The sequence below is a fragment of the Pseudomonas sp. ok266 genome (assembly GCF_900110195.1).
In the GTDB taxonomy this organism is placed as follows: domain Bacteria; phylum Pseudomonadota; class Gammaproteobacteria; order Pseudomonadales; family Pseudomonadaceae; genus Aquipseudomonas; species Aquipseudomonas neuropathica.
Map to the genome: position 1 here is coordinate 288267 of NZ_FOCU01000007.1, position 57671 is coordinate 345937.

The following is a 57671-nucleotide window of genomic DNA, read 5'->3' on the forward strand; positions in this document are numbered from 1 at the left end:
GTACCGACCATGTTCATTGCCATGCTCGATCAGCCACAACGCGCAGAGTTCGACCTGTCGAGCCTGCGTACCGGGATCATGGCCGGTGCGACGTGCCCGATCGAAGTGATGCGCCGGGTCATCAGCGAAATGCACATGAGCGAAGTGCAGATCGCTTACGGCATGACCGAAACCAGCCCGGTGTCACTGCAGACCGGGCCGACCGATGAGCTGGAATTGCGCGTGACCACCGTCGGCCGCACCCAGCCACAGCTGGAAAGCAAGATCATCGACGAAGCCGGCAACCTCGTGACGCGCGGCACCATCGGCGAACTGTGCACCCGTGGCTACAGCGTGATGCTCGGTTACTGGAACAACCCGCAGGCCACCGCCGAAGCCATCGATGACGCGGGCTGGATGCACACCGGCGACCTGGCGAGCATGAACGAGGAGGGCTACGTCAACATTGCCGGGCGCAACAAGGACATGATCATTCGTGGCGGCGAGAATATTTACCCGCGTGAGCTGGAGGAGTTTTTCTTCACCCATCCGGCCGTGGCGGACGTGCAGGTGATCGGCATTCCGTGCTCGCGTTACGGTGAGGAGATTGTTGCCTGGATCAAGTTCCACCCCGGCCACAGCGCCTCGGAGCTGGAGCTGCAAACCTGGTGCAAGGAACGTATCGCGCACTTCAAGACGCCACGGCATTTCAAGTTCGTTGAAGAGTTTCCGATGACGGTGACGGGCAAGATCCAGAAATTCAGGATGCGTGAAATAAGCATTGAAGAACTGAAAACTATCGAGCGGTAACCGCAACCTCTGTGGGAGCGAGCTTGCTCGCGAAGGCGTCAGGTCAGCCAATATCTTTGTTGATGACACACCACATTCGCGAGCAAGCTCGCTCCCACAGGGGATAGGTGTTGAGGAAAAGAGGAATCACAGAAAGCACAAAGGGGAGCCGAAGCTCCCCTTTAATTTTGTCGTCGCGTGCTCTTTTTTATTATTGAGGGTCGGTCTGTTGTTGTTTTTGGCAACCGTGGCCCTTTACCGCTGTTTTTGGCGACCCCCATCCGGGGTCAAGAGCAAACGTATTTTTTTGAGCGCTGATCTACTTTCTCGCTAAGCGATCCAACCGATTCTGGAGCTACCTGAAGGTAGTTTTATTGTTCTCTGCCCGGTTGCGGGTCACTCCTGAGAGCACCCTGAAAAGCACACCTTCTCCAAAAAAATCTGTTAGCTGCGTCTCTGCCGTGTTGTTTTTGTTATGTCAGAGTCGGTACGTCTTATTTTTATTGGTTTGCTGCTTTTTATTCTTGTTATGCCATAGAGATAGCAGAAGCCGTGCCAACTTTTAAAAAGCCTTATAAATCAATGTCTTGAGAATTTCAGCAAATTTTCACTCTAGCGAAACCAGACAATTTGTTTCCGTGTTACTCGCTTGAACCCACATTCCGGACACAGCGGTAACACCTTCCCCCCTCACTGTGCGCTACGAGCCTTGGCCACGCGCGAACCGCTCGGGCGACCGAGCACCGCACTGATCTGCTGACCCGCAGCAATCAAGGCGTCCAGGTTGATACCGGTCTCGATACCCAGGCCGTTGAGCAGGTACACCACATCTTCAGTAGCAACGTTACCGCTCGCGCCTTTGGCGTACGGGCAGCCGCCGAGGCCCGCGATAGAGCTGTCGAACACCGAGATGCCCTCGAGCAGGCTGGCGTAGATATTGGCCATGGCCTGCCCATAGGTGTCGTGGAAGTGCCCGGCCAGTTTGTCCCGTGGTACCTGCGCCGACACCACTTCGAACAAGCGGCGAGTCGCGCCCGCAGTGCCAGTGCCAATGGTGTCGCCCAGCGAAACCTCGTAGCAGCCCATCGCATACAACTCGCGGGCGACCATCGCCACTTGTTCCGGCGCGACCGTGCCTTCATATGGGCAACCGAGCACGCAGGACACGTAACCGCGCACGGTAACGCCGTGCTGTTGCGCCGCCTCCATGATCGGTGCGAAGCGCGCCAGGCTTTCGCTGATCGAGCAGTTGATGTTGCGCTGCGAGAAGGCTTCGGAGGCGGCAGCGAACACGGCGACTTCCTTGACCCCAGCGGCGATGGCATCTTCGAAGCCACGCAGGTTCGGCGCCAGTGCGCCGTAGGTCACGCCGGGTTTGCGCTGGATCTGTGCAAACACTTCGGCCGAACCCGCCATCTGCGGGACCCATTTCGGTGAAACGAAACTGCCGACTTCTATATAGCCAAGACCGGCAGCGCTGAGTGCATCGACCAGTTGCACCTTGTCGGCGACGCTGATCGGTTGGGCTTCATTCTGCAGGCCATCGCGCGGGCCGACTTCGATCAGGCGTACTTGGGAGGGGAGGGACATGGCGGTTGACCTGCTCTTTTGAATTCGTGGAGAACCCTGTGGGAGCGAGCTTGCTCGCGAAAGCGGCGCATCAGTCGACAAACATTTGAATGTCAGACCGTATTCGCGAGCAAGCTCGCTCCCACAGGGAATGGGGTTATTACTGAATGGCCTGCTGGCTCTTGAGCGTCTGCTCCAGTGCCTGCACGCAACGCTCTTCGGCGGTATCGAGTTCCAGTTTCATCTGTTCGATATCCAGCAACTGCTGTTCCAACTGCTCGCGGCGCTCGGTGATTTTCGCCAGCATGCTGTTGAGCTGTTTGGTGTTACCGCTGGAAGGGTCGTAAAGCTCGATCAGTTCACGGCATTCGGCCAGCGAGAAACCGATGCGCTTGCCGCGCAGGATCAGCTTCAGACTGACCTTGTCGCGTGGCGAATAGATACGTTCCTGGCCACGGCGCTCAGGGCTGAGCAGGCCTTGCTCTTCATAAAAGCGGATCGCCCGGGTGGTGATGTCCAGCTCGCGGGCGAGGTCGGAGATGCTGTAAGTCTGGCTGCTCATGGAAGCGCTCGAAAAAAGGTCTTGGCGCTAAGCTAATGGCAGGTTGACGTTTACGTCAAGCAGGATGATTTTGTGTTGCATTTGATTGCCTCTTCGCGAGCAGGCTCGCTCCCACAGTGGATTTGTGAACACCACAGAACCTGTGGGAGCGAGCCTGTCTCCGGGCGGCGTTCCGACGAAGAACGATAATGCGGTGTAATTTCTTACACCTTATCCAGCTTCTTCTCCTGCGCCGTCACCTGCTGGCACAACTCGATCATCTGCTCGCGCATCCAGCGATTCGCCGGATCCTGGTCCGTGCTTTCATGCCAGTACAAGTGCGTCTCCACCGGCGGCACATCATTCACCGGCAGGTTAAACGCCTGCAGCTCATGCCGACGGGCGAAGCGCTCCGGCACCGTCATGACCATGTCGGTTTGCTGCATCACTTGCGACGCCATCAGATAATGCTGCGAGCGCAGGGCAATCTTGCGCTGAATGCCCATTTTGCCCAGCGCCAGATCGACATAACCCAGACCACTGCGACGGCTGGAAATATGGATATGGGTCAGCGACAAGTAATCATCCAGCGAGAGTTTTTCCTTGCCTGCCATCGGATGGCCCTTGCGCATCGCGCAGACGTAACGGTCTTCCATCAGCTTGACGTGGCGCACCTGCGGGTCGGTGTTGAGTGGCGCATCCACGGCGAAATCCAGACGTCCGGCGGCCAGCTCTTTGGTGGTCTCGCGGCGCTTGGACAGAAAGCTTTCGATAATCACGGTCGGCGCCAGACGGCGCAGGCGCTGGAACAGCGGCGGCAGAATCACCGCTTCGGTGAGGTCGGTCATGCTGATGCGGTAGGTCTTGACCGCTTGCGCCGGATTGAAGATGCGACTTTCCTGAACCGACACACGCAGCAGCGACAAAGCGTTGCGCACCGGGCCGATGATGTTCTGCGCCATCGGCGTCGGCACCATGCCCTGAGCCGTGCGCACGAACAGCGGATCGTTGAAGGTTTCGCGCAACCGCGCCAAGGCGTTGGACACCGCCGGCTGGGTGATACCGACAATCTGCCCGGCGCGGGTCAGGTTGGCTTCGGTGTAGATCGCGTCGAAGACGATGAAAAGGTTGAGGTCGACCTTACTCAGATTCATAACGCGGCTTCTCTTGTTATTTAGGGCAGTGTTTTAAGGGCTGGCAATCAGCCGATCATATATCGGTGATGAATGTTTATACACGCCGAGAATAGGCTAGGTAAATTATCAACGCTGTTCTAGCATCGATTGCATGACTTAAACAACCTCTGCCCAAGAAGGTAATTGATCATGGATTTCGCTTATTCGCCCAAGGTGCAAGAACTGCGTGAGCGCGTGACCGCGTTCATGGACACTTACGTTTACCCGGCCGAGGCGGTGTTCGAACGCCAGGTTGCCGAAGGCGATCGCTGGCAGCCGACGGCGATCATGGAGGAGCTCAAAGCCAAGGCCAAGGCCGAAGGTCTGTGGAATTTGTTTCTGCCTGAGTCGGAACTCGGTGCCGGTCTGACCAACCTCGAATACGCGCCATTGGCGGAAATCATGGGCCGCTCGCTGCTCGGGCCGGAACCGTTCAATTGCTCGGCGCCGGACACCGGCAACATGGAAGTGCTGGTGCGCTACGCTAACGAAGAACAGAAACAGCGCTGGCTCGAACCGCTGTTGCGCGGTGAAATCCGCTCGGCATTCGCCATGACCGAACCGGACGTTGCCTCTTCGGACGCGACCAACATGGCCGCCCGCGCCGTGCGTGATGGTGACGAGTGGGTGATCAACGGTAAAAAATGGTGGACCTCCGGCGCCTGCGATCCGCGCTGCAAAATCCTCATCTTCATGGGCCTGAGCAATCCTGATGCGCCGCGCCATGCGCAGCACTCGATGATCCTCGTGCCGGTCGACACCCCCGGGGTGAAAATCGTCCGTCCGCTACCGGTGTTTGGCTACGACGACGCTCCGCACGGCCACGCCGAAGTGCTGTTCGACAACGTGCGTGTGCCGTACGAAAATGTCCTGCTCGGTGAAGGTCGTGGCTTCGAGATCGCTCAAGGTCGCCTTGGCCCAGGCCGGATTCACCACTGCATGCGCTCGATCGGCATGGCTGAACGGGCCCTGGAATTGATGTGCAAACGTGCGGTAAGCCGCACTGCATTCGGCAAACCGCTGGCGCGTCTGGGCGGTAACGTCGACAAGATCGCCGACTCACGGATGGAAATCGACATGGCACGTCTGCTGACGCTGAAAGCGGCGTACATGATGGACACCGTCGGTAACAAAGTGGCGAAAAGCGAGATCGCGCAGATCAAAGTCGTTGCGCCGAACGTCGCACTGCGGGTGATCGACCGAGCGATTCAGATGCATGGTGGGGCCGGGGTGTCGAACGATTTCCCGCTGGCCTACATGTACGCCATGCAACGCACATTACGCCTGGCCGACGGCCCGGACGAAGTGCACCGCGCGGCGATCGGCAAATTCGAGATCGGCAAATATGTGCCGAAGGAAATGTTGCGTAGCGGTCATTAAGACCGCGTCGCCTGCTTCGCGAGCAAGCTCGCTCCCACATTAAACCGCATTCCAAATGGAAGAATGCGATCCCTGTGGGAGCGAGCTTGCTCGCGAAGGGGCCTGAACATTCAGTACATAACCATCAGGCTCAATATACCCAAACCTCAACCCGCCGATTCTTGATCCGCCCCTCATCGACATTGTTCGCCGCCACCGGCATCAACGCGCCAAACCCGCGAACCTCGCGCAACACCACGCCGTTCTTCACCAACTCCCGTCGTACCGCCATCGCCCGCAGCTTTGACAGCAGATCCGCGCGTGCCGGGTCGTCCTTGGCATCACCAAACCCGACCAAGGTCACCGCGCGTTCAGTCTTGTCATGACGCTTTATATAGTCGAACACTCGCGCCAGATCCTGACGCGCCTTGTTATCCAGCTTCGCACTGCCTTCTTCAAAGCGGAAATTCACCGTCAGACGCTGGGCGTGACGGCTGAGGGATTGATAGCCCTCGGGCATCAGTGCATTCGGCGCGACGCTCATCGCATGCACGGTCTGGCTGATAAAACCGTTTGCCGCGACAATCGCCTGGCCCTGACGGCTTTGCGCAAACGTCACCAAAGCTTTCGCCCAAGGATTGTTGCTGTCGGGCGGTAGATAGAAGAACAACCGCCGCGACAGTGGATAGTCTTCGGTAGCGATCAGGCTGTTGAGCGGCAGCATCGACTGCGATGCGCCATCAGCAATGGCCACGGCTTTGGCCTGACGCACGTAGGGCAAACCGATGAAACCGATGCCTTGCGGATCCGAACTCACGGCGTCGGATAATTGCTCGCTGGATTCAAAACGTTTCGCGGCGCTGTTCAGACTTTTCCCACGCCGGCTCAAGACGAGTTCCTTAAACGTGTCGTAAGTGCCGGACTGATCATCGCGCGCATATAAATGAATCGCACCGCCACGCCCGCCGAGGTCTTCCCAGGTTTTCACATCGCCAGCGAAGATCCGCGCCAGTTGCTCGGTGTCCAGTTGCTGCAGCGGATTGTCGGGATGAAGGATGATCGCCAGGCCATCAATGGCGATGACTTGTTCGGCGGCGGGACTTTTCAGATCGCCCAGTGATTGCAGGGTCTGTAACTCACTGTCCTTGATCTCGCGGGAAGACGCGGCGAGGTCGGCGCTGGCATTTTTCAACGCGGTGAAACCGGTGCTGGAACCGTGGGCGGCGACTTCAACGACCACGCGTTTACCTTCGCTGGTCTGGCCGACGATGCGCAGTTCGTTGGCGGCGTCCGGGGTTTCGCGGTGGATTTTCAGCAGGCCTTGCTCTTGCAGCAGGCCCTCAACGAGTGCTGGGCCGAGTTCGGCGCCGATGGTGTTGGAACCCTGGATGCGCAGCGCCGGGCCGTTTTCAGGGAGGGGCAGGGTGGCGGCAGAAACCGTCAGCCACGCACTCAAGAGAAACACGCACAGAACACGCAGGGTCATGCCGGCACCGAATCAAGCCAAGGGGATTGCCGGGGAGATTAAGTCAGGCGCATGACCGAAAGATGACACCGATTCAATGTAGGAGTGAGCCTGCTCGCGATAGCGGTGTACCGGTCAACATTTATGTCGTCTGATTCACCGCTATCGCGAGCAGGCTCACTCCTACAGGTATTGCGTAAGGCTAGGGATCAGCTGAGTTCCAACCAGATCGGCGCATGATCGGACGGTTTTTCCATCCCGCGCAATTCATAGTCGACACCCGCTGCCTTCACCCGCGGCAACAAACCATGCGACGCCAGAATCACATCGATGCGCAGCCCGCGCTTCGGTTCATCCTCGAAACCACGGCTGCGGTAATCGAACCAGCTGAACATGTCGGTCACATCCGGGTTCAAGTGGCGATAGCTGTCGGTCAAACCCCAGTTTTTCAGGCGCGCCATCCACTCGCGCTCTTCCGGCAGGAAGCTGCATTTGCCGGTTTTCAGCCAGCGCTTCATGTTGTCCGGGCCGATGCCGATGTCGCAGTCTTCCGGGGAAATGTTCACATCGCCCATCACCACCAGCGGCTGTTCGTTGTGGAACTGGCTTTCCAGCAGCGCTTGCAGATCGCTGTAGAAACGCTGCTTGGCGGGGAATTTGGTCGGGTGGTCGCGGCTTTCACCCTGAGGGAAATAGCCGTTCATGATGGTCACCGGTACGCCATTGGCGTCGGCGAACGTGCCCCAGATAAAGCGACGCTGAGCGTCTTCTTCGTCGGTGGCGAAACCTTTATGGATGGCGATCGGCTCCTTGCGCGAGAGCATCGCCACGCCGTAATGGCCTTTCTGGCCATGGAAATACACGTGGTAGCCGAGGGCGCGGACTTCTTCGAGCGGGAACTGGTCGTCGTGGACCTTGGTTTCCTGCAGACCGATCACGTCCGGCTGGTGTTTTTCGATCAGCGCTGCCAGCTGATGCGGACGGGCGCGCAGTCCGTTGATGTTGAAGGAAACGATCTTCATGGTCGGCAGTCCTGGCAAAAGGGCGATGCTAGCTGACATGGGGGAGATGGGCCAGTGTGGGAGAAATCATTTTGGTCTGTGGGATTTGTGTCGCTTGTAAGTGCCTCTTCGCGAGCAAGCTCGCTCCCACATTTTGATCGCGTTCCCCTGTGGGAGCGAGCCTGCTCGCGAAGGGGTCGGCAAAATCGCTGAAGATCCAAGGTTGGTCTATACCTGTGGGGAACCACGCCACCACTACAGGGTTCGTACCAACAAGAGCGCCGCCATTTGAACGCGCCCCGGGGAGAGTCACTGTCATGCCTGAAACCCAGACCGCCATCGCCGACATTCATATGCTCGACCGCGGCTATTCCCGCGAAGCCCGCTCGCTGCTCTATCAGGCTTATCGCCACGAGCCGACCTTCGGCTACCTGTTCGAAGCCGAGCGTCCCGGCTATGAGCAACGGGTGCGGGCGACGGTGCGGGAACTGGTCAAGCAACACTTTCTGCAGGATCTGCCGGCCATTGGCCTGCTGGTCAACGACCGCCTGATCGGCATCGCCCTGATCGCGCCACCGCAACGCCGTTTGGGCATCACCGAAAGCTGGGCGTGGCGCCTGCGCATGGTGCTCAGCACCGGTTTCCGCTGCACTCGGCGCTATCTGGAGTACCACGATGCCGTTGCTGCCTGTGTACCCAGCGATTCGGTGCACATGCTGCCATTGCTGGGAATTCATCCGCAGTTCCAGGGCAAACACTTCGGTGAACAATTGCTGACCGCCGTACACAACTGGTGCGCCGTTGACGAAACCTCGCAAGGCGTGGTGCTCGACACCGGCAACCCGCGTTACCTGGAATTCTATAAAAGACAGGGTTACGAAGAGATCGGCGAAGTTGCCGTCGGCCCGGTGCGCGAACACGTATTTTTCCACGCCAATCCGCAGGTGTTACAAACTGCAACAGCATGACAATCGAACTTCTTGGGAAATTTCCTGTTCTATCACGCTCCCAAGCCCGTGATAGCATCAGCGCCTATGAAGTTTCCAGGAAGATTTACCAGTGGCGTGCTCTTGCTGTTATCCAGCTGTGCGGCACTGGCGCAAAGTGAATTGGATGTGCGGATCAAACCGTCCAACGATGAACTCAAGGCCAATATAGAAGGCTATATCGGCAGTCTCGGCGACCGTGACGAAGAAGCCCTGCAGCGCTTCAGTCGCGGTGCCGAAGAGCAGGCGCGCAAAGCGGCTCAGGCGTTGGGCTACTACCAGCCGCAGATCGAAAGTGACGTCAAGGGCGGCGAAAAACCGCGCCTGGTGTTGAACATCGATCCCGGCGAGCCGATTCATCTGCGCAACGTCACCATTCGTGTCGACGGCCCGGCTGCCTCCCTCAAATCCTTTCGTGTACCGAAAAGCGACGCGCTCAAGTCCGGCGCGGTGCTCAACCATGGGCGTTATGAAGACGCCAAAAGACTTATTCAGAATCAGGCCTCGCGCTTCGGTTTTTTCAGTGGCCATTTCACCCGTCAAAAACTCATGGTCGACCCGCGTGCCGGGGTGGCTGACATCGAACTGATCTACGACAGCGGCCCGCGTTATGCGCTGGGCAAAGTCAAATTCGAAGGTGACACGCCGTTCGACGAAGACCTGCTGCAACGCATGGTGCCGTTCAAGGAAGGCGAGCCTTACGATTCCGAGCTGATCGCAGAGCTGAACCGTGATTTGCAATCGAGCGGTTATTTCGAAGGCATACGCGTCGATGCCGCACCGACCGCCGCGAAGAACGATGTGATCCCGGTCGACGTCAAACTCGACACGCGCAAGCCACGGACCATGGGCCTGGGCCTTGGTTATTCGACCGACGTCGGCCCGCGCATCAAAGCCAACTGGACGCGCCATTGGGTCAACCCGCAGGGCGACAGCTACGGCTGGGAAGCCGAACTCTCGGCACCTCGGCAAAACGTCGGGCTGTTCTACGACATCCCGCTCGACCCGCCACTGACCGACAAACTGCGTTGGGCCGGCGGCTATCAATTCGAAGACATCGACGGCTCCGACACCCTGAGCAAACTGCTGACCTTCGGCCCGGAATGGCACAGCAAATTACCGAGCGGCTGGCAGCGGGTGATCTCGCTGAAATGGCAGCGTGAAGAATATGAACTCGGCGATGACTCCGGCCTGAGTACCTTGCTGATGCCCGGCATCAGTTACTCGTACCTGAAAAGCGACAACCGCATCGACCCGCACAACGGCTATCGCCTGAGCTTCGAAAGCAAAGTGGCGAAGGAAGGCCTCGGTTCGGACAACAACCTTTTATATGGCACCGCGCTGGTCAAAGGCCTGACCACGGTGTTCGACAAACATCGCTTCCTTGGTCGCGTGCAGGTCGGTGGCAGCGCCACCAACGGCTACAACTCGGTGCCGCCGTCGCTGCGCTTCTTTGCCGGCGGCGATCAGAGTGTGCGCGGCTATGACTATCAGAGCCTGTCCCCGGAAAACTCCAAGGGTGATCGCATCGGTGGCCGCTACATGGTCGCCGGCAGCGTCGAGTATCAATACTCGATCGCCGAAAAATGGCGTGTGGCGACCTTCGTCGACCAAGGCAACTCCTTCAATAAACTCGAACTGCCGAACCTCAAGACCGGGGTCGGCATTGGTGTGCGCTGGGTCTCGCCGGTGGGGCCGATCCGCCTCGACCTGGCCCACGCACTCGACGACGATGGCGGCATCCGGCTGCACTTTTCCATGGGGCCTGAGCTGTGAAGCGTGGTTTGAAAATTACGGCGCTGGCGTTGTTGGCGCTGGTGTTGTTGATTGTATTGAGTGTCACCGCCGTACTCGGCACGGCGGCCGGCAGCCGCTGGGTGCTGGGGCTCGTGCCGGGGCTGAAGGTGGAGAATTTCCAGGGTCGCCTCGGCTGGCAATGGAGTGCCGATCATCTGCTGTGGCAGCAGGACAGCAGCCGCGTCGAGCTGAACAAGGCAATCTTCGCCTGGTCGCCGCTGTGCCTGACGCGCATGACCCTGTGCATCGAACAGCTCAAGGCTGATCAGGTCATCCTGCAATTTCCACCGAGCGAAGAAACCACCGAAAGCGGCCCGATCAAACTGCCGGATCTGCAATTGCCGGTGGCCATCGAGCTGGGCGACGTGCAGGTCGGCAGCCTGTTGTTCAACGGCAGCGAACAGCTCAAGGGTTTGCAACTGGCAGCGCACTGGACTGCCCAGGGCATGCAGATTGAAAGCGTGAAATTGCAGCGCGACGACCTCAGCCTGAACCTGGCCGGCACACTCACGCCGACCGGCAACTGGCCGTTGAACATCAGCGGTGACCTGACATTGCCGTCGCCGGGCACGGGGCCGTGGACGCTGGCGTTGAAGATCGACGGTGACCTGTTGAAAACCCTCAACCTGCATGCCGACAGCCGGGGTTACCTCGACGGCCAGTTGAGTGGTGAATTGCAACCGCTGGCGGAGAACCTGCCGGCCAAAGTGCGCATCACCGCCGAGGCGTTTAAGCCAAGCGCCGATCTGCCCGACACGCTGCAACTCAATCAACTGCTGCTGACTGGTGAAGGTGACCTGAAAAACGGTTACCAGCTCAACGGCAACGCGACGCTGCCCGCCGATAAAGGCCCGGTGGCGCTGCTGCTTCAAGGCAAAGTCGACGCCAGTGGCGCGCAGATTGCCGGCCTCGACCTGACGGCCAACGACAAGCAAAGCCTGAAACTCACCGGCAGTGTTGACTGGAGCAAAGGCCTCAGCGCCCAAGCCAACATCAACTGGCAGGACTTTCCGTGGCATCGGCTCTACAACGAAATCGACGAACCTGAGGTCGCTTTGCGCACCTTCACGGGCGAAGTCTCCTACACCGATGGTCAGTACCTCGGCAACTTCGCCGCCGCACTGGATGGCCCGGCGGGCGCGTTTACCCTGAGCAGTCCGTTCAGCGGCAGCCTTAAACAGATCGCTTTGCCGCAATTGAAAATGCAAGCCGGACAGGGCAAGGCTGAAGGGCACGTCAATGTGCAGTTCGCCGATGGCATCGCCTGGGACACCGCGCTGGAGCTGTCGGCGCTGAATCCGGCGTACTGGGTCGCCGAGTTGCCGGGCACCTTGGCCGGGCCGCTGAAAAGCCAAGGCGAAATGAAGAACGAGCGCCTGAGCCTCACCGCCGACCTCGACTTGAAAGGCAAACTGCGCGGGCAACCGGCGATCCTCCAGGCCAAGGCTGATGGCGCTGGCGAACAGTGGAACCTCAATGCCCTGCAAATTCGCCTCGGCGACAACAGCATCAGCGGCAAGGGCAGTCTGCAACAGAAACTCACCGGGCAGATCGACATCAAGCTGTCGCGTCTGGCTCAGCTTTGGCCGCAACTGCGCGGTCAGGTCAACGGTCAGGTCAATGTCGCCGGCACGCTGCAAGCGCCGCAGGGCAAACTCGATCTGCAAGGTTCGCAATTGGCCTTCCAGGACAATCGCCTGCAAAGCCTCAACCTCGACGCCACCCTCGACAGTGCGCAGCGGGCAAAGATCGATCTGAAAGGCAGCGGCATTCAGGCCGGCGACACTAACTTGGGCGTTTTGACCGCCAGCGCTCAAGGCGATATCAAAAAGCAGAAACTCGACCTCGATCTGATCGGGCCGAAGCTGAAACTGGCCCTTGGTCTGGATGGCAATCTGGACAAGGGCAACTGGCGTGGTCGTCTGGCCAGTGGCGATATTCAGGCCGGTAGCCAGGACTGGAAACTGCAAAGCCCGGCCAAGCTCGAACGTCTGGCAGACGGCAAAATCAACTTTGGCGCGCATTGCTGGATGTCCGGCGATGCCAGCCTGTGCGGTGAAGATCAACGGCTGATGCCGGAGCCGAAACTGCGCTACCACCTCAAGCAATTCCCGATCGAAAGCCTCGCGCAATGGCTGCCAAAAGATTTCGCCTGGAAGGGTAAGCTCAACGCCGATCTGCAATTGGATCTGCCAGCCAGCGGCCCGAACGGTGTGGTCAGCATTGACGCCAGCGGCGGCACCTTGCGCATGAAGGAAAAGGATCAGTGGCTGGACTTCCCGTACCAGACCCTGAAGCTCACCAGCAAACTCACGCCCAAGCGCGTCGATACCGAACTCAACTTCGTCGGCGGTAAACTCGGCGAGTTGCTGGTGCAGGCGCAGCTCAACCCGTTGCCGAAAAACAAACCGTTGAGCGGCTCGTTCCGCCTCTCCGGGCTGGATCTTTCGGTGGCGCGGCCGTTTGTGCCGATGGTTGAAAAACTCACCGGCCGCCTGAATGGCAGCGGCACGATTTCCGGTGGATTGCTCGCGCCGCTGGTCAACGGCACAGTACAACTGAGCGATGGTGAAGTGTCCGGCGCCGAGTTGCCGATGGAACTGCAGAACCTGCAACTCACCGCTGTGATTGCCGGCGAATCGGTACGCCTCGACGGCGGCTGGAAAAGCGGCAAGAGCGGGCAGGGCAGTCTGAACGGTAACGTCGCCTGGGGTCAGGCGTTGGTGGTCGATCTGGCGCTCAAAGGCACGCAATTGCCGGTTACGGTCGAGCCGTACGCCAAGCTGGAAGTCGCGCCGGATCTGAAGATTTCCATGGCCGGCGATGAGTTGGCGATTGCCGGTAAGGTGCAGGTTCCGCGAGGCGAAATCACCGTGCGCGAATTGCCGCCATCCACGGTGAAAGTCTCCGATGACACGATCATCGTCGGCGCGCAGACCGAAGAGGGCAAACCGCCGATGGCGATGAAAATGGACATTGACGTGGTGGTCGGCGAAGACAAACTGGCCTTCGCCGGTTTCGGCCTGACCGCCAACGTGAAAGGCCATGTGCACATCGGCGACAACATGGACACCCGTGGCGAACTGTGGCTCAACGACGGCCGCTACAGTGCCTACGGCCAGCGCCTGCAAGTGCGGCGGGCGCGTCTGTTGTTCGCCGGCCCCCTCGATCAACCGTATCTGGACATCGAAGCGATCCGCCAGACCGACGACGTGATCGCCGGTATTCGCCTGAGCGGCAGTGCCGAGCAGCCGACTACGCAGATCTTCTCCGAGCCGGCGATGAGCCAGGAGCAGGCGTTGTCCTATCTGGTCTTGGGTCGCCCGCTGAGCACCAACGGCGAAGACAACAACATGCTCGCGCAAGCGGCGTTGGGTCTGGGCTTGATGGGCAGCTCGGGGGTCACCAGCAGCCTGGCCAAGGATCTGGGCATTCAGGACTTTCAGCTCGACACGGCGGGCAGCGGCGATGCCACCAGTGTGGTGGCCAGCGGCAATATTACCGAGAAGCTCAGTTTGCGTTATGGCGTGGGCGTGTTTGAACCGGCCAACACCATTGCGCTGCGCTACAAGCTGAGCAAGAAGGTGTATGTCGAGGCGGCCAGTGGCGTGGCGAGTTCGCTGGATATTTTCTACAAGCGCGATTTCTAGATCGCGCTTTCTCCTGAACCGAGCCGCTTCAATCGCGAGCAGGCTCACCCCTACATTTGGAATGCGTTCCCCTGTAGGAGTGAGCCTGCTCGCGATGGCGTTTTTTCAGTCGATATCAATGGTGCGGCTGATGGCCTTATCGCGAGCAGGCTCACTCCTACACTGATCTGTGGTGGGCAAGGATTTTTTCTTACGGCAAATTAACTGGGGACGGGCGGCACACCAGCGAGGCCCGTTCATAGTTCAACGCCTTGTCACGTTCAGGTAACGCATACGGTGCCTCACAGCGCTGGCCCTGCCAGTTGATGGTCAGCGTGCCGGCGTCGTCCTCGACCAGCGCCAGCGCCTTGCCGCTCGGGTCGGAGATTGCCAGTTGCTTGCCCGCGCCATCTTCGAGCGAAGCACCGAAGGGAATCGGCTTGTGCTGCGCATCGAACAAGGCGAATTGCACCCGCCGCCCAGTCTTGCTCGCATAGCGCGCCAGCACCACCGCACCACGGCGCGGCACCACTTGCCGGGTCGCATTGTCGATCTCGATATCGGCGCCCAGATCGCGGGTGTCGAGGTTGATCCAGTTGACCCGATAGGGCTGCGCATTGGGCACCACGGCATAGCCATTACGCCCGGTTTTCGCTCCGGAAAAACTGCCGATTTTCACCCCGGAAACGCCTTCGACCTGCGCCAGCGCAAATGTCTCACCCACGGTTTGCCCGAGGTTGATCCCGCCGCCGTGGCCGACGATCGAGCCGGCCAGATTGAGATTCTGCGAATTGTATCCACGGCCCTGACTGTAACCGGCGCTGATGTCCATCACCGATGTTCGCGTGCTGATATTGGCCGAACCGCTGCTGCCACCGGTGCTGCTGTTACCGCCTTGCACCGAGTAATAAGTGTCGCTATCTTCCGTCAGGTAACCGTTGATTCCGACCTGAGCACTATCGGTGGCTTTCTGGGTGCTCGCGGAAACAAACGCTCGCGGCGCACGGGGTTTCGAGCCCAGCGGGAACGACAATGACAGATTGACCAGGGTGTCGTTGTTCGCCGGCCCATAGTTGCCGACGTCCTTGGTGTAGGTCGCGCCGAGGTTGTAGCTGACATCGCCCCAGTAATTGCTGTAACCCGCCGACAGGCTTTGCGATCCGCCGCGTCCCCAATAACGCTGGTCACTGGCGTTGAGGTAAACGCTGCCATATTGCTGGTTAGTCCCCAGGCTCTGGTTGATGGTCAGGTCGGTGCGGGTTTTCGAGTTACCCGTGCGTTTTTCGCCCTCGTGGCTCAGTTCCTCGACGTGGTCGGTGAGGGTGCGATAACCCTCGGTCGAATAGCGATAGGCGGCGAGGGTGAAGCTGGTGTCGGTGCCGGTAAATGTCTTGGCGTACAGCGCGCGCAAACTGTTGCCTTTGACCATTTGGCCAAAGGTGCGGCTGGCGGAATGCGTCACGTCGAGCGATACGGCACCAATCGGCGTATTACGCCCCGCGCCCACGGACAACGCCTGGAAATCCTCGGTCGCTTGCACGCCGACGATGCCGGACAAGTTGCTGCTGATGCCATAGGCCAGTGTGCTGCTGACGAACTGCGGCGATTGCTGATCATCGCTGTTGCTGTTGTAGCGGCCGGCCGAGACGCTGTACTTCAACTGCCCCTGGCGCACCATGATCGGCAGGCTGGAAAACGCCTGCACCGTCACCCGACGCTGACCGTCGGCTTCGATAATCGTCACCTCCAAATCGCCGTTGGAACCGCTCGGATAAATATCGCTGATCTCGAACGGGCCCGGTGGCACGTTGGCGCTGTAGAGCATGTAGTTGTTCTGACGAATTTCCACCGTGGCGCTGGACTGGGCAATCCCGCGAATCACTGGCGCATAGCCGCGCTCGCTGTCGGCGCGCATGCCGTCATCGGAGGCCAGTTTCAAGCCGCGATAGCGCACGCTGTCGAACAGGTCGGCGTCGGAGAAAATATCCCCGGCACTGAACTGGCCTTTCAACGCGGTCAGGTCATGTTGCAGATAGCTGCGGTTGCTTTTGAAGGTGCTCGGCTGGCCCGTGCTGCTGTTGAAGTTGGACTCGTTGCGCAAGCGCCAGCCACCCAGGTTGATGCCGTTGCGCAAGCCGACGTTATTGGAAAGCGTGTCGGCGGTCTGCGTGCTGTTACGGCTGCTGCTCAGCTGATAGTTGATAAACGCCGCAGGCACGCCTTCGTCCCACAGCGCCGGGTCGACATAACCCCGTCGACCGCGTTCCATGGCGCTTTGCGGTACGCTCACCAACAGGCGCAGGCGCGGCACGTCGTAACGCACGCTGGCATGCTCGATCAATGCCGGCAGGTCAAGGCAGGCGTTCGGATCGTTGGCGTCGAGCTTGCCGCTCGCTTGCAGTTTGGCGATATCGACGCCCAATTGCTGGACCATCTCCAGGGTCAGGCAGGCCTGGATCTTGCCGTTGCCGGGGTGACGGCGGAAGTCGATGTCGCGACGACCGACCAGCGTGTCGTTGCTGTAGAGGTCAACCCGGTAGTTGCCGGGCAGCACGCTGTTGCTGGCGAGCAGCGATTGCACATCGACAGTCGACGCGGCACCTTGCAGAAACGACGTATTGAACTGTTCATCGCCGTCAGCCTGGCACGCGGAGCTGATCGCCGAGGCGATCATCAACGATGCCAGGCCGTCGCGTTTGAGTAAAAACATGCAGGAACCCTATATCACCTCCGATACGAACTAACGGAGCGAAGAGAAATACAGTGAAAGTGTGCGATCAGAGCGATTCGCGAGTTATGGATATTCGTTCTTTGGGCGAGCGCGGGTTTCGGCGCTGTTGGAAAGTTGCGCTGTAAAACGATCTTGTGCGCCGTAGTCATTAATGCTGCTGAACAACAAACTTGTTGCATTAGTCGAGTGAAGTTGTTTAAGCGCGAACTCTTTGTGTTCGCCAGGCGCGATCATCAGCGAATCAAACGGATGCTCGCTCAGTGCACCGGATTGCAGGGTGATATCGGCAATCGACACGTGATACAGGCCGGGGTTGTTCACCACCAGCACGCTTTTGCCGGCGCGCTCGGCCAGGCGCCAGGTCAACTCACCGGGTGCAAGGTAGGCGTTGTTTTTCAGGCCCGCGGGGCGGAAGAACACCTTGATGCGCTGACGTACGGCGAGCTGCAAGGTGTTCTGGGTCTTCGCGGTCTGGGGGATTTCCTGCACGTTCAACCAGACCACCGATTCGCGGTCGGTCGGCATGCCGGTGCCTTCGTAGATGACCCGCAGTATTTGCTGTTCGTCGCCGCTGACGCGCACTAACGGCGGTGTGACCGCAAATGGCACGGAAGCGGATTCGCTGGCGTCGGTGTCGATCCACGACTGGACCAGGACATCTGCACCGCTGTTACGCACGGTGATGCCGGCTTCCTTGTGCTGGCCGTCGAAGACCAGGCGGGTGCTGCTCAGGGAAATGCCGGCCGTGGCCTGAGTGGCCACGAACAGGCCCAGCAGGCCTGCACAAAAGGACAGTGAGTGACGATAAAACATGATGGTTACCGCGCAAGTGATTGAAAGCGCGGGGCCGGGCGGCCCCGCACTGGGCTCGAGTATTCGCGCGGGTTATTCGTATTGCAGGGTGAACGGCAGGGTGGCGTCGCCGCGACCGGCAACGACAGTTGCGACGTCAGCAGTGGTGACGTAGGCGGCCGAGAATTTCAGCGTGGTGTTGCTGTCTTGCAGGGTGTTTTCGATCTTCGCGGTGGATGGCGAGCTCAGGTCGATCAACGCGCCATTGGAGTCGAGCAAGGCGATACCGATGTTCTTCGCAGCGCCCAGGCCGTCGATCAGCTTCAGCACTTTGGTCCCGGCAACGATGCCCGAGCCTGCGCCCTTGGTCGGTTCGAAGAGCATCGCAACCTTGGTGCCAGCGTTGCAGTTGATCTTCATGTCGAAGTTTTCGACGCTCAAGGTGCCGTTGCCTTTAGGTGCGGTGGCGGTGCCCATGTCCTTGATCGACACTTCACCCATGGCGACCGAAATGGTCTTGTCCTTGCCGGCGCTTTCAACCGAACAGGCGTCGTTGTTGATGGTGCCGGTGAAGTTGATGGTGCCGCTGCCCGCCTTGGTTGGTGTAACCGGTGGGTCGGCTGCCAGGACATTGCCGGCCGCAGCGAAGATCGAAAGGGCGAGAAGTGTTTGGGACAACTTTTTCATGTTGCTTTTTCCATTGGTGGGGTTAAAGCAACACAATAAAACTCGTTTTACCGATGGAACATCAGACGATTCCTAGATGTGCGGAAGTTGCCGCAAAGTGTCCGGTTTTATCAGCTGAACAAGTTGCGTTCTATGCAATAAGTCAATAGTTCCTGATCACTGCTGACTTCAAGTTTGCGCATTGCCGATATTTTTTGCGTACTGATGGTTTTAGCACTTCTGTTCAAGTGACGGGCAATGTCGTTGACGCCTTGGCCCTGAACGAACAAACGCAGGATTTCATGTTCCTTGGGCGACAACCGGGAAAACCGTTCATCCAGATCAGCGCCGTCGTTCACTACGGATGTCGGCGCGTGTGCCTGCCAGCGCACCGGGTTGCCTTTGGCGATGGCTTTGAGTGCGGTCTCGATTTCGTCGTGCAACTGGTTTTTCTGAATGACTGCCAGCACACCCAGTTCCTGCAGGCGCGTCAGGATCAATGGATTGGAAATCATCGTCAGTACCAGCACCCGAACCTTGGGAAAGTGCCTTATCAGGTACTCCACCAGTTTCAGGCCGTCACCATAGGTCGAATCGGCAGGCATGTTGAAGTCGGTGATCAACAGATCTACAGGCTTGGTCTCCAGCAGCTTGATCAGCTCATCGGAGCCAACGGCTTCGCCCACCACGCGAAAGCGTTGGTCACGCTCGACCAGTTCCCGCACCCCCAGCAGCACGATGGGATGATCATCGGCAATGACAACGTTGAAGGTTTCCATGAGTGATTTATCCAGAGTGAAGTTATTCGAGGGAGTCGAGCAGATCTTGCAGCCGCGTCAGATTTTGTCGCACCGCCACGGCCAGAGCGGGCGTCACGGCCATGCCGGTCAAGCGACATTCCAGCTCGACAAACGCGCTGGCCAAGGCATTGATCTGCACCGCACCCAGCGCTCCCGCCATGCTGTGCAGTTGCTGCGCCACGCTGTTAGCGTCGGCCGCATCCAGTGCTGCCAAGGTGGTCTGAATATCCTGGCGCAGGGTGGTGACAAACAACTCGCGCATTTTCGCTGAAAGCGCCGGTGGGGCACCGATAGCCGGCGCCAGGGCGATTTTGCAATGCTGTTCCAGTTGCGCGCGCAACGTCGCGAGGTTCAGCGGCTTGACCATCCATGCGTTCATGCCGACGGCGGCGCAACGTTCGCCTTCTTCGCGCAGGGCGTTGGCGGTGACGCCGATGATCGGCAGCGTCGCATCCTGTTGGCGTACGGCCTCGGCCAGCCGGTAGCCATTCATGACGGGCATATTGACGTCGGTCAGCAGCAGATCGAAACGACCGGGCGCCCACTGTGCCAAGGCCTGTTCGCCATTCGCGGCGACGACCACCGCGCAGCCCAGTGCTTCCAGTTGTTCCTTGATGATTGCCGCGTTGATCCCGTTGTCTTCGGCCACCAGCACTTGCAGATTCAACGGGCGGGTCTTTGCCTGCAACGAGGCGGGGCGCTGCGCATTGGTGCCGTGTTGTGCCAGATAAATCGCCCAGGCAATTGCGCGCACATCGTCGGCGTCGACCGCCCAGTCGGCGCCATTCAGTTGCGACGGGTTTGGCCCGCCCGCTACGGCGACGATCCGTGGCCCGTTCCAGCGCGGGGCATTGTCGAGGGGCAAGAGGTCCACCAGCAGCGCCGCCGATGGCGGCATCTCGGTTGTCACCGAGCGGCAATCCAGGCCAAAACGATTGAGCCAGGCGATGAGGTGCAGCGCCAGTTCGTTAACGGGTGCACGAACATAAACGGCGGGGCTGCCGGCCTCGAACGCGGGGCAGTCGGCCAATGCGCCCGGCACGTTCTCCAGCGCGAGTTGCAGGGTAAAACTGCTGCCCAGCCCCGGTTCGCTGACCACGCTCAACTGGCCGTGCATCAACTCGCACAGCCATTTGCAAATGGCCAGGCCCAGACCCGCACCAGCCTGGCTGTCGGCATCGTTGACCTGATAGAAGGGGTCGAACAATTGCTGTTGCTGCGCGGGGGAAATCCCCACCCCCGAATCGCTGACCTGCCACTGAACTTGGGCGTTGCCGGCGGCGTTTTGCAGCACGCGTACGCGCAGGACCACGCGGCCGTTGTCGGTGAACTTGATCGCGTTGCTCAGCAGGTTGTTGAGGATCTGGCGGATGCGCAACGGGTCACCGCGCAGTCGATCCGGCAAGGTCGAATCGATGCAGGCATACAGTTGCAGGCCTTTGGCGCGGGCGAATGCGCTGTAAGTACGCACAACCTCTTCAGTCAGCTCCAGCGCGCAGAAGTCCTGAAGCTCAAGGGTCATTTGCCCGGCCTCGATCTTCGACACATCCAGCACATCGCTGATCAGCTTGAACAGGCTGGCGGAGGAACGCTGGATGGTGTGCAGATAATCCTGCTGGCGCGGGGCGAGCGGTGTCAGACCGAGCAATTCGAGAGTGCCCAGCACGCCGTAGAGCGGGGTACGAATTTCATGGCTCATGGTGGCCAGGAAGCGGCTCTTGGCCTGGTTGGCCGAGTCGGCGGCCTGACGGGCTTCTTCCAGGGCGGCGGCGTCTTCGATATGCCGGGTCACGTCATGCAACGCACACAACCAGGCATCCTGGCCTTGATAGCGCGTCGAGACGAAAGCCAGATGCAGATGCCGCCCGTCGATCTCCAGATCGGCATGGCCGGACTCGCTGTGTGACTTGAGCAGGCTCATCAAACGGCTGCTGTCGTGCCATTGCTGGGCGCGCTGGTTTTCCAGGAGCACGTGGTGATCGCTGCGGCGAATCACACAGAGGCCGGTCGGTGCGGTGTCGATCACCGCACGGCTGAAGGCCTCGCTTTCGGCGATGCTCGCGTGCGCACTTTGCGCGGGGATGATCACGCGTGCGGTGTACCAGCGATTGATGGCCCGACCGCAACCAAGCAACGCCAGCACCACCGCCACGAGGCACAGCAATGGCCACAGCGCATAGCTGAGAAAACTGCGCAGGCTGATGACGTAGATCGCTGTCCAGTGTTGCGCGCCGGGGCTGCTCAGTTTGAACACCAGGCCGTCGCGGTCGACATTTATTCCATCATCCAGTACCTGGGTGGACCTCGGTGCGCCGGTCAAAACCACGCCGGCCGGGGTGATCAAGGTGAAGTCATCGTAAATCGACCACTCCATCAAGCGCTCGATGTTGTTCACCTGAGACAGTTTCAGCAACGTGCCGAGCACCACCCAGGAATCGGCGCCCTCAATGGCCAGCGTAGGCTGCAGCAGATTGATCCTGACGTAGGCCAGCAGCGTCGGTGTTGCCTCGCTGTCCTGAGTAGACGGGTAGGGCACCCAATGCACTTGATGATCAGCGACTGATAACGGCTGCTCGCGTGCATGCTGGTTCACCTGGCTCATCACTTGAGCAAACGCGCCGATCTGCATCGGGCCGGCACCGCGCAAGCGCCCGGCGGAGGGCACGGCCACGTCGAAGTTGTCGGGGCCATTGAGCAGGATCACTTGCGGCGACTGATAGTGCGATGCCGCCCAGAACGCGCTGTAGTAGGCGGCCAGATAACTGCCCAGTGCGAAAACCTTGGGGTATTGGTCGGCGGCGATTCTGTTCGGATCGATCTTTACACTGAACGGCAGTGAAAACGGCAAGCCGCGACCTTCATAGATATTCGGGCCTTCATCGGGCAGCAGCTTTTGCGAATAGGTGGGCAACACCACCAAAGGGAAATATTGACCCTTGGCACTGGCCTGGGAGATATCGCGCAGGAACACTTCCTGCTCATGGATATTTTCCATCAACCGGGCGAAGTGAAACTGCAGGGTATCGCGCTGCTCTTCGAGCATGCGCTGCACGCCCAGATAGCTGATGCCCAGCAGCAGCAACACCAGTGCGCCGAGTAGCAGCAGACTTTTGTTCAAGCGCAGCGAACTGCTGGCCAGTTTGTCCAGAAATGCATTGGTATGCGGCATTACAGCGCCTGACCAGCGGTGATGGGGCAGCCTTGGGACACAGTGACCTCGGTAGCGAGCGACGTTCAATAACAGCCACGTGCCGCTCAATAGGCAGTCGCCGGCCCGTCGTGGGTCAGCAAGTGCTGGAACTGATCGGCTGAAACGGCGTGGGAGATCAGGAAACCCTGAACCTGAGTGCAGTCGATTTTACGCAGCAGAGCAAGTTCTTGTGCGGTTTCTACGCCTTCGGCCACCACCGTCAGACCTAACTGGCGACCGAGGCTGACAATGCTGGTCAGTGCTTGCGCGAGTTCGGCGTTGGCATTGCAGCCTTGTACCAGAGCACGGTCGATTTTCAGTTCGGTGAACGGCGCCGATACCAGGTTCATGTATGAGCTGTAGCCCTTGCCGAAATCGTCCTGCGACAGACCAAAACCCTTGATCCGCAAGCGGCACGCGCCGGCGTAGAAATTGCTGATGTCATCGGGCACCGAGCACTCCATCAACTCGAAACAGATCCGCGCGGGCAGGCCTTGATGGGCGAGAACGAAGGCGAGAATGCGGTCGGGCAAGTCGTGGCTGTTGAGTAAGTGCGTGGGCAGATTGACTGACACCGGAATGTCATAGCCTTGTTCGCGCCAGATGGCTTGGGCGGCAATCGCTTGTTTCAGCACGCACCAGAGCAACGGCTCTTCGAGACAGAACGCAATCAACGCTGGCAAAAACACACCGGGCAGCAGCGTGCCATGTTCGGGGTGATTCCAGCGTACCAGCGCTTCGGCGGCTACGATCCGGCCATTGTTCAAAGCCTTCTTCGGTTGAAACCAGGCTTGCAGTTCACCGTTGTCGAGGGCATTGCAGATACTCTGGCGATCGATGCCGGGATGGGTCGCCGCCGGGACGTTTTGGCGCAGCGCCTGCAATTGATCGATCAGGCAGCGCAGGGCGGCGGCATTCACCGGTTTCGAAATCAGCCCGATGACTTTCACTTGCAGGTTGCTCGCCACCAGGCTCGCGCCCATCAGCATCCGTCGTGAGGCGGCGCTCATGATCGCCAGTGCCGGGCGCGAACGTTGCGCGGCAAGTCCCTGAATAAATTGCACACCGTCCATGCCCGGCATCAGCAGGTCGGTGAGCACCAGATCGAAGTCGCGTTGTTTCAGGCAGTCCAGTGCTTCTTCGCCGTCCTTGGCGCACGCCAGATCGAAGTCGCCCAACTCGCTGAACAGGTTCTGCAAGTACAGGTGCTGGAAGGGGTGGTCTTCGACAATCAGAATGCTACAGGGCTTCATGGGCGACTCGTTCGTAGGGAGCCAGGACAGCGAACAAGGCTCGTAGCGTAAAAGGTTTGACCAGGCAGTGATTCATGCCCGCAGCCAGACACAGCGCATCCTCACCACGCAGGGCGTTGGCGGTCGCGCCGATGATCGGAATGCTGCAACCGAGGCGCCGCAGGGCTTTGGCCAGTTCGTAGCCGTTGAGGCGGGGCATGTTGACGTCAGTCAGGACGATGTCGAACGCAGCGTCGGGCCAGAGCGCCAAGGCCTCTTCGCCATCGCTGGCCAGCGCCACCGTGCAGCCCAGTTCTTCGAGCTGATCGCGCAGGATCAACTGATTGATGACGTTGTCTTCGGCCACCAGAATGTGCAGGCGCAACGGACGCATCGCGTGGGGTTCACTGTCTTGCGGGCGGTGAACGATCTGGCCGCTCTGGGCCTGGCGAACGGCGCGTTGGATCGCCAGCAGATCATTCAGATTGACCTGCCAGCCGTCGCCGCTAAATTGCGGCTCATGGGCGCCGTCACCGCTGGCGAGTACGCGCGGGCCACGCCATGCCAGGTTCGGGCGCTGTCCGAAGGCTGCGGGATACAGCTCCAGCAGCAGCGCCGTCGAATCCGGCTCGATGCTATCCGGTGCGCCGATATGCGCGCGGGCGCCCCAGCGGCGCAACCAGCCACTGATGCTGTCGGCCAGTTCGCGTACGGGCGAAACGACATAAATGAGGTCCGCTGCCAAGGGCGGCACAGCAGCGGATGGCGCCTCGCAGGAACGTTGCTCCAGCGGCACGCTCAGGGAAAAACTGCTGCCCAGGCCCGGCTCGCTGACCATGCGCAGAGTGCCGTTCATCAAATGCGTCAGACGTTGGCAAATGGGCAGACCGAGGCCCGTGCCGGCGACCACATTGGTGTTGCCGGCGGTCTGGTAGAACGGCTCGAAAATGAACGCCTGATCGTCATGGGCGATGCCTTTGCCGGTGTCCGAAACCTGCCATTGCAGGCACACGCGTTCGCCTTCGCGAGCGATCAGTCTGACCCGCAACACCACGCGCCCGGAATCGGTGAACTTGACCGCGTTGCTGAGCAGATTGTTGAGGATCTGTCGCACCCGGCTGACATCGCCGATCAAGCGCTCAGGCAGTTGCGGGTCCAGGCAGGCATAGAGTTGCAGGCCTTTGCTTTGCGCGGCGGCGGCATAGCCTTGCACCACTTCGTGCACCAGTTCCGGGACGGAAAACTCGCTCAGCTCCAGCGCCAGTTGCCCGGCCTCGATCTTCGACACATCGAGCACGTCGCAAATCAACTGCAGCAACGTCGCCGATGATCCCTCGATCGCCCGCAGGTAACTTTTCTGCTGAGTGTCCAACTGTGTTCGTGCGAGCAATTCCAGGGTGCCCAGCACACCGTAGAGCGGGGTGCGGATTTCGTGGCTCATGGTCGCCAGAAACAAGGTCTTGGCTTCGTTGGCAGCATCGGCCGATTGGCGTGCCTGTTCCAGCGCTGCTTCGATCTGTCGCCGTGCGCTGATATCGCTAAATGCACAGAGCAACACGTCTTCACCCTTGTAGCGGGTCGGCGCACAGCTCAGGTATAGGTGACGACCGTCGGCGGTCTCGAAGTAATCGGTCAGGCATGGCGTGGTTTCGTCAAATGCATCACGGATCCAGCCCGCGCCCAGTTGCTCGCTGCACTGGCCCAGCCATTGCCGCGCGAGGGTGTTGTCCAGCACCACTTGGCCGTCACTGCGGCGCAGTACGCACAACGCCACCGGCGCGGTCTGAATCACGTCGCGGCTGAACAGTTCGCTTTCCACCAGCGCCTGAATGCGCTGGATCGCCGGGGTGATGAAACGATGCTCCAGACGACGGACCAACAGGCACACCAGGCTGATACTCAACACGCAGAACAGCAGCGCGCCGAGCATTTGCGGCCACAGGGCGCGCAGTACCGCCAGCAAGTCGATGGAGTAAGTCAGCTGCCAGTCCGAGGATTTCAGCTGCTTGCGCAACACCAATTGCTCGGGCAGCCAGCCATCGCCGACGAAGCCGAAGAAATCCTGTTGTCGCAGCAATGGCAGGTTCTGTTCGGGCGGTGGTTTGTGGCTGTTGCTGAACAGCGGTTTGCCTTGTGAGTTGAACATGGTGAACTCGCCGGCGCTGTGGTCGTTCAAGGCGCTGGAGACTTCACGGTCGTCCATTTCCAGGCCGAGCCAGCCGGAGTGGACGTCGCGTTCATCCAGGCGAATGAAGATGTACAGCTGCGAGTGGCCGTCTGCGGCATGGGTCAGCCACAGTTCCGATAATGTCGCCGTGAGCTTGAGCGACTCCAGTTGATCCAGCGTGGCCTGTGGCAATCCGACGACCAGCGGCGTCGCGTTGTATAGCCGCAATACATGACCGCCGTTGCTGACATACAGCAGATTGAGCTGCTTGGCTTTCAGGTAATCGCGCATGCGCTGGGTCAGCCAGATGCTCCATTGCTTGCCCGGCGTTTGCCCCAGCAGCAAACGGATTTCTTCCTCGGACACCGGCACGTTTATTTTCGCCTTGCGTGTGGCCGACAGGCTCAGGCTTTCCAGCAGCGCTTCGCGGGTGGTGAAAAACGTATGCGCCTCAGCGATGGCGCTGCTCATGTAGCTGCGCCGCTGAGAAATCTCATTGTTGAAGGTAAACAGCAGGAAGCTGTAGACGCCGCCGAGAATGCCCACCAGCAGGACCAGGGCAAAAATGCGCAGCAGACGCCGCGCCGCATCGGGCGAGGACAGGAGCGGGCTGATCTGATGGAGGTAGTTCTTCAATCTCATCCCGGCACTCTAGGCAGGGCCGGGAGCGGGGAAAATCAGACGATCCTTAGAATGCTATAGGTAGTTGACGATGAAGGTGACTTCGGTGTTGGCGCTGCCGGCCTTGAGTTCGCCCGTGGGCAGACGGTAGTACGCGGCGGTTAACGGGATCTTGAAATCGGTGCCGGTGGTGGTGAAGGCGTTGAACGGGTAGGTGGTATCGAAGGAAATCGGCTGCCCGACATCGTTCATCAATTGCAGGCCGATGCCGCTGGCGGTGGAGGTGCTGTTGAGGGCGACGATGCCCTTGGTCGCGTCGATGACGGGTGTCGTGGCCTTGAGCGAATAGGTGACTTTCTTGATGCCGGTCTGGCACTGATTCAAGGCGATGTCGAAGCGCACGGTGCGGGGTTTGGCGCCCGCGTCGCTAAAGTCCTGGAGTTGATAGTCATCGCCCATCGCGACCGGGACGGAAGGGGTCTGGCAGGAGGCGGCGTTCAGCACGATGGGGTTCATCAGGTTAAGTTTCGTCAGGATCAGATCATCGCTCTGCAGGCTGCCCAGATACCCCGCGTCGATGTTGACTTTCGACGTCAACTCGCCGGTTTTGATGATTTCCAGACGCACGGAGTTCGCGCCGAAGCCATAGGCGGAGTTGGCGGCGATGGCTTGCAAAGCTGTTTCGTAACGGCTCAGGGCTTGGAACCAGACGCGGTAGGACAGTCCGCTCTTGCCCAGCGGAAAAATACTGTCCTTACTGGTGGCAGTGCCCAGTTCCGGATTCATCTGAATGCCATACAGGGAAATCCTCGAGCAGCTCCAGACATGGCCATTTGAATGCACTGTATCCTGATAGACCACGGTGCCATTGGGTGTGTCGTCAGCAATGGTCAGAGTCGAACTGGCGAGACTGGCGCCAAAATTGAGGGTTTCAGTCTTTGAGTTGACTGCAACACAGCTGCCGGCCATCACGTTCGAGGCGCAGACAAGCAAACTGGCTGCGATACAAAACAGGAGCGGGTGCTGGAGCTTGAAACGCTTCATGAAGGGGTTTACGTAATTGGCCAAAGAGCGGCGTACGTTAAACACGCCGTTTGCCGATGGACATCAGGCGATTCTTAGAACACGCTCCCGCGCCTGCGCAAACGCGGCGATGTATTAGACTCACCGAAGCCTGAAAACCGTGCAGATTGTGCGGCCCCCGGTTCACCAGAGAGGTCATATGGTCCGCTTGAGTATGGTCTTGCTCGGTCACGACTTTGTGCGCAAGCGTTGGTCCGCGCTGGCGTTGACGGGCATTGTCTGGGGCGCGGCCGGTGTGGGCATCTTCATTGATGCGCTGGACGGCGTTCTGTATTTCCCGCTGCATCTCTTCGGTTACCTGTTGTTGCTCGAAGCCCTGATTCTGCTGCTGGTGCCGGCACCGCAAGCCGGGACCGCTGCGGCCCTGCGCAGAGCGCGCGGACTGGCTTTTCTCTTGCTGGGGCTGCTGATCGTCGACCGGCAACACGCTGCCGGGCTGATTCTGGCGGTGCTGTTTGGCGGGGCTTTTTTGCTCGATGGCGGTTTTCGGTTGGCGGCGGCGCTGGTGGTGCGCTTTGTCGGTTGGCGAGTGTCGCTGCTGGCGGGGCTGTTCGAAATCGGCTTTGGCGTGTTTATCCTCGAACCGTATCCGACGCTGTACAAGGGCACGGTGCCGTTCTGCATTGGCATGAGCCTGTTCCTGACCGGTTGCGCCTTGTTGCGGCAAGCCGTGCGCTTCAAAAATCAGTTGCCGCTGACGAATCCTGCTGCAGTGAGTACGCCGGCCAGCAGCGACGCGTTGGTGATTCACGTCTGGACCCCCAGCGGCACCGTCGACGACACCCTGGTGCGCAATCGCCTGCTCAACCGCTACATCGCGGCGGTCGACATCAACGGCGTGATCTCCGCCGGCCATGCGGCACTGGAATGTGGCCCGGACATTTACATCAGCCATTACCCGCAGGACGACATCGATCGTTCGGCGGGGGATTTTGTGCGCTTGCTGCGGGCGACGCCGAACAACGATGTTGCCGGCAGGTTTTTGCCGGACTATGCCGGCGAGGTGGCGGACTGGTGTCCATCCTCAGTGCAGGTCAGTTTTGCTCATTACGACGCCCGGCGCCTGCATGCGTTCTGGACGGAGTATCGGCAGAACAGCACATACAACCTGACCAGCCGCAACTGTTCCAGCGCCGTCGCCCATAGCCTCGAAGCGGCCTTGGAAGGGGCGATGAACCGGGGGCATTCGAGCATGCTGGATTTCGCCCGGATCATTTTCAGCCCCGAGTTCTGGGTTGCCGCGCAAGTGCGCAAACGGGCAGAGGCGATGGCGTGGACGCCCGGACTGGTGCTCGACTATGCGCGAGCGTTGCATGCTGCCATCGAGCCGGCACCGCCGGGCTGGCACAGCATTTATGCGGTGAGCAAGCGGGCCTTTGGGTATGCGGCCACTGCGTTGCGGGGGCGTGAGGTGCATCCTGTGCAGCCGCCACCTGTGCATCCTTCCGACGAATCCTGACTGGCTTCACACCGAGTCGCTCCAATCGCGAGCAGGCTCACTCCTACATTTGAAATGCGTTCCCTTGTAGGAGTGAGCCTGCTCGCGAAAGCGTCAGCGCGGGCGACACAAAACCAACTCCATTGGTCAACTAATTACCAAGCCTCCTAACTATTCCGTTGACATTCGCTGCCTAGGCAGTAACATCTCGACATACATTCACTGCCTAGGCAGTTATTAGGTGAGCAAATGAAGCATTTCACCCCGGACGAATTCAAACACTGCCATCTCGGCCTGTTGCTTGGCCGTGCCGCGCTGCTCAAGGACCGGATCATCGACACCCACATGGAACCCCACGGCATTACCGCCGCGCAGTTCAAGGTGTTGATCATCATGGCCCAGTTCGGCGTCGATACCCCGGCCGAGCTTTGCCGGCATCTGTCGCTCGACAGCGGTTCGATGACGCGCATGCTCGATCGTCTGGAGCAGAAAGACTTCCTTGCTCGCCAGCGCAGCGAAGGCGATCGCCGTCAGGTGCAATTGAAACTGACCGAGCAAGGCCAGCAACTTGCCGATCGCCTGCCGCACATCGGCGCCGACGCAATGAATGAACTGGCCGGCGCCGTCACTCCGGACGAGTTGAAGACCCTGGAATACATCCTCAAGAAAATTCTGCTGGCAGCCGGTGACCCGATCACTATCCAGCGGTTAGGTGAACACAATGAGCGGTAAAACCTTGCGCAGCAGCCTGACGCTGGTGCTGTCGGCGATGATCCTCGCCGGCTGCGCCAACTACAGCGGCCTCGACACGTCGGGCGCGAGCCTCGATGCGAAAAACCTGAAGGTCGGCCAATCCCTCAACGGCGTGACCCTGTCGCCGGCCGCGTGGCCGAAGAGCGACTGGTGGACCAGCCTCGGCGATCCGCAACTCGACGGCTTGATTCGCGAAGCCCTGCACGACAGCCCGGACATGCAGATCGCCGAAGCCCGTGCGCATCAGGCCAGCGCCGCCGCGTATGCCGCCGATGCCGAACGTTATCCGACCCTCGACGCCAGCGCCGGCATCAGCCGTTCGCGTCTGGCCAAGGATCAGGACCCGCGAGGGCAGGGCGATGCCTACGCCACCGTGCGTAACGTCAGCGCCGGGTTCAATTACAACTTCGACCTCTGGGGCGGCCAGCGTGATGCCTGGGAAGCTGCACTCGGTCAGGCCCGCGCGGCTGAAGTTGATCGTCAGGCTGCGCAGTTGACGCTTGCTGCCGATGTCGCCCGTGCCTACAGCGATCTCGGTCAGGCGCACATCGTTTATGACCTGGCGAACGAAGACCTCAAGCGCACCAAGCAGATGCTCGACCTGAGCCAGCGTCGCCTGAGTTCCGGGATCGACAGCCAGTACCAGTTCCAGCAAACACAAAGTCTGGAAGCCAGTTCCGAAGCCAGCCTGATCGATGCGGAAAAACGCCTGAACAGCGCCAAGATCGCCTTGGCCGTGCTGCTCGGCAAAGGCCCGGATCGCGGCAACGAAATCGCCCGCCCGAAAGTCTTGCAAGCCAGCGCTGTCGCCGTGCCGTCGGTGCTGCCGGCGGAACTGCTCGGTCGGCGCCCGGATCTGGTAGCTGCGCGCTGGCGCGTCGAAGCGGCAAGCAAAGACATTGACTCGGCGAAAACCCGCTTCTATCCCAACTTGAACCTGTCGGCCTCGGCCGGTGCCGAATCTTTGTTGGGTGACGCGATGTTCGGTTCGGCCAGTCGCTTCTTCAACATTGCCCCGACCATTTCGGTGCCGATCTTCGACGGCGGACGCCTGCGCGCCAACCTCGATGCGCGCGACGCCGACTACGACCTGGCGGTGGCGCAGTACAACAAAAGTCTGGTGAAAGCACTGGGCGATGTCAGCGACACGATCAACCAGTTGCGTGACATCGGCCGGCAGATCGGTGCGCAGCAACACGCCACCGACATTGCCCAGGATTCTTACAACACCGTCGTCCAGCGTTACGGTTCCGGCATCGGCAACTACCTGGACGTGCTCAGCATCGAGCAGCAACTGCTGCAGGCCCAGCGTCAACTGGCCAACCTCAATGCCGAGCAGATCGACCTGTCGATTCAACTGATGCAAGCGCTGGGCGGCGGCTTCCAGGGGCAGACCCTGACCGCAGCCAACGCCAGCCCAGCCACGCCGCACAACTAATTCAAGGTACTTGTCATGGCCACTGCCGAAAATACCCAAGCTCAAGGCAACACCCCGGACACCGGCAACCCGCGTAAGCGCAAAGTCATGCTGCTGGTACTCGCCGTTGTCGTTGCACTCGCCTGCGCCGGCGTCTGGGCGTATCACGAATTCATCGGGCGCTTTAACGAAAGCACTGACGACGCCTACGTCAACGGCAACGTCGTCGAAATCACCCCGCTGGTGACTGGCACCGTGGTCAGCATTGGTGCTGACGATGGTGATCTGGTTCACGAAGGTCAGGTGCTGATCAACTTCGACCCGAACGACGCTGAAGTCGGTCTGCAAAGTGCCCAGGCGAAACTGGCGCGCACCGTGCGTCAGGTGCGCGGCTTGTACAGCAACGTTGATGGCATGAAAGCCCAGGTCAACGCGCAGCAGGCCGAAGTGCAGAAAGCCCAGGACAACTACAACCGCCGGAAGAACCTGGCACAGGGCGGGGCGATTTCCCAGGAAGAACTGTCCCACGCTCGCGACGACCTGACCTCGGCGCAAAACGCCCTGGCCAACGCCAAGCAGCAACTGAAAACCACCAGCGCGCTGGTCGATGACACCGTGGTGTCGTCGCATCCGGACGTGATGTCGGCCGCTGCCGATCTGCGTCAGGCTTACCTGACCAATGCCCGCAGCACTTTGATCGCGCCGGTCACCGGTTATGTCGCCAAGCGCACCGTGCAACTCGGTCAGCGTGTGCAACCGGGCACGGCGTTGATGGCGGTGATTCCGCTGGATCAGCTGTGGATCGACGCCAACTTCAAGGAAACCCAACTGCGTGACATGCGCATCGGTCAGCCGGTCGATATCGAATCCGACATCTACGGCAGCGACGTGAAATACAGCGGCACCGTCGACAGCCTCGGCGCCGGCACCGGTAGCGCGTTTGCTCTGCTGCCAGCGCAGAACGCCACCGGTAACTGGATCAAGATTGTTCAGCGTGTGCCGGTGCGCATTCACATCAACGCCGAAGAACTGGCCAAGCACCCGCTGCGCGTCGGTCTGTCGACCAACGTTGAAGTGAATCTGCATGACCAGAGCGGTCCGGTATTGGCCCAGCAGCCGCCGCAGAAGGCCTCGTTCAGCACCAATGTTTACGACCGCCAACTGGCCGAAGCCGACGCGATGATTGCGCAGCTGATCCACGACAACAGCGCCGCGGTGAGCAAAACCGCGCAACGCTGAGATCACACCTGACCCTGTGGGAGCGAGCTTGCTCGCGAAAGCGGTGTGTCATTCAGCATTGTTTTGTCTGACAGGCCGCCTTCGCGAGCAAGCTCGCTCCCACAAGAGGGCGGCGTCAACCTGGTTTCATAGGATTCACAATGAGCAATAACGCCTCTTTCACGCCGCCCAGCCTGTTGCTCAGCACTATCGGCCTGTCGCTGGCGACGTTCATGCAAGTGCTCGACACCACCATTGCCAACGTGGCGCTGCCGACGATTTCCGGCAACCTCGGGGTGAGTTCGGAGCAGGGCACCTGGGTGATCACCTCGTTCGCCGTGAGTAACGCGATTGCGCTGCCGCTGACCGGTTGGCTCAGCCGCCGCTTCGGTGAGGTGAAGCTGTTTCTCTGGGCCACGATTCTGTTCGTGCTGGCCTCGTTTCTCTGCGGTATCTCGACGTCGATGCCGGAACTGATCGGCTTCCGTGTGCTGCAAGGTCTGGTCGCCGGGCCGCTGTATCCGATGACGCAAACCCTGTTGATCGCGGTCTATCCGCCCGCGAGGCGAGGCATGGCCCTGGCGTTACTGGCGATGGTCACGGTGGTTGCGCCAATTGCCGGGCCGATTCTCGGCGGCTGGATTACTGACAGCTATAGCTGGCCGTGGATCTTCTTTATCAACGTACCGATCGGCATCTTTGCGGTGATGGTGGTGCGTTCGCAACTGGCCAAACGTCCGGTGGAAACCAGCCGTCAGCCGATGGATTACGTCGGACTGATCACGCTGATCATTGGTGTCGGCGCGTTGCAGGTGATCCTCGATAAGGGCAATGACCTGGATTGGTTCGAGTCGAACTTCATCATCATCGGCGCGGCGATTTCGGTGATCGCGCTGGCGGTGTTCGTTATCTGGGAAATGACCGACCAGCATCCGGTGGTCAACCTGCGGCTGTTCGCCTACCGCAACTTCCGCATCGGCACGCTAGTGTTGGTGCTCGGTTACGCCGGGTTCTTCGGCATCAACCTGATCCTGCCGCAGTGGTTGCAGACGCAAATGGGCTACACCGCGACCTGGGCCGGTCTGGCCGTGGCGCCGATCGGCATTCTGCCGGTGCTGCTGTCGCCGTTTGTCGGCAAGTACGCGAACAAGTTCGACCTGCGTTTACTGGCCGGGCTGGCGTTTCTGGCGATTGGCTTGAGCTGCTTCATGCGGGCGGGTTTCACCAATGAGGTGGACTTCCAGCACATTGCTTTGGTGCAGTTGTTCATGGGTATTGGCGTGGCGCTGTTCTTCATGCCGACGTTGAGCATCCTCATGTCGGATTTGCCGCCGAGCCAGATTGCCGATGGTGCTGGTCTTGCGACTTTCCTGCGGACGTTGGGCGGTAGCTTTGCGGCGTCGCTGACCACGTGGATCTGGATTCGTCGGGCGGATCAGCATCATGCGTATATGAGTGAGAGCATCAGCACCTTCGAGCCGGCGACTCGCGAGACCTTGAATCATTTGGGCGGGGCGAGTCAGTCGGCTTATGCGCAGATGGATCAGATCCTCACCAGTCAGGCGTACATGCTCTCCACCGTGGATTACTTCACGTTGTTGGGCTGGGGGTTTATGGGGTTGATTCTGATTGTGTGGCTGGCGAAGCCGCCGTTTGCTGCCAAGGCAGGGCCAGCGGCTTCCGGGCACTAAGGTCAAGAGCCCCTCACCCTAACCCTCTCCCGGAGGGAGAGGGGACTGACCGTGGTGGATGTTCGGGATACATCGACCTGACAGACTTCAGTCGAACTCAGGTTTTGAACTGCATGCGGTCGGCTCCCTTTCCCCCTCGCCCCCCTGGGGGAGAGGGCTGGGGTGAGGGGGTAGCGATCTTCAGCCGTGCGGCAAAGCCAGCGGCGGGGCGAAGTCGAACGGCGCCAAGGCGTACCCGCTCTCATCCACCTGCAACGCCCACCCCTGACGATCCCAATCCCCCAACACAATCCGCTTCGCCGCTTGTTCACCAAGCTGCAACTTGTGAATCGCCGGGCGGTGGGTGTGGCCATGAATCAAGGTTTTCACGCCAAACGCCTGCATGATCCGCGGAATCTCTTCAGGCGTGACATCGACAATGTCATTGGCCTTCATCCGCGTCTGTGCCTTGCTTTCGCTGCGCAGTTTGCGCGCCAGCTTATGACGGCTGCTCAGCGGCAGATTGCGCAGGATAAACAGCGTGATCGGATTACGCAGATAACGCCGCAGCTTCATGTAGCCGACGTCGCGGGTGCAGAGGCTGTCGCCGTGCATCAACAGCACCGGCTCGCAGTAAAACTGCACGACACTCGGGTCCTTCAACAACGTACAGCCGGCCTGCTTGCAAAAGGCCTTGCCGAGCATGAAGTCGCGATTGCCGTGCATCAGAAAAATCGCCGTGCCGCTGTCGCTCAATTCGCGCAGGGCCTGGCAGATGGAACGCTGGAAGGGCGTCATGGCGTCGTCGCCAATCCACGCTTCGAAGAAGTCGCCAAGAATGTACAACGCACTCGCCGAGCGGGCGCGTCCGGCGAGCAAATCCAGAAACGCCCGGGTAATGTCCGGGCGCTCCTCTTCCAGATGCAAGTCTGAAATCAGCAATATCACGCTTCGATGATCTCGGCTTTCTCGATGATCACGTCGTCTGCTGGTACGTCCTGGTGGCCGGCCTTGGAAGTGGTCGAAACACCTTTGATCTTGTCGACAACGTCGGTGCCGGCGGTCACTTTACCGAATACCGCGTAGCCCCAGCCCTGCACGTTCTTGCCGCTGTGGTTGAGGAAAGTGTTGTCGGCAACGTTGATGAAGAACTGCGCGGAAGCCGAATGCGGCTCCATGGTACGGGCCATGGCAACGGTGTATTTGTCGTTGGAAAGACCGTTGTCAGCTTCGTTCTGGATGCTTGGACGCTTGTCTTTCTTTTCTTTCATGCCTGGTTCGAAGCCGCCGCCCTGGATCATGAAGTTACCGATTACGCGGTGGAAAACAGTGTTTTCGTAGTGACCGGCGTTAACGTATTCGATGAAGTTGGCGACGGTGATCGGCGCCTTTTCAGCGTTCAGTTCGATGACGATGTCGCCATGATTGGTGGTCAATTTAACTTGAGTCATGATCGCTACTCTTTAGAGGAATTCGTGGTTTTGGGACATCGAACCCCAAAACCGGTTCAGCCAGCGTGGGCCAAGGTGCGCAGTTTAGCGTGACAGGCGCGAATTTCGAGGCTGTTTTTCAATTCCCGGCGATTAAATGCGCTCCTTTATAGACCGTGCTCTGTCAGCCCCTTGACAGCATCGGCTATGATAGCGGCTTTGTTTTGTCTGGCCCCCTCTGCGGCCGCGCACATGTAAGTCAAGGATCCTATGAGCAAGCCCACTGTCGACCCTACCTCGAATGCCAAGTCCGGCCCTGCCGTGCCGGTCAATTTCCTGCGGCCGATCATCCAGGCAGACCTGGACTCGGGCAAGCACACCCAGATCGTCACCCGTTTCCCGCCTGAGCCCAACGGCTACCTGCACATCGGCCACGCCAAGTCGATCTGCGTGAACTTCGGCCTGGCCCAGGAGTTCGGCGGCGTCACGCACCTGCGTTTCGACGACACCAACCCGGCCAAGGAAGACCAGGAATACATCGACGCGATCGAAGCCGACGTCAAATGGCTGGGCTTCGAGTGGTCCGGTGAAGTGCGCTACGCCTCGCAGTATTTCGACCAGTTGCACGACTGGGCGGTGGAGCTGATCAAGGCTGGCAAGGCCTACGTCGACGACCTGACCCCGGAGCAGGCCAAGGAATACCGTGGCAGCCTGACCGAGCCGGGCAAGAACAGCCCGTTCCGCGACCGTTCGGTGGAAGAGAACCTCGACTGGTTCGCGCGCATGCGTGCCGGTGAGTTCCCGGACGGCGCCCGCGTGCTGCGCGCGAAGATCGACATGGCCTCGCCGAACATGAACCTGCGCGATCCGATCATGTATCGCATCCGCCACGCCCATCACCACCAGACCGGCGACAAGTGGTGCATCTACCCGAACTACGACTTCACCCACGGTCAGTCGGACGCCATCGAAGGCATCACCCACTCGATCTGCACCCTTGAGTTCGAAAGCCATCGTCCGCTGTACGAGTGGTTCCTCGACGCATTGCCAGTGCCGGCGCACCCGCGTCAGTACGAGTTCAGCCGTCTGAACCTCAACTACACCATCACCAGCAAGCGCAAGCTCAAGCAACTGGTCGATGAAAAGCACGTCAACGGCTGGGACGATCCGCGCATGTCCACGCTGTCGGGCTTCCGCCGCCGTGGCTACACGCCGAAATCGATCCGCAACTTCTGCGAAATGGTTGGCACCAACCGTTCCGACGGCGTGGTTGATTTCGGCATGCTCGAATTCAGCATCCGTGACGACCTCGACCAGACCGCGCCGCGCGCCATGTGCGTGCTGCGTCCGCTGAAAGTCGTCATCACCAACTACCCGGAAGGCCAGGTCGAAAACCTCGAACTGCCGCGCCACCCGAAAGAAGACATGGGCGTGCGCGCACTGCCATTCGCCCGGGAAATCTACATCGACCGTGACGACTTCATGGAAGAGCCGCCGAAGGGCTACAAGCGCCTGGAGCCTGCCGGTGAAGTGCGTCTGCGCGGCAGCTACGTGATCCGTGCCGACGAAGCGATCAAGGACGCCGATGGCAACATCGTCGAACTGCGTTGCTCGTACGACCCGGAAACCCTCGGCAAGAACCCGGAAGGCCGCAAGGTCAAAGGCGTGATCCACTGGGTGCCGGCTGCCGCCAGCGTCGAGTGCGAAGTGCGTCTGTACGATCGCCTGTTCCGTTCGGCCAACCCTGAGAAGGCTGAAGACAGCGCGAGTTTCCTCGACAACATCAACCCTGATTCGCTGCAGGTACTCACCGGTTGTCGTGCGGAGCCATCGCTTGGCAACGCACAGCCGGAAGACCGTTTCCAGTTCGAGCGCGAAGGCTACTTCGTTGCTGATATGAAGGACTCGAAACCAGGTCAGCCGGTATTCAACCGTACCGTGACCCTGCGTGATTCGTGGGGCCAGTGATTCAGCGTCAAGGGAAATAACGTGCTAACGATCTACAACACGCTCATCAAGAGCAAAGAAGTCTTCAAACCGCTGGATGGCAACAAGGTGCGCATGTACGTCTGCGGGATGACCGTGTACGACTACTGCCACCTTGGCCACGGCCGCAGCATGGTCGCGTTCGACCTGGTGACCCGCTGGTTGCGGTTCAGCGGTTACGACCTGACCTACGTGCGCAACATCACCGACATCGACGACAAGATCATCAACCGCGCCAACGAGAACGGTGAATCGTTCGAAGCGTTGACCAAGCGCATGATCGCCGCGATGCACGAAGACGAAGCGCGCCTGAACATCAAGAAGCCGGACATGGAACCGCGCGCCACGGATCACATTCCGGGCATGCACGCGATGATCCAGACCTTGATCGACAAGGGTTACGCCTACGCGCCGGGCAATGGCGACGTGTACTACCGCGTTGCTAAGTTCATGGGCTACGGCAAACTGTCGCGCAAGAAGATCGAAGACCTGCGCATCGGCGCCCGCATCGAAGTCGACGAGTCGAAACAGGACCCGCTGGATTTCGTGCTGTGGAAAGCCGCCAAACCGGGCGAGCCAAGCTGGGAATCGCCATGGGGCGCCGGGCGTCCGGGCTGGCACATCGAGTGCTCGGTGATGTCCACCTGCTGCCTCGGCGAGACCTTCGACATTCATGGCGGCGGCAGCGACCTCGAGTTCCCGCACCATGAAAACGAAATCGCCCAGAGCGAAGCAGCCACCGGCAAGACCTACGCCAACGCGTGGATGCATTGCGGCATGATTCGCATCAATGGCGAGAAGATGTCCAAGTCCTTGAACAACTTCTTCACCATTCGCGACGTGCTGGAAAAGTATCACCCGGAAGTCGTGCGTTACCTGCTGGTGTCGAGCCACTACCGCAGCGCGATCAACTACTCGGAAGACAACCTCAAGGACGCCAAAGGCGCCCTCGAGCGTTTCTACCACGCGTTGAAAGGTTTGCCGACTGTGGCGCCGGCCGGCGGCGAAGCGTTTGTCGAGCGTTTCACCACGGTGATGAACGACGACTTCGGTACGCCGGAAGCCTGCGCGGTGCTGTTTGAGATGGTGCGTGAGATCAACCGTCTGCGTGAGAGCGATCTCGATGCGGCGGCAGGTCTGGCGGCGCGTCTGAAAGAGCTGGCGAGCGTGTTGGGTGTGTTGCAGTTGGAGGCGGATGACTTCCTGCAGGCGGGCGCTGAAGGGCGTGTTGATGCAGCTGAGGTTGATGCACTGATTGCGGCGCGTCTGGCGGCACGGGCCGGGAAGGATTGGGCTGAGTCGGATCGGATTCGTGATCACCTGACGGCGATGGGTGTTGTGCTGGAAGACGGCAAGGGTGGGACTACCTGGCGTTTGGCTGACTGATTGCTGTGTTTGGCTTCAAAACAAAACCCGCCTAGTGCGGGTTTTTGTTTGGCGGCGAGAAAGCCCCTCACCCTAACCCTCTCCCAGAGGGAGAGGGGACCGAATGGGGGATGCTCAAGAAATACGCCGACCTGAACGTGCTGCACCGAATCCATAATCGACTGGTTCTTTCAGGTCGATGTACTCGGACCTGGCCGGCCTGCTCTGAATCCATATTCGACTCCTTTTTTCAGGTCGATGGATGACTCGAGATACCTCGGTCAGCCCCCTCTCCCTCTGGGAGAGGGCTGGGGTGAGGGTTGCTTTTGACGTTCGCGTAGGTCTTGATATCGGCAACGCGTTCAGCCGGATGCTGAGCGGTGACGATCATGTAAGGAAAACACCATGGCCAATCACTACCGCGAGCTGCTAACGACCCCCGGCGCCACCGGGCTAGTGCTCGCGAGCTCTATCGCGCGCTTGCCGCAGGCAATGATCGGCATCGGCATCATCACCATGCTGGTGCAGCAAACCGGGGTGTACTGGCTGGCCGGCGCAGTCGCCGGGACGTTCACCCTGGCCAATGCACTGCTCGGCCCGCACATCTCCAGACTGGTCGATCAACATGGCCAGAGTCGCGTACTGCCCATCGTCACCGCGTTCAGCATTGTCATGCTGCTGGCGCTGATCACCGCCGTTTACCTGAGAGCGCCCGCCGCGGTGTTCTTTGTACTGTCAGCCTTGGCGGGGACGATGCCGAGCATGCCATCGATGATCCGCGCGCGATGGTCGCAGTTGTTCCGGGGCAAGCCGCAGTTGCACACGGCGTTCTCGCTGGACACGGTCCTGACCGAACTCGCGTACATCATCGGCCCGCCACTGGCGATCGGTCTGAGCGTGAGCTTTTTCGCCGAAGCCGGGCCACTGGTTGCGGTCGGGCTGTTGGCCGTCGGGGTCACGGCGTTTCTGCTGCAACGCCAGACTGAGCCGAAGGTTGTCGTCGGTCACGCCAGCCATAGCGGCTCAACCTTGCTGATTCCCGGGGTGCGCACCATTGTTCTGGCACTGTTGGCGATGGGGGTCATTGGTGGAGCAATCGATGTTGCCGTCGTCGCCTTCGCCAATGCGCAAGGCTGGCCGGGGGCCGCGACCTTCATCCTCGCTGCCTATGCGTTCGGCTCACTGGTGGCGGGCCTGACGTTTGGTGCGATGAGGGTTTCGCTGGCGATCGAAAAACAGTTCCTGATCGGGATATTGGTCACGGCGTTCACTGGCGTGCTGCCCATTTTTGCCACGGACGTTTATGTCCTGTCAGCGACGCTGTTTATTGCCGGCATCTCGTTTGCGCCGACGATGGTCGTGGTCATGAAGCTGGGAACGATCATCATCCCGCCATCGAGGATTACTGAGGGGCTGACGTGGATGACCACCGGTATCAGCATTGGCGTTGCGCTGGGCGGCATGCTGGCGGGGCTGGTCATTGATGGCTGGGGTGCACGGGCGGGGTTTGGCGTGGCCATTGGCGCTGGGATCATGATGGTGGTTGTTGTGTTGGTCGGGTTGCGCACATTGGCGGCGGCTTCGGTTGCGCATGTTGAGCCGGAATTTTCGCCCTCACCCTAGCCCTCTCCCCCAGGAGAGGGGACTGATTGGGGGATGTTCACGAGATACACCGACGTGAACGATGTGTGCCGAATCCATAATCAACCGGATATTTCAGTTCGATGCATCCCGCCAGACACCGCGGTCAGCTCCCTCTCCTTTGGGAGAGGGCTGGGGTGAGGGAAAGGGCGGTTCACTCAACCTTCAATCTGCCGCAACCGCTTGTAAAGCGTATTCCGACTCACCCCCAACCGTCGCGCCAAATGCGAAATATTCCCCCCTGCCGCTTTCAACTCCCGGTTCAACGCCTCTACATCATTCAGATCAACCCCCAACGGCGCCGCGCTCTCCACCGGCTCCATCTCCAGATCAACAAAAAAATCATCCGGCAAATGCTCCAGCCTCACCGGCTGTTCCTCAGCCATCGCCAGCGCCACCTGCATCACGCTACTGACCTGACGCAAATTCCCCGGCCACGGATGACGGCTGAACAGTTCCAGCACCTCTTGGCTCAACCCCGCCCACTGCGTTGGCTCACGATGCTGCTCCCACAACCGTTTAAACAACGCCTCTTTATCACTGCGCTCCCGCAATGGCGGCAGCTCCAGCGTCAGCCCGCCGATTCGGTAATACAAATCCTCCCGAAACCGCCCCAACTGCACTTGTTCGCGTAAGGATCGGTTAGTCGCCGAAATAATCCGCAAATCCACCGGGAACAGCTCGCTGCTGCCTACCGGCTGCACACAGCGCTCCTGCAAAACCCGCAACAACCGCGCCTGAGTCGGCAATGGCATATCGCCGATTTCATCGAGGAATAACGTGCCTCTGTCAGCCTTGCGAATCAGGCCGATGCTGCCTTTCTGATTCGCGCCGGTGAACGCGCCTTTCTCGTAACCGAACAATTCGGATTCCACCAGTTCGGCGGGGATCGCCGCGCAGTTGACGGCGATAAACGCCTGTTTGCTGCGCGAGCTGGCCTGGTGCAGAGCTTTGACGAAGACCTCTTTGCCGACACCGGTTTCGCCATGGATCAGCAGCGGAATGTCTTTCTCCAGCAAACGCTCAGCCTGGCGCACAGCTTTCTCCACGCGACTGTCGCCGAAGTGCAGGGTGCTGAGGCTGATAGCGCCCGCGGGTGGTTTTAATGGCACTTCAACGCTTTTCGGTTCGGCAAACACCCGAGGCTGAATTGGCGCCTGTTTCGGCCGCTTCAACAAACATTGAAAACGGTTACGCCCGGACGTCTGCAAGGCAAACGGCAACCCGTCGGGCTGATTGATCAACTCCAGCAGTGACACCTTGAACAGACTTTCAACGCTCACCCGCGACAAGCGCACACCGAGCAGATTGTCGGCGCGACGATTGGCCGACAGCACTTGACCGCTCTCATCGAAGATCAACAACCCGGCCCACTGACTGTCGAGGTTGTTCAACCCGGTGTTGAAGGTCAGTTGAAAATGCTGACCATGGAACAGGTTGAGGATCAGCCGGTTTTCCACGGTCTGGCTCATCATCTTGACCATACCCAAAGTGTGCGAGGGCGGCAGGTAGCTGTCGCTGGACACATCGAGCACCGCTATGACCTTGCGCTCGGCGTCGAAAATCGGCGCAGCGGAACCGGTCATGAAGCGATTGGCCTTGAGAAAGTGTTCATCGTGTTCGATATGCACGGCCTGCTCACACGCCAGCGCCGTGCCGATCGCATTGGTACCGCTGGTGCGCTCGACCCAACTTGCACCGGCCTGAAAGCCCCGCGCCAGATTCGGTTCGATAAACCGCTGCGTGCCCCACGAGGTCAGCACCTGACCTTGATTGTCGGCGAGCATGATCAGGCAGTTGGAGTTGCTGAGGATGTTTTCGTAATAGGGCAGGACTTCCTGGTGTGTGGTCTGCACCAGTGAGTGATGGCTGTCGAGCAACTGCGCGATGCCGGCGGCAGGCAACTGATCGAAGGCCGGCGTGCTTTGGTGGTCGAGACCGAACGCGCGGCAACGTTGCCAGGAAGTCTGGACGATCGCGTCGTGGGACAGCGGCGGGGCAGGTGCGGCCATGGCAGTCAGCCTCTGATGCAGCGATTTTTATTGTTGTTATGAACCCAAATCCTGAGAACAACACAGATCAACTGTGGGAGCGAGCTTGCTCGCGAAAGCGTCGTATCAGTCACCGAATCGGTTGAATGACACACCGCATTCGCGAGCAAGCTCGCTCCCACAGGATCTCCGGAGCTCACCGAAATGAGTTCATAGAGTGTTGTTCACTATTGTTCATTGTCAATCGCCCACTTGTTCAAATGTGTTCAGCAATGAACGCTCATTCCCCGCGCTTTCAACGATTTTCACGCCAAATCAACCACTTGCCATTTCTGGCACGAAACTCGCTCCCGTGCACAGGTCGCTTGACTCCAATAATAAAAAGGCCGAGCCATGTCACTCACCCTGGAGCACGTCAGCCGTACCGTCGAGGGCCAGATCTGGATCGACGATGCGTGCCTGAAATTCGAACCTGGTTCTTTCAACGTTTTGCTCGGCCGCACGCTGTCCGGCAAAACCAGCCTCATGCGTTTAATGGCCGGTCTGGACAAACCCGACAGCGGCCGCATCCTGATGAACGGCGTCGACGTCACCCAACGTCCGGTGCGCCTGCGCAACGTGTCGATGGTCTATCAGCAGTTCATCAACTACCCGACCATGACCGTGTTCGAAAACATCGCCTCGCCGTTGCGTCAGGCCGGTGTTTCGAAAGAGATCATCCATAGCAAAGTGCAGGAAACCGCGAAGATGCTGCGCATCGAGAAGTTTCTGCAGCGCTACCCGCTGGAACTCTCTGGCGGCCAACAACAACGCACCGCCATGGCCCGTGCGCTGGTCAAGGACGCCGAGCTGATCCTCTTTGATGAGCCGCTGGTCAACCTCGACTACAAACTCCGCGAAGAGCTGCGTCAGGAAATGCGCGAGCTGTTCAAGGCGCGCCACACCATCGCCATTTACGCCACCACCGAGCCCAATGAAGCGCTGGCCCTCGGCGGCACCACGACGATTCTTCACGAAGGCCGGGTGATTCAGAGCGGCCCGTCGACCTCGGTGTACCACCAGCCGCAAACCGTGCTGGCTGCCGAATTGTTCTCCGAGCCGCCGATCAACCTGATGCCCGGGCGCATCGCCGGCAACGAAGTGAGTTTTGCCAACTTCGTACACTTCCCGTTGAACGTCGATCTGCGCCCGGTGGGCGAGGGCGAGTTCCGTTTCGGCGTGCGTCCCAGCCACATCTCGCTGGTGCCGAGCAACGATGACGATCTCGAACTGGCGGTCACCGTCGAAGTCGCCGAGATCAGCGGTTCGGAAACCTTCCTGCACGTGCGCAACGAGCATTTCCTGCTGGTGCTGCACCTGCCCGGCGTTCACGAATACGACGTCGATGCGCCGATCCGCATCTACATCCCGACCCATAAACTGTTCGTTTTCGATGCGCAGGGCCGTCTGGTGCAAGCACCGGGCCGGCGTGTCGCGAGGGTTGCCTGATGGCCGAAATCCGTTTGCAACACCTCGCCCACAGCTACAGTAAAACCCCGAGCGGCGCGGAGGATTATGCAATCCGCGAGATGGATCACGTCTGGGAGCAGGGCGGCGCCTATGCATTGCTCGGGCCGTCGGGTTGCGGCAAATCAACCTTGCTCAACATCATTTCCGGCCTGCTCAGCCCCTCGCAGGGGCACGTCTTGTTCGACGGCAAAGCGGTCAACGACCTGACGCCGGAGAAGCGCAACATCGCCCAGGTTTTCCAGTTTCCGGTGGTCTACGACACCATGACCGTGTTCGATAACCTCGCCTTCCCCCTGCGCAATCAGGGCATGGCCGAGGCGAAAGTGCACAGCAAGGTGCAGGAAATCGCCGAAGTCCTCGACCTGCAAAACCTGCTGAGCAAAAAGGCGCGCAACCTCACCGCCGACGAAAAACAGAAAGTCTCGATGGGCCGTGGTCTGGTCCGCGACGACGTTTCGGCGATCCTCTTCGACGAACCGCTGACGGTGATCGACCCGCACCTGAAGTGGAAACTGCGGCGCAAGCTCAAGCAGATCCACGAGCAGTTCAACATCACCATGGTCTACGTCACCCACGATCAACTGGAAGCATCGACCTTCGCCGATAAGATTGCGGTGATGTACGGCGGCCAGATCGTCCAGTTCGGCACGCCTCGGGAACTGTTTGAGCGGCCGAGCCATACCTTTGTCGGCTATTTCATCGGCAGCCCCGGCATGAACCTGATCGACGTGCAGCCGCAACCCGGCGGCGTCGGTTTCGCCTCGACGCATCTGCCGCTGTCTGACGCGATGCAGCGACATATCCAACACGGCCAGTGGAAAAATCTGAAGGTCGGCATCCGTCCCGAGTTTATTCACGTGTGGGACGAGCCGTTTGATGACGCGATGCAGGCAAAGGTCGTACACGTCGAAGACCTCGGCACCTACAAAATCATGACCCTCGACCTCGACGGCGCGCCGTTGAAAGTGCGTCTGGCCGAAGACAAACCGGTGCCGCAGGGCACGGCGTACATCAGTTTTCCGGCGCAGTGGCTGATGGTCTATGCCGATGAGTTTCTGCTCGAAGCCGACGATGAGGTGCAGCCATGAACAAGGTGCAGAACAACAAGGCCTGGTGGCTGGTATTGCCGGTGTTCCTGCTGGTGGCGTTCAGTGCGGTGATCCCGATGATGACCGTGGTCAACTATTCGGTGCAGGACATTTTCGATCAGTCCAGCCGCTATTTCGTCGGCGCCGACTGGTACAAGCAAGTGCTGCTCGACCCGCGTTTGCACGACTCATTGCTGCGCCAGTTCATCTATTCGGCGTGCGTGTTGCTGATTGAAATTCCGCTGGGTATTGCCGTTGCGCTGACGATGCCAACCAAGGGCCGCTGGTCGTCGGTGGTGCTGATCATTCTGGCGATTCCGTTGCTGATCCCATGGAACGTGGTTGGCACCATTTGGCAGATCTTTGGCCGCGCGGATATCGGCCTGCTCGGTTCGAGCCTCAATGCCATGGGCATCAGCTACAACTACGCCGCCAACACCATGGACGCCTGGGTGACGGTGCTGGTGATGGACGTCTGGCACTGGACTTCATTGGTGGCGCTGCTGTGTTTCTCCGGATTGCGCGCGATTCCCGACGTGTATTACCAGGCCGCGCGCATCGACCGCGCCTCGGCCTGGGCGGTGTTCCGGCATATTCAGTTGCCCAAGCTGAAGAGCGTGCTGCTGATCGCAGTGATGCTGCGCTTCATGGACAGTTTCATGATCTACACCGAGCCGTTCGTGCTCACCGGCGGCGGGCCGGGCAACGCCACGACTTTCTTGAGTCAGACGCTGACCCAGATGGCCGTAGGGCAATTCGACCTCGGTCCGGCAGCGGCGTTTTCGCTGGTGTACTTCCTGATCATCCTGTTGGTGTCCTGGCTGTTCTACACCGCCATGACGCACTCCGACGCCAACCGCTGAGGCCCGGCCATGAGCAAGAGAAAGATTATTCCGTTGCTGGTGTACATCCTGTTCCTGCTGGTGCCGATCTACTGGCTGTTGAACATGTCGTTCAAGAGCAACACCGAAATCCTCGGCGGCCTGACGCTTTTCCCACAGGCCTTTACGCTGGCGAACTACAAGGTGATCTTCACCGACCCGAGCTGGTACACCGGTTATCTCAACTCGCTGTATTACGTGAGTTTGAACACGGTGATCTCGCTGAGCGTGGCGTTGCCGGCGGCGTATGCGTTTTCGCGCTACCGTTTTCTCGGCGACAAGCACCTGTTCTTCTGGCTGCTGACCAACCGCATGGCGCCACCGGCAGTGTTCTTGCTGCCGTTCTTTCAGTTGTATTCGTCGATTGGCCTGTTCGACACACATATCGCCGTGGCCTTGGCGCACTGCCTGTTTAACGTGCCATTGGCGGTGTGGATTCTCGAAGGCTTCATGTCTGGCGTGCCCAAGGAAATCGACGAAACCGCCTACATCGACGGCTACAGTTTCCCCAAGTTCTTCGTGAAGATTTTCATCCCGCTGATCGGCTCCGGCATCGGCGTTACGGCGTTTTTCTGCTTCATGTTTTCCTGGGTCGAACTGCTGCTCGCGCGCACATTGACCTCGGTAAACGCCAAGCCGATTGCGGCGGTGATGACGCGCACGGTTTCCGCTTCGGGTATCGATTGGGGCGTGCTGGCAGCGGCGGGGGTGTTGACCATTCTGCCGGGCATGCTGGTGATCTGGTTTGTTCGCAACCACGTGGCCAAGGGCTTTGCCCTCGGTCGGGTCTGAGGAGCTGATGATGGAATGGATGAGCTGGACCACGCCTACCGCAGCATTCTTCATTGTCATCGGCCTGATTCTGGTCGGCATGACCACTTGGGAATTGCGCTCGCCGAGCATCCTGCGGCGAGGTTTTCTGCCGATTGCCACCACCCGTGGCGATCGTTTGTTTATCGGTCTTCTCGGCAGCGCCTACCTGCATTTGCTGGTGATCGGCGCCACCGACTGGAGCATCTGGGTAGCGTCCGCGTTGTCCCTGGTGTGGCTGTTGGCTGTGATGCGTTGGGGCTAGTCGAGTCGTTCGGCAACGCGGCTCCACAACTTAAACAGGAGGTCTCTATGTTCGACAAAAACAATAAGCTGCGACATAGCATTTCATTGGCAGCCATGCTGGCACTCAGCGGTTTGAGCGCCGCCGCGTGGGCGGATGCCTACGAAGACGCGGCGAAAAAATGGATCGGCAGTGAATTCAAACCGTCGACCCTGACGGCCGAGCAGCAACTTGAAGAACTGAAGTGGTTCATCAAAGCCGCCGAGCCGTTTCGCGGCATGGACATCAAGGTCGTTTCCGAGACCCTGACCACCCACGAGTACGAGTCGAAAGTGCTCGCCAAGGCGTTCAGCGAAATCACCGGAATCAAACTCACCCACGACCTGCTGCAAGAAGGCGACGTGGTCGAGAAAATGCAGACGGTGATGCAGTCGGACAAGAATATTTATGACGGCTGGGTCAACGACTCGGACCTGATCGGTACGCACTTTCGCTACGGCAAGACCGAATCGATCACTGACCTGATGGCCAACGAAGGCAAGAACTTCACCTCGCCGACCCTCGATATCAAGGATTTTATTGGCATCTCGTTCACCACCGCGCCGGACGGCAAGATCTATCAACTGCCCGACCAGCAATTCGCCAACCTGTACTGGTTCCGTGCCGACTGGTTTGAACGTGCGGATCTGAAAGCCAAGTTCAAGGAAAAGTACGGCTACGAATTGGGCGTGCCGGTGAACTGGTCGGCCTATGAAGACATCGCCAAATTCTTCAGCGAAGACGTCAAGGAAATCGACGGCAAACGCGTTTACGGGCACATGGACTACGGCAAGAAAGACCCGTCGCTGGGCTGGCGCTTCACCGATGCCTGGTTCTCCATGGCCGGTGGCGGCGACAAAGGGTTGCCCAACGGTTTGCCGGTGGACGAGTGGGGGATTCGCGTCGAGGACTGCCACCCGGTCGGCTCCAGCGTGACTCGCGGCGGCGACACCAACGGCCCGGCGGCGGTGTTCGCCACCACCAAGTATGTCGACTGGCTGAAGAAGTACGCGCCACCGGAAGCGGCGGGCATGACCTTCTCCGAATCCGGTCCGGTGCCGTCGCAGGGCAACATTGCGCAGCAGATCTTCTGGTACACCGCGTTCACCGCCGACATGACCAAGCCGGGCCTGCCGGTGGTCAACGCCGACGGCACGCCGAAATGGCGCATGGCGCCATCGCCGCGCGGGCCGTATTGGGAAGAGGGCATGAAGCTCGGTTATCAGGACGTGGGCTCGTGGACGTTCATGAAGTCCACACCTGAGAAACAGAAGCTCGCGGCGTGGTTGTACGCGCAGTTCGTGACCTCGAAAACCGTGTCGCTGAAGAAAACCATCGTTGGCCTGACGCCGATTCGCGAGTCGGACATCAACTCGCAAGCGATGACCGATCTGGCGCCGAAACTCGGTGGTCTGGTCGAGTTCTATCGCAGCCCGGCCCGCGTGCAATGGACCCCGACCGGCACCAACGTGCCGGACTACCCGCGTCTGGCGCAATTGTGGTGGAGCCACATCGCCGAAGCGGCCAGCGGCGAGAAGACCCCGCAACAGGCGCTGGATGGTTTGGCCAAGGATCAGGACGCAATCATGACGCGCCTCGAACGCTCAAAGGCTCAGGCCGTTTGTGCACCGAAGATGAATCCGGAGCGCGATGCTCAGTACTGGTTTGATCAGCCGGGCGCACCGAAACCGAAACTGGCGAACGAGAAGCCGAAGGGCGAGACCGTGAGCTACAACGAACTGCTGAAATCGTGGGCGGATGCGCGGAAGTAACAGCTGAAATGTGAAAGGCGAACGGCACTGCAAGGTGCCGTTTTTTTTTGCGCCTGATCTACCGCAATCGCGAGCAGGCTCACTCCTACAGGGGATTGAGGCGTACGCATCATCTGTGAACGACACAAAAACCTGTAGGAGTGAGCCTGCTCGCGATAGCGGTGTGTCAGATAACAAAGATATCGACTGACCCGCCGCCATCGCTTGCAGGCAAGCTCCTACAGAATGCAGTGGTGTTCACAAAACTCAAAAAAACCCTGCCCACTGCAGCATCTACTAAAGGGCATCGGTCAGTGCCAGCTTCATGCTTGAGTTTCTTCAAAGGTATCAAGCATGGCATCAGGCAATGACGAATCGAAATCATCAGGCAGCACCAACTTGCCTTTCATAGCGCCAATTCGTGGTGTGCCGGTTTTTCCTGTGTGAGCGAGAAGGCGCTGCGCCCGACCTTGGACTGCCAGAGTCTCGATTTCTGCAACCAACTCACAAAACATGTCTCTGCTCATAGTGCCCCCCATCGTTCTTCTACCTGCAAAGACCTTCACCATAGAACTACCCACTCAAGGCTGGCTGTAGGACGAAGCGGATGTTAGGGCGGGAGCTTTCGGAGTTTGTGCAGAGACGAGAGCGTATCGGTAAGAAATCGTACAAAACTCGCGATTCCCATTCTGACATTCAACATGGATATCGCCTGATCCGACGCTTTCGCGAGCAAGCTCGCTCCCACAGGTTTCGGCGGCGTCCACTTATTTTGTGAATGACTACTGTCTCTGTGGGAGCGAGCTTGCTCGCGAAGGCTGAGTATCAGGCAGTGCAGATTTTGCAGGACCCACCGCCATCGCGAACAGGCGAAGGCCTACAGGTTTTAGCGGTGTTCACAAAACCTGAGTACCCCGCAAATCACTGTGGGAGCTTGCCTGCAAGCGAAGGGGCCATTGGCGGCACCGCCGGAAATCCAAGCCTGAACACCGTCATCGCCCCCGGCAAACTCTTAACCTCCGCCACACCCTGATGCAGGCTCATGATCGAGCGCACGATTGCGAGCCCCAACCCGGTACTGCCCTGCGAACGCGAGCGACTGCTGTCGACGCGGTAGAAGCGGTCGAACAGATGTGGCAGGTGTTGCGCCTCAATCCCGGCGCCGGGGTTGCTGACCAGCAGGGAGGCCTGAGTCGCACTCTGTTCGATCAGCAGCGTCACGGTTTTCCCGTTCGGGCAATGACGCAGCGCGTTGGACAGCAGATTGGAAATCGCCCGCTGAATCATCAGCCGATCGCCCATCACCGTCGCACTGCCAACGACATTCAAATGAATGTTCTTATCCTGCGCCGACAACGAAAACATCTCCGCGACCTTCGCCGCCTCAACCTCCAGCGCCACCGCTTCAAACGGCGCCAGCGCGGACGGATGACTGACCTGCGCGAGAAACAACATGTCCGAGACAATCCGCGCCACACGCTCCAGTTCCTCGGTGCACGACACCAGCACGTCCTTGTATTCCTCGGTCGTGCGCTCGCGGGACAAGGTCACCTGCGCCTTGCCCATCAGGTTATTGATCGGGGTGCGCAACTCATGCGCCAGATCATCGGAGAATTGCGACAACTGCTGCACCCCGGCATCGAGCCGATGCAGCATGAAATTGATGCCTTGTGCCAGTTCACTCAGCTCCTGCGGCATGTTCACCACGGACAGCCGGTGTTCCAGATCCTGGGTCGAGACCATCGCTGCGACTTTGCGAAACTCGCGCAGCGGCGCCAACCCGCGTTGCACCGCGCCCCACGCGGTCAGGCCGATAAACACCAGCAACAACGGCAAGGCAATCAGCGTCGAGCGTAGATAGGCGCTGAGGAGGGCCTCATCGTGGGCGTTATCCACTGACAGCAGCACCGGCACGCTGCTGCTGTCCTTGAGGCGAATCAGTTTCGAGGCGGTGAGGAATTTCTTGCCTTGCGCGTCGGTGCTGTCGCTGTAAGTCAGTTGATCGGTGGTGGCGCGCACCGCTTTCAATTCGACGCGCGGATCGCTCAATCCCGAGCCGGACTTGAGCAGCGGCGAGCGCTGATTGAGGCGGTCGTAAATGGTCAGCGTGAGGTTGTCGTGCCCCATCACCTGATCGAGCAGAATATGCGGCTTGCCGGTGATTTCATTGGCATCGACGTACAACGACAGGCTGTGTTCGACCTGCGCCATCTTCTTTTCCAGGCTGTCTCTGGCAAGCGAATTCAGCTCATGGGTCAGGGCGAAATAGGCGAGGATCGCCAGAAACACCACCAGCAGCGCACCGAGAATACTCACCGTCAAACCGAGGCGCATCGACAGGCTGGAGGGCTTCATTCCCGTGCCTCCAGCACATAGCCGACACCGCGCAGGGTGTGGATCAGTTTGCTGTCGAACGGGTCGTCGATCTTCGCCCGCAAGCGACGGATCGACACCTCGACCACATTGGTGTCGCAGTCGAAATTCATGTCCCACACCAGCGAGATGATCTGCGTGCGCGTCAGCACTTCGCCGGACTGGCGCATCAGCAGATGCAGCAGGGCGAATTCCTTGGTGGTCAGGTCGATCCGCTGCGCGCCACGAAACGCGCGATGGCGGCCCGGATCGAGCTCCAGATCAGCGACTTTCAGCACCTGCGGCACCGGGATATTTTCGCTACGACGCATCAAGGTGCGCACCCGCGCCAGCAGTTCGGGAAACTCGAACGGCTTGACCAGATAATCGTCGGCGCCCAGATCGAGGCCGCGAATCTTGTCGGCCAGACGCCCGCGCGCCGTCAGCATCATCACCCGCGTCGAATGGGTGCGACGCAGTTGTTCCAGCACGTTCCAGCCGTCGAGCTCCGGCAGGTTTACGTCGAGAATAATCAGGTCATACGCTTGTTGTTGCGCCAGATGCAGGCCATCGGCACCGGTGGCGGCGTGGTCAACGACATAACCACTTTCGGTCAAACCCTGATGCAAGTATTCGGCAGCTTTAAGCTCGTCCTCGACGACAAGGATTCGCATGATCTTTCACCACTTTTATTTAATGGGTATTTAATTTAAAAGCCCCTCACCCTAACCCTCTCCCAGAGGGAGAGGGGACTGAGCGTGGGATATTTCAGAACTACGCCGACGTGAAAGAACGTTACTGAATCCATAATCAACTTGATGTAACAGGTCGATAAAAAACGCCAGACACTTCGGTCGGCTCCCTCTCCCCCCGGGAGAGGGCTGGGGTGAGGGGAGTGCGGACAATAAAGGTTGTAGCGGCTACAGGGTCAACGCCCAAGTGCTTTAGATCAGTGTTCTGCGACAGTAGGTCGCAGTGCTAACCACCAAATTCTCTTGAGTTTACTTACGGCAAGTGCTGTTCAGCAGATAACTACCGTGTTTTTGTTTCGATGTATTTCGATAACGCTGCTAGCACTTCGCATCCTAGAACAAAACAACTTCCCCAAACCGTGGATAACGGATTTGTAATGTTCCAGTCACCTTGTCGATAAGTTCAAAACCCTACCGTGGCGGCATCCGAGATTCTTGAATAAAGGAAGTCCTCCATTGCCCGGTTTAATTAAACTGACGGCGCAATCACGCCTGAAAAAAACCGCCAGCGTCATCTTGTTGCTGGCCTGTACCAGCCTTGCAAACGCAGCGACCCTGACGCTGGATCAAGCCCTGCAAAGCGCCTTCGCCAGCAACCCGGATTTAGCCGCCGCGCAATGGGAAATCGGTATCGCCGAAGGTGACCGCCAACAGGCCGGCCTGATCCCCAACCCCGAAATGTCGTGGGAAGCCGAAGACACTCGGCGCAATTCGCGCACAACCACGGTGATGCTCAGTCAACCGATTGAACTTGGCGGCAAACGCGGTGCACGCATCGATGTCGCCAGCCGTGCGCAAGACGCTGCCAGCATCGAACTGGAGCGCAAGCGCAATGCCTTGCGTGCCGATGTGATTCAGGCATTCAACAGCGCGCAAACCGCGCAGCAACGCTTGCAGCTGTCGCGTCAATCGCTGCAATTGGCCGAGCACGGTTTGCGCGTGGCGCAAGGGCGGATCGAGGCGGGTAAATCTTCGCCAGTCGAAGGCACGCGGGCGCAAGTGCAACTCTCGGAAGTGCGCCTTGAATTGAGCCGCGCCGAACGCGATCAGGCCACCGCGTACCAACAATTGGCGCAAGTCACGGGCGCGGCATTGCCGACGTCGACCAAGGTGCAGGCGCTCACGCAAAGCATGCCGGCCGTACCACCACCGACAAGATTGCTCGAGCGTTTGAACGAGACTGCCGAACTGCGTCTGGCCAAGTTGCAGATCGATCAGCGCGAAGCGTCGTTGGGCCTGGAAAAGTCCCAGCGCATCCCCGATCTCACCGTCAGTATCGGCAGCCAATACAGCGAAACCGAGCGCGAGCGGGTCAATGTGGTCGGGCTGTCGATGCCGATTCCGCTGTTCAATCGCAATCAGGGTAACGTGCTCGCGGCCGCGCGCCGCACCGATCAGGCGCGGGATCTGCGCAACGCCACCGAGCTGCGTTTGCGCACGGAAATCCAGACCAGCCTTGAGCAATGGCAGACCGCCAACGGCGAAGTCATCGCGTTCAACCAGACCATCCTGCCCGCCGCGCAAAGTGCGGTCGACAGCGCCACGCGCGGTTTCGAAATGGGCAAGTTCGGCTTTCTCGATGTGCTCGACGCGCAACGCACGCTGATCGCCGCGCGTAGCCAATACATCCAGGCCGTCAGCGAAGCCACCGACGCCCGCGTACGCATCGAACGGATCTTCGGCGACCTCAGCGTCAGCCGTTGAATTTCACTTTTCAGACAACTGCGCGATGGCTCGGCGCAGAGGAGTTTCCATGGATAAAAGATTGATGGTGGTCGCGGTGGCGACGTTGGCGCTGGGCATTGGCATCGGCTCGCAGTGGTCAGGTCACGCAAGTATCGACGCGCATGCCGATGAGGCCGCTGAACACGCCGATCATGCGCAAGAAGATGCAGCGGCTGAACATGCCGAAGAAGGGCACATCGAATTGAGCGCGGAGCAGATCAGCGCTGCCGGCATTCAACTGGCCGAGGCAAAACCGCAAACCATCAGCCGCGGCCTGCCGTTTCCCGGCGAAGTGCGCTTCGACGAAGACCGCACTGCCCACGTCGTGCCGCGTGTGCCGGGTGTGGTCGAGGCGGTGGCGGTCAACCTCGGGCAAACCGTGAAGAGGGGCCAGTTGCTGGCGGTGATCGCCAGTCAGCAGATCTCCGATCAACGCAGCGAGCAAGCCGCCGCGCAGCGTCGTCTGGCCTTGGCGCGCACCACTTATGAACGGGAGAAAAAACTCTGGCAGGACAAGATCTCTGCCGAGCAGGATTTCCTCCAGGCGCGCCAGGCGTTGCAGGAAGCTGAAATTGCCCTGAGCAATGCGCAGCAGAAGATCAGCGTACTCAGCGGCAGCGTGGTCGCCACTGGCGGCAATCGCTACGAACTGCGCGCGCCGTTCGATGGCGTGGTGGTGGAAAAACACCTGACGCCGGGCGAGGTGGTCGATGAAAGCACAGCGGCGTTCACCCTCTCGGACTTGTCGCGAGTGTGGGTCACGTTCGGCGTTTCACCGAAGGATCTGAACAAGGTCCAAGTAGGCAAAACGGTCACCGTCAGTGCACCCGAACTGAACGCTGAAGTGGTTGGCAGCGTGGCTTACGTCGGCAGTTTGCTCGGCGAACAAACCCGCACTGCGACCGTTCGCGTCACCCTGGAAAACCCGCAAGGCTCATGGCGCCCCGGTCTGTTCGTCACTGCGCTGGTCGCGACCGACAGCCGCGAAGCGAAAGTCGCCGTGCCGGAAACCGCGATCCAGACCGTCGAGGACAAACCCACGGTGTTTGTGCGTACCGACGACGGCTTTGAAGCGCGCGCAGTAGAGCTGGGCAGCCGCGCAGGCGGTCATGTGGAAATCACTCAAGGCCTGGAACCGGGCGTGCAAGTCGCCAGCGCCGGCAGCTTCGTCCTCAAATCGGAACTGGGCAAAGCCTCGGCCGAGCATTCCCACTGATCCCGGAAGGTCCTCATGTTCGAACGCCTGATCCAGTTTGCCATCGAGCAGCGCATCATCGTCCTGCTCGCCGTTCTGCTTATGGCCGGCCTCGGCATCGCCAGTTATCAAAAACTGCCGATCGACGCCGTGCCCGACATCACCAACGTCCAGGTGCAGATCAACACTGGCGCCGCCGGATTCTCGCCGCTGGAGACCGAGCAGCGCATCACCTTCCCGATTGAAACCGCGATGGCCGGTCTACCGGCACTCGAACAGACCCGTTCGCTGTCGCGCTCGGGCCTGTCGCAAGTCACGGTGATCTTCAAGGACGGCACTGACCTGTTCTTCGCCCGGCAATTGGTCAACGAGCGTTTGCAGATTGCCAAGGAGCAATTGCCCGAAGGCGCCGAAGCGGTAATGGGGCCGATTTCCACCGGCCTCGGCGAGATCTTTTTATGGACAGTGGAAGCCAAGGAGGACGCACTCAAGGACGACGGCACAGCCTACACGCCGACCGACCTGCGGGTGATTCAGGACTGGATCATCAAGCCGCAATTGCGCAACGTGCCGGGCGTCGCCGAGATCAACACCATCGGCGGTTTCGCCAAGGAATATCAGATCGCGCCGGACCCGAAACGCCTGGCCGCGTACAAACTGACGCTCACCGATCTGGTCACTGCGCTTGAGCGCAACAACGCCAACGTCGGCGCCGGTTACATCGAGCGCAGCGGCGAGCAATTGCTGATCCGCGCGCCGGGGCAAGTGGCGAGCACCGAGGACATCGCCAACATCGTCATGGCCAATGTCGACGGCACGCCGATCCGGGTGAAGAACGTCGCGACAGTGGAAATCGGCCGCGAATTGCGCAGCGGCGCGGCCACCGAAAACGGGCGTGAAGTGGTGCTCGGCACGGTGTTCATGCTGATCGGCGAGAACAGCCGCACGGTCTCGCAAGCGGTCGCCAGCAAGCTCGAACAGATCAACAAATCTCTACCGCAAGGCGTGATCGCGGTGCCGGTGTACGACCGCACGCACCTGGTCGACAAAGCCATTGCCACGGTGAAAAAGAACCTCATCGAAGGCGCGATTCTGGTCATCGCGATTCTGTTTCTGTTCCTCGGCAACATCCGCGCGGCACTGATTACCGCGATGGTGATTCCGCTGTCGATGCTGTTCACCTTCACCGGCATGTTCAGCAACAAGGTCAGCGCCAACCTGATGAGCCTCGGCGCGCTGGACTTCGGCATTATCGTCGACGGCGCGGTGGTGATTGTCGAAAACACCCTGCGTCGGTTGGCCCATGCGCAGCAGCATCACGGACGTTTGCTGACCCGTGCCGAGCGTTTCAAGGAAGTCTTTGCCGCAGCGAAAGAGGCGCGGCGACCGCTGATTTTCGGCCAGTTGATCATCATGGTCGTGTACCTGCCGATCTTCGCGTTGAGCGGCGTCGAAGGGAAAATGTTTCACCCGATGGCGTTCACCGTGGTCATCGCTTTGCTTGGCGCGATGCTGTTGTCGGTGACCTTTGTGCCGGCGGCGATCGCGTTGTTCGTAACCGGCAAGGTCAAGGAAGAAGAGGGCGCGGTGATGCGCGGCGCACGTCGCGTTTACGCGCCGGCGCTGGCCTGGGTCATGTCCCATCGCGCAATCGCAGTGGGCGCGGCGTTGGGCGTGATCGTGCTCAGCGGTGTGCTCACCAGTCGCATGGGCAGCGAGTTTGTTCCGAGCCTGAGCGAAGGGGATTTTGCCCTGCAAGCGCTGCGCGTGCCGGGCACCAGCCTGACGCAATCGGTGGATATGCAGCAGCGGTTGGAGACGTTGATTCTGGCGAAGGTGCCGGAAGTCGAGCGCGTGTTTGCCCGCACAGGCACCGCCGAAATCGCCTCGGATCCGATGCCGCCGAATATCTCGGACAGCTATGTGATGCTCAAACCGAAAGAGCAATGGCCGGATCCGGACAAGTCCCGCGAATCCCTGATGGCCGAGTTGCAGGCTGCCGCCGCGACGTTGCCGGGTAGCAACTATGAACTGTCGCAGCCGATTCAATTGCGCTTCAACGAACTGATTTCCGGCGTGCGTAGCGATGTCGCGGTGAAGGTGTTTGGCGATGACATGGACGTGCTCAATGCCACGGCGGCGAAGATTGCTGCGGCGATGCAGAAGGTCAACGGCGCATCCGAGGTCAAGGTTGAGCAGACTACCGGGTTGCCGGTGCTGACCATCAACATTGATCGCGATAAAGCCGCGCGCTACGGACTCAACGTGGGTGATGTGCAGGACACCATCGCCGTCGCGGTGGGCGGGCGTCAGGCCGGGACGTTGTATGAGGGTGATCGGCGTTTCGACATGGTTGTGCGTTTGTCCGACGCCATGCGCAAGGACATCGACGGACTGTCGGCGCTGCTGATTCCGGTGCCCGCGCTGAGCGGCGCTGCGAATCAGATCGGCTTCATCGCGCTGCAAGACGTCGCCAGCCTCGACCTGGTGCTCGGGCCGAATCAGGTCAGCCGCGAGAACGGCAAGCGACTGGTGATCGTCAGCGCCAACGTGCGTGGGCGTGATATCGGCTCATTTGTCAGCGAGGCCGGCGAGGTGATCGAACGTGACGTGCAAGTGCCGGCCGGTTACTGGACCAGTTGGGGCGGGCAGTTCGAGCAACTGCAATCGGCGGCCAAGCGCTTGCAGATTGTGGTGCCGGTGGCGTTGCTGTTGGTGTTCGGGTTGTTGTTCATGATGTTCAACAATATCAAGGACGGCTTGCTGGTGTTTACCGGGATTCCGTTTGCGCTGACCGGTGGGGTCATGGCGCTGTGGTTGCGCGATATTCCGTTGTCGATTTCG

General features: G+C 59.6%; 41 protein-coding genes (2 of these 41 cut by a window edge). 22 read left to right on the forward strand and 19 right to left on the reverse strand.

Going from position 1 to position 57671, the window contains the following annotated elements; translation table 11 throughout:
- On the forward strand, nucleotides 1-789 hold the 3' end of the coding sequence (locus BMY54_RS15305; protein ID WP_093434154.1) for an AMP-binding protein. Its footprint begins 909 nt before the window's first position; 789 of the gene's 1698 nt are visible here — the last part of the coding sequence; the start codon falls outside the window, past its left edge; its stop codon occupies nucleotides 787-789.
- A 669-nt stretch (nucleotides 790-1458) separates the two neighbouring features.
- On the opposite strand, the gene BMY54_RS15310 is transcribed toward BMY54_RS15305, so the two are convergent.
- From BMY54_RS15310 to BMY54_RS15320, 3 genes are all read right to left on the reverse strand, one after another.
- The gene (locus BMY54_RS15310; protein ID WP_093434157.1) at nucleotides 1459-2358 is read right to left on the reverse strand and encodes a hydroxymethylglutaryl-CoA lyase; all 900 of its coding nucleotides are present in this window, start codon (nucleotides 2356-2358) and stop codon (nucleotides 1459-1461) included.
- A 139-nt stretch (nucleotides 2359-2497) separates the two neighbouring features.
- On the reverse strand, nucleotides 2498-2899 hold the full coding sequence (locus BMY54_RS15315) for a MerR family transcriptional regulator (protein WP_093434160.1): 402 nt from the start codon (nucleotides 2897-2899) through the stop codon (nucleotides 2498-2500).
- 203 nt (nucleotides 2900-3102) lie between these two features.
- Nucleotides 3103-4032, reverse strand: a complete 930-nt coding sequence (locus tag BMY54_RS15320) for a LysR family transcriptional regulator (RefSeq protein ID WP_016986544.1) — start codon at nucleotides 4030-4032, stop codon at nucleotides 3103-3105.
- Nucleotides 4033-4203: 171 nt separating this feature from the next.
- On the opposite strand from BMY54_RS15320, the gene BMY54_RS15325 reads away from it, so the two are divergent.
- Nucleotides 4204-5433, forward strand: coding sequence for an acyl-CoA dehydrogenase (locus BMY54_RS15325; protein WP_093434163.1), 1230 nt, complete (start codon nucleotides 4204-4206; stop codon nucleotides 5431-5433).
- 130 nt (nucleotides 5434-5563) lie between these two features.
- On the opposite strand, the gene BMY54_RS15330 is transcribed toward BMY54_RS15325, so the two are convergent.
- Nucleotides 5564-6898, reverse strand: a complete 1335-nt coding sequence (locus BMY54_RS15330) for a substrate-binding domain-containing protein (protein WP_093434166.1) — start codon at nucleotides 6896-6898, stop codon at nucleotides 5564-5566.
- A 188-nt stretch (nucleotides 6899-7086) separates the two neighbouring features.
- The gene (gene xthA, locus BMY54_RS15335; RefSeq protein ID WP_064389273.1) at nucleotides 7087-7899 is read right to left on the reverse strand and encodes an exodeoxyribonuclease III; all 813 of its coding nucleotides are present in this window, start codon (nucleotides 7897-7899) and stop codon (nucleotides 7087-7089) included.
- A gap of 296 nt (nucleotides 7900-8195) precedes the next feature.
- On the opposite strand from xthA, the gene BMY54_RS15340 reads away from it, so the two are divergent.
- The 3 genes from BMY54_RS15340 to BMY54_RS15350 all read left to right on the forward strand — a co-directional run bounded on the left by BMY54_RS15340 (nucleotide 8196) and on the right by BMY54_RS15350 (nucleotide 14311).
- On the forward strand, nucleotides 8196-8846 hold the full coding sequence (locus tag BMY54_RS15340) for a GNAT family N-acetyltransferase (protein WP_007912451.1): 651 nt from the start codon (nucleotides 8196-8198) through the stop codon (nucleotides 8844-8846).
- A gap of 66 nt (nucleotides 8847-8912) precedes the next feature.
- Entirely contained in the window at nucleotides 8913-10640 is a 1728-nt protein-coding gene (locus BMY54_RS15345) for an autotransporter assembly complex protein TamA (protein ID WP_093434169.1), read from the forward strand.
- On the forward strand, nucleotides 10637-14311 hold the full coding sequence (locus tag BMY54_RS15350; RefSeq protein ID WP_093434172.1) for a translocation/assembly module TamB domain-containing protein: 3675 nt from the start codon (nucleotides 10637-10639) through the stop codon (nucleotides 14309-14311). Before BMY54_RS15345 ends, BMY54_RS15350 begins: the two co-directional genes overlap by 4 nt.
- A gap of 190 nt (nucleotides 14312-14501) precedes the next feature.
- On the opposite strand, the gene BMY54_RS15355 is transcribed toward BMY54_RS15350, so the two are convergent.
- The 8 genes from BMY54_RS15355 to BMY54_RS15390 form a co-directional block, all read right to left on the reverse strand.
- Nucleotides 14502-17000: a fimbria/pilus outer membrane usher protein gene (locus BMY54_RS15355; RefSeq protein WP_093434175.1), complete on the reverse strand. Its 2499-nt coding sequence runs from the start codon at nucleotides 16998-17000 to the stop codon at nucleotides 14502-14504.
- 84 nt (nucleotides 17001-17084) lie between these two features.
- Nucleotides 17085-17834, reverse strand: coding sequence for a fimbrial biogenesis chaperone (locus BMY54_RS15360; protein ID WP_093434178.1), 750 nt, complete (start codon nucleotides 17832-17834; stop codon nucleotides 17085-17087).
- A gap of 72 nt (nucleotides 17835-17906) precedes the next feature.
- Complete coding sequence (locus tag BMY54_RS15365) at nucleotides 17907-18500, reverse strand: fimbrial protein (protein ID WP_093434181.1); 594 nt, start codon at nucleotides 18498-18500, stop codon at nucleotides 17907-17909.
- A gap of 110 nt (nucleotides 18501-18610) precedes the next feature.
- The gene (locus tag BMY54_RS15370) at nucleotides 18611-19258 is read right to left on the reverse strand and encodes a response regulator (RefSeq protein WP_093434184.1); all 648 of its coding nucleotides are present in this window, start codon (nucleotides 19256-19258) and stop codon (nucleotides 18611-18613) included.
- Between the two features lie 22 nt (nucleotides 19259-19280).
- Nucleotides 19281-22448, reverse strand: a complete 3168-nt coding sequence (locus BMY54_RS15375) for a hybrid sensor histidine kinase/response regulator (protein WP_093434187.1) — start codon at nucleotides 22446-22448, stop codon at nucleotides 19281-19283.
- Nucleotides 22449-22534: 86 nt separating this feature from the next.
- On the reverse strand, nucleotides 22535-23722 hold the full coding sequence (locus BMY54_RS15380; protein ID WP_093434190.1) for a response regulator cyclic di-GMP phosphodiesterase PvrR: 1188 nt from the start codon (nucleotides 23720-23722) through the stop codon (nucleotides 22535-22537).
- Nucleotides 23709-26510 carry an ATP-binding protein gene (locus BMY54_RS15385; protein WP_093434193.1) on the reverse strand — a complete coding sequence of 934 codons (2802 nt, stop codon included), beginning with the start codon at nucleotides 26508-26510 and terminating at the stop codon, nucleotides 23709-23711. Before BMY54_RS15385 ends, BMY54_RS15380 begins: the two co-directional genes overlap by 14 nt.
- 54 nt (nucleotides 26511-26564) lie before the next feature.
- A complete protein-coding gene (locus tag BMY54_RS15390) occupies nucleotides 26565-27458 on the reverse strand; it encodes a fimbrial protein (protein WP_256573903.1) in 894 nt (297 codons plus the stop codon).
- Nucleotides 27459-27711: 253 nt separating this feature from the next.
- On the opposite strand from BMY54_RS15390, the gene BMY54_RS15395 reads away from it, so the two are divergent.
- The 5 genes from BMY54_RS15395 (at nucleotide 27712) to BMY54_RS15415 (ending at nucleotide 34089) form a co-directional block, all read left to right on the forward strand.
- Nucleotides 27712-29031: a hypothetical protein gene (locus BMY54_RS15395; protein WP_093434199.1), complete on the forward strand. Its 1320-nt coding sequence runs from the start codon at nucleotides 27712-27714 to the stop codon at nucleotides 29029-29031.
- Between the two features lie 228 nt (nucleotides 29032-29259).
- Nucleotides 29260-29742 carry a MarR family winged helix-turn-helix transcriptional regulator gene (locus tag BMY54_RS15400; protein ID WP_034154732.1) on the forward strand — a complete coding sequence of 161 codons (483 nt, stop codon included), beginning with the start codon at nucleotides 29260-29262 and terminating at the stop codon, nucleotides 29740-29742.
- Complete coding sequence (locus BMY54_RS15405) at nucleotides 29732-31201, forward strand: efflux transporter outer membrane subunit (protein ID WP_093434202.1); 1470 nt, start codon at nucleotides 29732-29734, stop codon at nucleotides 31199-31201. The genes BMY54_RS15400 and BMY54_RS15405 overlap by 11 nt, the downstream gene beginning before the upstream one ends.
- Before the next feature lie 15 nt (nucleotides 31202-31216).
- Nucleotides 31217-32419, forward strand: a complete 1203-nt coding sequence (locus BMY54_RS15410) for an HlyD/EmrA/EmrK family protein (protein WP_008082123.1) — start codon at nucleotides 31217-31219, stop codon at nucleotides 32417-32419.
- A 140-nt stretch (nucleotides 32420-32559) separates the two neighbouring features.
- Nucleotides 32560-34089, forward strand: a complete 1530-nt coding sequence (locus BMY54_RS15415; RefSeq protein WP_016986555.1) for a DHA2 family efflux MFS transporter permease subunit — start codon at nucleotides 32560-32562, stop codon at nucleotides 34087-34089.
- A 180-nt stretch (nucleotides 34090-34269) separates the two neighbouring features.
- Here the strand turns inward: BMY54_RS15415 and lpxH are convergent, their stop codons facing one another.
- A complete protein-coding gene (gene lpxH / locus BMY54_RS15420; RefSeq protein ID WP_093434205.1) occupies nucleotides 34270-35016 on the reverse strand; it encodes a UDP-2,3-diacylglucosamine diphosphatase in 747 nt (248 codons plus the stop codon).
- Complete coding sequence (locus BMY54_RS15425; RefSeq protein WP_093434208.1) at nucleotides 35013-35519, reverse strand: peptidylprolyl isomerase; 507 nt, start codon at nucleotides 35517-35519, stop codon at nucleotides 35013-35015. The genes lpxH and BMY54_RS15425 overlap by 4 nt, the downstream gene beginning before the upstream one ends.
- Nucleotides 35520-35768: 249 nt before the next feature.
- Between BMY54_RS15425 and BMY54_RS15430 the strand changes: the two genes are divergently transcribed.
- The 3 genes from BMY54_RS15430 (at nucleotide 35769) to BMY54_RS15440 (ending at nucleotide 40472) form a co-directional block, all read left to right on the forward strand.
- Nucleotides 35769-37466: a glutamine--tRNA ligase/YqeY domain fusion protein gene (locus tag BMY54_RS15430; protein WP_093434212.1), complete on the forward strand. Its 1698-nt coding sequence runs from the start codon at nucleotides 35769-35771 to the stop codon at nucleotides 37464-37466.
- A gap of 21 nt (nucleotides 37467-37487) precedes the next feature.
- Nucleotides 37488-38870, forward strand: a complete 1383-nt coding sequence (cysS, locus tag BMY54_RS15435; protein ID WP_093434219.1) for a cysteine--tRNA ligase — start codon at nucleotides 37488-37490, stop codon at nucleotides 38868-38870.
- Nucleotides 38871-39254: 384 nt separating this feature from the next.
- Entirely contained in the window at nucleotides 39255-40472 is a 1218-nt protein-coding gene (locus BMY54_RS15440; protein ID WP_093434221.1) for an MFS transporter, read from the forward strand.
- 176 nt (nucleotides 40473-40648) lie between these two features.
- On the opposite strand, the gene BMY54_RS15445 is transcribed toward BMY54_RS15440, so the two are convergent.
- Nucleotides 40649-42502, reverse strand: a complete 1854-nt coding sequence (locus tag BMY54_RS15445; protein WP_093434225.1) for a sigma-54-dependent Fis family transcriptional regulator — start codon at nucleotides 42500-42502, stop codon at nucleotides 40649-40651.
- A gap of 372 nt (nucleotides 42503-42874) precedes the next feature.
- On the opposite strand from BMY54_RS15445, the gene BMY54_RS15450 reads away from it, so the two are divergent.
- The 6 genes from BMY54_RS15450 to BMY54_RS15475 are packed head-to-tail and all read left to right on the forward strand — an operon-like array spanning nucleotide 42875 to nucleotide 48824.
- Nucleotides 42875-43969: an ABC transporter ATP-binding protein gene (locus BMY54_RS15450; RefSeq protein ID WP_093434228.1), complete on the forward strand. Its 1095-nt coding sequence runs from the start codon at nucleotides 42875-42877 to the stop codon at nucleotides 43967-43969.
- Nucleotides 43969-45078 carry an ABC transporter ATP-binding protein gene (locus BMY54_RS15455; RefSeq protein ID WP_093434231.1) on the forward strand — a complete coding sequence of 370 codons (1110 nt, stop codon included), beginning with the start codon at nucleotides 43969-43971 and terminating at the stop codon, nucleotides 45076-45078. Before BMY54_RS15450 ends, BMY54_RS15455 begins: the two co-directional genes overlap by 1 nt.
- Complete coding sequence (locus BMY54_RS15460) at nucleotides 45075-45941, forward strand: carbohydrate ABC transporter permease (protein WP_007912484.1); 867 nt, start codon at nucleotides 45075-45077, stop codon at nucleotides 45939-45941. The genes BMY54_RS15455 and BMY54_RS15460 overlap by 4 nt, the downstream gene beginning before the upstream one ends.
- Before the next feature lie 9 nt (nucleotides 45942-45950).
- Nucleotides 45951-46751: a carbohydrate ABC transporter permease gene (locus BMY54_RS15465; protein WP_093434233.1), complete on the forward strand. Its 801-nt coding sequence runs from the start codon at nucleotides 45951-45953 to the stop codon at nucleotides 46749-46751.
- Between the two features lie 10 nt (nucleotides 46752-46761).
- Complete coding sequence (locus BMY54_RS15470) at nucleotides 46762-47034, forward strand: DUF2160 domain-containing protein (RefSeq protein ID WP_007912485.1); 273 nt, start codon at nucleotides 46762-46764, stop codon at nucleotides 47032-47034.
- Between the two features lie 47 nt (nucleotides 47035-47081).
- A complete protein-coding gene (locus tag BMY54_RS15475) occupies nucleotides 47082-48824 on the forward strand; it encodes an ABC transporter substrate-binding protein (protein WP_016986564.1) in 1743 nt (580 codons plus the stop codon).
- A 302-nt stretch (nucleotides 48825-49126) separates the two neighbouring features.
- Here the strand turns inward: BMY54_RS15475 and BMY54_RS30915 are convergent, their stop codons facing one another.
- From BMY54_RS30915 to BMY54_RS15490, 3 genes are all read right to left on the reverse strand, one after another.
- On the reverse strand, nucleotides 49127-49330 hold the full coding sequence (locus BMY54_RS30915; protein ID WP_256573906.1) for a hypothetical protein: 204 nt from the start codon (nucleotides 49328-49330) through the stop codon (nucleotides 49127-49129).
- Between the two features lie 394 nt (nucleotides 49331-49724).
- Nucleotides 49725-51158 carry a heavy metal sensor histidine kinase gene (locus tag BMY54_RS15485; RefSeq protein ID WP_093434236.1) on the reverse strand — a complete coding sequence of 478 codons (1434 nt, stop codon included), beginning with the start codon at nucleotides 51156-51158 and terminating at the stop codon, nucleotides 49725-49727.
- The gene (locus BMY54_RS15490) at nucleotides 51155-51829 is read right to left on the reverse strand and encodes a heavy metal response regulator transcription factor (RefSeq protein WP_093434241.1); all 675 of its coding nucleotides are present in this window, start codon (nucleotides 51827-51829) and stop codon (nucleotides 51155-51157) included. The genes BMY54_RS15485 and BMY54_RS15490 overlap by 4 nt, the downstream gene beginning before the upstream one ends.
- A 534-nt stretch (nucleotides 51830-52363) precedes the next feature.
- Between BMY54_RS15490 and BMY54_RS15495 the strand changes: the two genes are divergently transcribed.
- The 3 genes in view from BMY54_RS15495 to BMY54_RS15505 are tightly spaced (at most 49 nt apart) and all read left to right on the forward strand, a layout consistent with a single transcriptional unit that may run on beyond the window.
- Nucleotides 52364-53611 (forward strand): TolC family protein, encoded by a 1248-nt coding sequence (locus tag BMY54_RS15495; protein WP_093434244.1) that lies wholly within the window; start codon nucleotides 52364-52366, stop codon nucleotides 53609-53611.
- 49 nt (nucleotides 53612-53660) lie between these two features.
- Nucleotides 53661-54848 carry an efflux RND transporter periplasmic adaptor subunit gene (locus BMY54_RS15500; protein WP_093434247.1) on the forward strand — a complete coding sequence of 396 codons (1188 nt, stop codon included), beginning with the start codon at nucleotides 53661-53663 and terminating at the stop codon, nucleotides 54846-54848.
- 15 nt (nucleotides 54849-54863) lie between these two features.
- Nucleotides 54864-57671, forward strand: partial view of a CusA/CzcA family heavy metal efflux RND transporter gene (locus BMY54_RS15505; RefSeq protein WP_093434250.1) — the 5' portion only. 342 nt of this gene lie beyond the right edge of the window; 2808 of the gene's 3150 nt are visible here — the first part of the coding sequence; the start codon lies at nucleotides 54864-54866; the stop codon falls past the right edge of the window.

Excerpts from the sequence above, each read along its gene's own strand:
- xthA (WP_064389273.1), bottom strand. The coding sequence starts at position 7,899 with ATGAAGATCGTTTCCTTCAACATCAACGGACTGCGCGCCCGTCCGCAT.
- BMY54_RS15445 (WP_093434225.1), bottom strand. The coding sequence starts at position 42,502 with ATGGCCGCACCTGCCCCGCCGCTGTCCCACGACGCGATCGTCCAGACT.
- BMY54_RS15360 (WP_093434178.1), bottom strand. The coding sequence starts at position 17,834 with ATGTTTTATCGTCACTCACTGTCCTTTTGTGCAGGCCTGCTGGGCCTG.
- BMY54_RS15395 (WP_093434199.1), top strand. The coding sequence starts at position 27,712 with ATGGTCCGCTTGAGTATGGTCTTGCTCGGTCACGACTTTGTGCGCAAG.
- BMY54_RS15325 (WP_093434163.1), top strand. The coding sequence starts at position 4,204 with ATGGATTTCGCTTATTCGCCCAAGGTGCAAGAACTGCGTGAGCGCGTG.
- BMY54_RS15375 (WP_093434187.1), bottom strand. The coding sequence starts at position 22,448 with ATGCCGCATACCAATGCATTTCTGGACAAACTGGCCAGCAGTTCGCTG.
- BMY54_RS15430 (WP_093434212.1), top strand. The coding sequence starts at position 35,769 with ATGAGCAAGCCCACTGTCGACCCTACCTCGAATGCCAAGTCCGGCCCT.
- BMY54_RS15385 (WP_093434193.1), bottom strand. The coding sequence starts at position 26,510 with ATGAGATTGAAGAACTACCTCCATCAGATCAGCCCGCTCCTGTCCTCG.
- BMY54_RS15330 (WP_093434166.1), bottom strand. The coding sequence starts at position 6,898 with ATGACCCTGCGTGTTCTGTGCGTGTTTCTCTTGAGTGCGTGGCTGACG.
- BMY54_RS15460 (WP_007912484.1), top strand. The coding sequence starts at position 45,075 with ATGAACAAGGTGCAGAACAACAAGGCCTGGTGGCTGGTATTGCCGGTG.
- BMY54_RS15320 (WP_016986544.1), bottom strand. The coding sequence starts at position 4,032 with ATGAATCTGAGTAAGGTCGACCTCAACCTTTTCATCGTCTTCGACGCG.
- BMY54_RS15415 (WP_016986555.1), top strand. The coding sequence starts at position 32,560 with ATGAGCAATAACGCCTCTTTCACGCCGCCCAGCCTGTTGCTCAGCACT.
- BMY54_RS15425 (WP_093434208.1), bottom strand. The coding sequence starts at position 35,519 with ATGACTCAAGTTAAATTGACCACCAATCATGGCGACATCGTCATCGAA.
- BMY54_RS15470 (WP_007912485.1), top strand. The coding sequence starts at position 46,762 with ATGGAATGGATGAGCTGGACCACGCCTACCGCAGCATTCTTCATTGTC.
- BMY54_RS15365 (WP_093434181.1), bottom strand. The coding sequence starts at position 18,500 with ATGAAAAAGTTGTCCCAAACACTTCTCGCCCTTTCGATCTTCGCTGCG.
- BMY54_RS15345 (WP_093434169.1), top strand. The coding sequence starts at position 8,913 with ATGAAGTTTCCAGGAAGATTTACCAGTGGCGTGCTCTTGCTGTTATCC.
- BMY54_RS15475 (WP_016986564.1), top strand. The coding sequence starts at position 47,082 with ATGTTCGACAAAAACAATAAGCTGCGACATAGCATTTCATTGGCAGCC.
- BMY54_RS15370 (WP_093434184.1), bottom strand. The coding sequence starts at position 19,258 with ATGGAAACCTTCAACGTTGTCATTGCCGATGATCATCCCATCGTGCTG.
- BMY54_RS15340 (WP_007912451.1), top strand. The coding sequence starts at position 8,196 with ATGCCTGAAACCCAGACCGCCATCGCCGACATTCATATGCTCGACCGC.
- BMY54_RS15465 (WP_093434233.1), top strand. The coding sequence starts at position 45,951 with ATGAGCAAGAGAAAGATTATTCCGTTGCTGGTGTACATCCTGTTCCTG.
- BMY54_RS15455 (WP_093434231.1), top strand. The coding sequence starts at position 43,969 with ATGGCCGAAATCCGTTTGCAACACCTCGCCCACAGCTACAGTAAAACC.
- BMY54_RS15450 (WP_093434228.1), top strand. The coding sequence starts at position 42,875 with ATGTCACTCACCCTGGAGCACGTCAGCCGTACCGTCGAGGGCCAGATC.
- BMY54_RS15500 (WP_093434247.1), top strand. The coding sequence starts at position 53,661 with ATGGATAAAAGATTGATGGTGGTCGCGGTGGCGACGTTGGCGCTGGGC.
- BMY54_RS15380 (WP_093434190.1), bottom strand. The coding sequence starts at position 23,722 with ATGAAGCCCTGTAGCATTCTGATTGTCGAAGACCACCCCTTCCAGCAC.
- BMY54_RS15355 (WP_093434175.1), bottom strand. The coding sequence starts at position 17,000 with ATGTTTTTACTCAAACGCGACGGCCTGGCATCGTTGATGATCGCCTCG.
- BMY54_RS15390 (WP_256573903.1), bottom strand. The coding sequence starts at position 27,458 with ATGGCCGGCAGCTGTGTTGCAGTCAACTCAAAGACTGAAACCCTCAAT.
- BMY54_RS15485 (WP_093434236.1), bottom strand. The coding sequence starts at position 51,158 with ATGAAGCCCTCCAGCCTGTCGATGCGCCTCGGTTTGACGGTGAGTATT.
- BMY54_RS15315 (WP_093434160.1), bottom strand. The coding sequence starts at position 2,899 with ATGAGCAGCCAGACTTACAGCATCTCCGACCTCGCCCGCGAGCTGGAC.
- BMY54_RS15440 (WP_093434221.1), top strand. The coding sequence starts at position 39,255 with ATGGCCAATCACTACCGCGAGCTGCTAACGACCCCCGGCGCCACCGGG.
- BMY54_RS15310 (WP_093434157.1), bottom strand. The coding sequence starts at position 2,358 with ATGTCCCTCCCCTCCCAAGTACGCCTGATCGAAGTCGGCCCGCGCGAT.
- BMY54_RS15410 (WP_008082123.1), top strand. The coding sequence starts at position 31,217 with ATGGCCACTGCCGAAAATACCCAAGCTCAAGGCAACACCCCGGACACC.
- BMY54_RS15405 (WP_093434202.1), top strand. The coding sequence starts at position 29,732 with ATGAGCGGTAAAACCTTGCGCAGCAGCCTGACGCTGGTGCTGTCGGCG.
- BMY54_RS15490 (WP_093434241.1), bottom strand. The coding sequence starts at position 51,829 with ATGCGAATCCTTGTCGTCGAGGACGAGCTTAAAGCTGCCGAATACTTG.
- BMY54_RS30915 (WP_256573906.1), bottom strand. The coding sequence starts at position 49,330 with ATGAGCAGAGACATGTTTTGTGAGTTGGTTGCAGAAATCGAGACTCTG.
- BMY54_RS15400 (WP_034154732.1), top strand. The coding sequence starts at position 29,260 with ATGAAGCATTTCACCCCGGACGAATTCAAACACTGCCATCTCGGCCTG.